This window comes from Microbacterium sp. 77mftsu3.1 (assembly GCF_900100525.1).
GTDB classification, from domain to species: Bacteria; Actinomycetota; Actinomycetes; order Actinomycetales; family Microbacteriaceae; genus Microbacterium; species Microbacterium aquilitoris.
This window is the reverse complement of the sequence record NZ_FNCR01000006.1, coordinates 215,960-265,047: the sequence shown is the minus strand read 5'-3', so window position 1 is coordinate 265,047 and position 49,088 is coordinate 215,960. Positions and strand designations below refer to the sequence as shown.

At 68.2% G+C, this 49,088-nt stretch carries 80 protein-coding genes (2 of these 80 running past the window's edge); 18 read left to right on the top strand and 62 right to left on the bottom strand.

Features of this window, described 5'->3' with window-relative positions; translation table 11 throughout:
• From BLR68_RS16355 to nrdE, 3 genes are all read right to left on the bottom strand, one after another.
• Nucleotides 1-460 carry the 5' portion of a ParB N-terminal domain-containing protein gene (locus BLR68_RS16355; protein ID WP_018186150.1) on the bottom strand. The gene continues 476 nt to the left of window position 1, outside the view, so 460 of the gene's 936 nt are visible here — the first part of the coding sequence; its start codon is at nucleotides 458-460; the stop codon falls past the left edge of the window.
• 373 nt (nucleotides 461-833) lie between these two features.
• Nucleotides 834-1,388 (bottom strand): hypothetical protein, encoded by a 555-nt coding sequence (locus BLR68_RS16350; RefSeq protein WP_018186149.1) that lies wholly within the window; start codon nucleotides 1,386-1,388, stop codon nucleotides 834-836.
• 238 nt (nucleotides 1,389-1,626) lie between these two features.
• The gene (gene nrdE, locus BLR68_RS16345; protein ID WP_018186148.1) at nucleotides 1,627-3,795 is read right to left on the bottom strand and encodes a class 1b ribonucleoside-diphosphate reductase subunit alpha; all 2,169 of its coding nucleotides are present in this window, start codon (nucleotides 3,793-3,795) and stop codon (nucleotides 1,627-1,629) included.
• Between the two features lie 99 nt (nucleotides 3,796-3,894).
• On the opposite strand from nrdE, the gene BLR68_RS16340 reads away from it, so the two are divergent.
• Nucleotides 3,895-4,866 carry a restriction endonuclease gene (locus tag BLR68_RS16340; protein ID WP_018186147.1) on the top strand — a complete coding sequence of 324 codons (972 nt, stop codon included), beginning with the start codon at nucleotides 3,895-3,897 and terminating at the stop codon, nucleotides 4,864-4,866.
• A gap of 221 nt (nucleotides 4,867-5,087) precedes the next feature.
• Complete coding sequence (locus tag BLR68_RS17785; RefSeq protein ID WP_143015815.1) at nucleotides 5,088-5,330, top strand: hypothetical protein; 243 nt, start codon at nucleotides 5,088-5,090, stop codon at nucleotides 5,328-5,330.
• Nucleotide 5,331: 1 nt separating this feature from the next.
• On the opposite strand, the gene BLR68_RS16335 is transcribed toward BLR68_RS17785, so the two are convergent.
• The 3 genes from BLR68_RS16335 to BLR68_RS16325 form a co-directional block, all read right to left on the bottom strand.
• A complete protein-coding gene (locus BLR68_RS16335; RefSeq protein ID WP_018186145.1) occupies nucleotides 5,332-5,712 on the bottom strand; it encodes a hypothetical protein in 381 nt (126 codons plus the stop codon).
• Between the two features lie 63 nt (nucleotides 5,713-5,775).
• Complete coding sequence (locus tag BLR68_RS16330) at nucleotides 5,776-7,254, bottom strand: nicotinate phosphoribosyltransferase (protein ID WP_018186144.1); 1,479 nt, start codon at nucleotides 7,252-7,254, stop codon at nucleotides 5,776-5,778.
• A complete protein-coding gene (locus BLR68_RS16325) occupies nucleotides 7,245-8,138 on the bottom strand; it encodes a ribose-phosphate diphosphokinase (protein WP_018186143.1) in 894 nt (297 codons plus the stop codon). The genes BLR68_RS16330 and BLR68_RS16325 overlap by 10 nt, the downstream gene beginning before the upstream one ends.
• Before the next feature lie 93 nt (nucleotides 8,139-8,231).
• Here BLR68_RS16325 and BLR68_RS16320 point away from each other — a divergent pair, with 93 nt between their 5' ends.
• On the top strand, nucleotides 8,232-8,618 hold the full coding sequence (locus BLR68_RS16320; RefSeq protein ID WP_018186142.1) for a hypothetical protein: 387 nt from the start codon (nucleotides 8,232-8,234) through the stop codon (nucleotides 8,616-8,618).
• A gap of 134 nt (nucleotides 8,619-8,752) precedes the next feature.
• On the opposite strand, the gene BLR68_RS16315 is transcribed toward BLR68_RS16320, so the two are convergent.
• From BLR68_RS16315 to BLR68_RS16240, 16 genes are all read right to left on the bottom strand, one after another.
• The gene (locus BLR68_RS16315) at nucleotides 8,753-9,034 is read right to left on the bottom strand and encodes a hypothetical protein (protein ID WP_018186141.1); all 282 of its coding nucleotides are present in this window, start codon (nucleotides 9,032-9,034) and stop codon (nucleotides 8,753-8,755) included.
• Nucleotides 9,035-9,099: 65 nt separating this feature from the next.
• A complete protein-coding gene (locus tag BLR68_RS16310) occupies nucleotides 9,100-9,393 on the bottom strand; it encodes a hypothetical protein (RefSeq protein WP_018186140.1) in 294 nt (97 codons plus the stop codon).
• A complete protein-coding gene (locus BLR68_RS16305) occupies nucleotides 9,380-9,841 on the bottom strand; it encodes a hypothetical protein (RefSeq protein ID WP_018186139.1) in 462 nt (153 codons plus the stop codon). Before BLR68_RS16305 ends, BLR68_RS16310 begins: the two co-directional genes overlap by 14 nt.
• A complete protein-coding gene (locus tag BLR68_RS16300; protein WP_018186138.1) occupies nucleotides 9,838-10,176 on the bottom strand; it encodes a hypothetical protein in 339 nt (112 codons plus the stop codon). Before BLR68_RS16300 ends, BLR68_RS16305 begins: the two co-directional genes overlap by 4 nt.
• A 72-nt stretch (nucleotides 10,177-10,248) precedes the next feature.
• The gene (locus BLR68_RS16295; RefSeq protein ID WP_018186137.1) at nucleotides 10,249-10,446 is read right to left on the bottom strand and encodes a hypothetical protein; all 198 of its coding nucleotides are present in this window, start codon (nucleotides 10,444-10,446) and stop codon (nucleotides 10,249-10,251) included.
• Nucleotides 10,447-10,463: 17 nt separating this feature from the next.
• Nucleotides 10,464-10,736, bottom strand: a complete 273-nt coding sequence (locus BLR68_RS16290; RefSeq protein ID WP_018186136.1) for a hypothetical protein — start codon at nucleotides 10,734-10,736, stop codon at nucleotides 10,464-10,466.
• Nucleotides 10,737-10,792: 56 nt separating this feature from the next.
• Nucleotides 10,793-11,311 (bottom strand): hypothetical protein, encoded by a 519-nt coding sequence (locus BLR68_RS16285; protein ID WP_018186135.1) that lies wholly within the window; start codon nucleotides 11,309-11,311, stop codon nucleotides 10,793-10,795.
• Entirely contained in the window at nucleotides 11,308-11,886 is a 579-nt protein-coding gene (locus BLR68_RS16280) for a hypothetical protein (protein WP_018186134.1), read from the bottom strand. Before BLR68_RS16280 ends, BLR68_RS16285 begins: the two co-directional genes overlap by 4 nt.
• Nucleotides 11,887-11,908: 22 nt before the next feature.
• Complete coding sequence (locus BLR68_RS16275; protein ID WP_018186133.1) at nucleotides 11,909-13,036, bottom strand: hypothetical protein; 1,128 nt, start codon at nucleotides 13,034-13,036, stop codon at nucleotides 11,909-11,911.
• A gap of 40 nt (nucleotides 13,037-13,076) precedes the next feature.
• Entirely contained in the window at nucleotides 13,077-13,460 is a 384-nt protein-coding gene (locus BLR68_RS16270; protein ID WP_018186132.1) for a hypothetical protein, read from the bottom strand.
• Complete coding sequence (nrdI, locus tag BLR68_RS16265; RefSeq protein ID WP_018186131.1) at nucleotides 13,457-13,915, bottom strand: class Ib ribonucleoside-diphosphate reductase assembly flavoprotein NrdI; 459 nt, start codon at nucleotides 13,913-13,915, stop codon at nucleotides 13,457-13,459. Before nrdI ends, BLR68_RS16270 begins: the two co-directional genes overlap by 4 nt.
• Entirely contained in the window at nucleotides 13,899-14,456 is a 558-nt protein-coding gene (locus BLR68_RS16260; RefSeq protein WP_018186130.1) for a hypothetical protein, read from the bottom strand. The genes nrdI and BLR68_RS16260 overlap by 17 nt, the downstream gene beginning before the upstream one ends.
• A gap of 14 nt (nucleotides 14,457-14,470) precedes the next feature.
• Nucleotides 14,471-14,944 (bottom strand): RNA polymerase sigma factor, encoded by a 474-nt coding sequence (locus tag BLR68_RS16255; protein ID WP_018186129.1) that lies wholly within the window; start codon nucleotides 14,942-14,944, stop codon nucleotides 14,471-14,473.
• 123 nt (nucleotides 14,945-15,067) lie between these two features.
• Nucleotides 15,068-16,036 carry a DUF6545 domain-containing protein gene (locus BLR68_RS16250; RefSeq protein ID WP_018186128.1) on the bottom strand — a complete coding sequence of 323 codons (969 nt, stop codon included), beginning with the start codon at nucleotides 16,034-16,036 and terminating at the stop codon, nucleotides 15,068-15,070.
• 2 nt (nucleotides 16,037-16,038) lie between these two features.
• Nucleotides 16,039-16,491, bottom strand: coding sequence for a hypothetical protein (locus BLR68_RS16245; protein ID WP_018186127.1), 453 nt, complete (start codon nucleotides 16,489-16,491; stop codon nucleotides 16,039-16,041).
• A gap of 2 nt (nucleotides 16,492-16,493) precedes the next feature.
• Nucleotides 16,494-16,979 carry a hypothetical protein gene (locus BLR68_RS16240; protein ID WP_018186126.1) on the bottom strand — a complete coding sequence of 162 codons (486 nt, stop codon included), beginning with the start codon at nucleotides 16,977-16,979 and terminating at the stop codon, nucleotides 16,494-16,496.
• A gap of 70 nt (nucleotides 16,980-17,049) precedes the next feature.
• Here BLR68_RS16240 and BLR68_RS16235 point away from each other — a divergent pair, with 70 nt between their 5' ends.
• Entirely contained in the window at nucleotides 17,050-17,277 is a 228-nt protein-coding gene (locus BLR68_RS16235; RefSeq protein ID WP_143015814.1) for a hypothetical protein, read from the top strand.
• Between the two features lie 45 nt (nucleotides 17,278-17,322).
• On the opposite strand, the gene BLR68_RS16230 is transcribed toward BLR68_RS16235, so the two are convergent.
• The 30 genes from BLR68_RS16230 to BLR68_RS16095 all read right to left on the bottom strand — a co-directional run bounded on the left by BLR68_RS16230 (nucleotide 17,323) and on the right by BLR68_RS16095 (nucleotide 31,583).
• Nucleotides 17,323-18,096, bottom strand: a complete 774-nt coding sequence (locus BLR68_RS16230; protein WP_018186124.1) for a hypothetical protein — start codon at nucleotides 18,094-18,096, stop codon at nucleotides 17,323-17,325.
• 38 nt (nucleotides 18,097-18,134) lie between these two features.
• On the bottom strand, nucleotides 18,135-18,968 hold the full coding sequence (locus tag BLR68_RS16225) for a hypothetical protein (RefSeq protein ID WP_018186123.1): 834 nt from the start codon (nucleotides 18,966-18,968) through the stop codon (nucleotides 18,135-18,137).
• Between the two features lie 44 nt (nucleotides 18,969-19,012).
• Nucleotides 19,013-19,309, bottom strand: coding sequence for a hypothetical protein (locus tag BLR68_RS16220; RefSeq protein WP_018186122.1), 297 nt, complete (start codon nucleotides 19,307-19,309; stop codon nucleotides 19,013-19,015).
• 20 nt (nucleotides 19,310-19,329) lie between these two features.
• Nucleotides 19,330-19,509: a hypothetical protein gene (locus BLR68_RS16215; RefSeq protein WP_018186121.1), complete on the bottom strand. Its 180-nt coding sequence runs from the start codon at nucleotides 19,507-19,509 to the stop codon at nucleotides 19,330-19,332.
• Nucleotides 19,506-19,658 carry a hypothetical protein gene (locus BLR68_RS18040; protein WP_018186120.1) on the bottom strand — a complete coding sequence of 51 codons (153 nt, stop codon included), beginning with the start codon at nucleotides 19,656-19,658 and terminating at the stop codon, nucleotides 19,506-19,508. The genes BLR68_RS16215 and BLR68_RS18040 overlap by 4 nt, the downstream gene beginning before the upstream one ends.
• On the bottom strand, nucleotides 19,655-19,996 hold the full coding sequence (locus BLR68_RS16210) for a hypothetical protein (RefSeq protein WP_018186119.1): 342 nt from the start codon (nucleotides 19,994-19,996) through the stop codon (nucleotides 19,655-19,657). The genes BLR68_RS18040 and BLR68_RS16210 overlap by 4 nt, the downstream gene beginning before the upstream one ends.
• Nucleotides 19,993-20,373: a hypothetical protein gene (locus tag BLR68_RS16205; protein WP_018186118.1), complete on the bottom strand. Its 381-nt coding sequence runs from the start codon at nucleotides 20,371-20,373 to the stop codon at nucleotides 19,993-19,995. Before BLR68_RS16205 ends, BLR68_RS16210 begins: the two co-directional genes overlap by 4 nt.
• 69 nt (nucleotides 20,374-20,442) lie before the next feature.
• Nucleotides 20,443-20,883: a hypothetical protein gene (locus tag BLR68_RS16200; RefSeq protein WP_018186117.1), complete on the bottom strand. Its 441-nt coding sequence runs from the start codon at nucleotides 20,881-20,883 to the stop codon at nucleotides 20,443-20,445.
• A gap of 24 nt (nucleotides 20,884-20,907) precedes the next feature.
• A complete protein-coding gene (locus tag BLR68_RS16195; protein ID WP_018186116.1) occupies nucleotides 20,908-21,219 on the bottom strand; it encodes a hypothetical protein in 312 nt (103 codons plus the stop codon).
• On the bottom strand, nucleotides 21,219-21,566 hold the full coding sequence (locus BLR68_RS16190; protein ID WP_018186115.1) for a hypothetical protein: 348 nt from the start codon (nucleotides 21,564-21,566) through the stop codon (nucleotides 21,219-21,221). The genes BLR68_RS16195 and BLR68_RS16190 overlap by 1 nt, the downstream gene beginning before the upstream one ends.
• Nucleotides 21,567-21,601: 35 nt before the next feature.
• Nucleotides 21,602-22,078, bottom strand: coding sequence for a hypothetical protein (locus BLR68_RS16185; protein ID WP_040570487.1), 477 nt, complete (start codon nucleotides 22,076-22,078; stop codon nucleotides 21,602-21,604).
• Nucleotides 22,079-22,084: 6 nt separating this feature from the next.
• Nucleotides 22,085-22,573 carry a hypothetical protein gene (locus tag BLR68_RS16180; RefSeq protein WP_018186112.1) on the bottom strand — a complete coding sequence of 163 codons (489 nt, stop codon included), beginning with the start codon at nucleotides 22,571-22,573 and terminating at the stop codon, nucleotides 22,085-22,087.
• A 132-nt stretch (nucleotides 22,574-22,705) separates the two neighbouring features.
• Entirely contained in the window at nucleotides 22,706-24,031 is a 1,326-nt protein-coding gene (locus BLR68_RS16175; protein ID WP_018186111.1) for a WGR domain-containing protein, read from the bottom strand.
• A gap of 80 nt (nucleotides 24,032-24,111) precedes the next feature.
• Complete coding sequence (locus BLR68_RS16170; RefSeq protein ID WP_018186110.1) at nucleotides 24,112-24,813, bottom strand: NAD-dependent deacylase; 702 nt, start codon at nucleotides 24,811-24,813, stop codon at nucleotides 24,112-24,114.
• A 9-nt stretch (nucleotides 24,814-24,822) separates the two neighbouring features.
• The gene (locus BLR68_RS16165) at nucleotides 24,823-25,173 is read right to left on the bottom strand and encodes a hypothetical protein (RefSeq protein ID WP_018186109.1); all 351 of its coding nucleotides are present in this window, start codon (nucleotides 25,171-25,173) and stop codon (nucleotides 24,823-24,825) included.
• 59 nt (nucleotides 25,174-25,232) lie between these two features.
• On the bottom strand, nucleotides 25,233-25,457 hold the full coding sequence (locus tag BLR68_RS16160) for a hypothetical protein (protein WP_018186108.1): 225 nt from the start codon (nucleotides 25,455-25,457) through the stop codon (nucleotides 25,233-25,235).
• A gap of 188 nt (nucleotides 25,458-25,645) precedes the next feature.
• Nucleotides 25,646-26,014, bottom strand: coding sequence for a hypothetical protein (locus BLR68_RS16155; RefSeq protein ID WP_018186106.1), 369 nt, complete (start codon nucleotides 26,012-26,014; stop codon nucleotides 25,646-25,648).
• A complete protein-coding gene (locus BLR68_RS16150; RefSeq protein ID WP_143015813.1) occupies nucleotides 26,011-26,400 on the bottom strand; it encodes a hypothetical protein in 390 nt (129 codons plus the stop codon). Before BLR68_RS16150 ends, BLR68_RS16155 begins: the two co-directional genes overlap by 4 nt.
• 20 nt (nucleotides 26,401-26,420) lie before the next feature.
• On the bottom strand, nucleotides 26,421-26,624 hold the full coding sequence (locus BLR68_RS16145) for a hypothetical protein (RefSeq protein WP_018186104.1): 204 nt from the start codon (nucleotides 26,622-26,624) through the stop codon (nucleotides 26,421-26,423).
• Between the two features lie 109 nt (nucleotides 26,625-26,733).
• A complete protein-coding gene (locus BLR68_RS16140) occupies nucleotides 26,734-27,102 on the bottom strand; it encodes a hypothetical protein (protein WP_018186103.1) in 369 nt (122 codons plus the stop codon).
• Nucleotides 27,095-27,307 (bottom strand): hypothetical protein, encoded by a 213-nt coding sequence (locus BLR68_RS17780; protein WP_018186102.1) that lies wholly within the window; start codon nucleotides 27,305-27,307, stop codon nucleotides 27,095-27,097. Before BLR68_RS17780 ends, BLR68_RS16140 begins: the two co-directional genes overlap by 8 nt.
• Nucleotides 27,304-28,128: a hypothetical protein gene (locus tag BLR68_RS16135; RefSeq protein ID WP_018186101.1), complete on the bottom strand. Its 825-nt coding sequence runs from the start codon at nucleotides 28,126-28,128 to the stop codon at nucleotides 27,304-27,306. Before BLR68_RS16135 ends, BLR68_RS17780 begins: the two co-directional genes overlap by 4 nt.
• A gap of 8 nt (nucleotides 28,129-28,136) precedes the next feature.
• Entirely contained in the window at nucleotides 28,137-28,511 is a 375-nt protein-coding gene (locus tag BLR68_RS16130) for a hypothetical protein (protein WP_018186100.1), read from the bottom strand.
• 11 nt (nucleotides 28,512-28,522) lie between these two features.
• Nucleotides 28,523-28,972: a hypothetical protein gene (locus BLR68_RS16125; protein WP_018186099.1), complete on the bottom strand. Its 450-nt coding sequence runs from the start codon at nucleotides 28,970-28,972 to the stop codon at nucleotides 28,523-28,525.
• On the bottom strand, nucleotides 28,969-29,337 hold the full coding sequence (locus BLR68_RS16120; protein WP_018186098.1) for a hypothetical protein: 369 nt from the start codon (nucleotides 29,335-29,337) through the stop codon (nucleotides 28,969-28,971). The genes BLR68_RS16125 and BLR68_RS16120 overlap by 4 nt, the downstream gene beginning before the upstream one ends.
• Nucleotides 29,338-29,364: 27 nt before the next feature.
• Nucleotides 29,365-29,622, bottom strand: a complete 258-nt coding sequence (locus BLR68_RS16115; protein WP_018186097.1) for a hypothetical protein — start codon at nucleotides 29,620-29,622, stop codon at nucleotides 29,365-29,367.
• Nucleotides 29,619-29,876, bottom strand: a complete 258-nt coding sequence (locus BLR68_RS16110) for a hypothetical protein (protein WP_018186096.1) — start codon at nucleotides 29,874-29,876, stop codon at nucleotides 29,619-29,621. The genes BLR68_RS16115 and BLR68_RS16110 overlap by 4 nt, the downstream gene beginning before the upstream one ends.
• A 40-nt stretch (nucleotides 29,877-29,916) precedes the next feature.
• Entirely contained in the window at nucleotides 29,917-30,414 is a 498-nt protein-coding gene (locus BLR68_RS16105) for a hypothetical protein (protein WP_018186095.1), read from the bottom strand.
• Between the two features lie 174 nt (nucleotides 30,415-30,588).
• Entirely contained in the window at nucleotides 30,589-31,134 is a 546-nt protein-coding gene (locus BLR68_RS16100; protein WP_018186093.1) for a dual specificity protein phosphatase family protein, read from the bottom strand.
• A complete protein-coding gene (locus tag BLR68_RS16095; protein WP_018186092.1) occupies nucleotides 31,131-31,583 on the bottom strand; it encodes a hypothetical protein in 453 nt (150 codons plus the stop codon). The genes BLR68_RS16100 and BLR68_RS16095 overlap by 4 nt, the downstream gene beginning before the upstream one ends.
• Before the next feature lie 56 nt (nucleotides 31,584-31,639).
• Between BLR68_RS16095 and BLR68_RS16090 the strand changes: the two genes are divergently transcribed.
• Nucleotides 31,640-32,074 (top strand): hypothetical protein, encoded by a 435-nt coding sequence (locus BLR68_RS16090; protein WP_018186091.1) that lies wholly within the window; start codon nucleotides 31,640-31,642, stop codon nucleotides 32,072-32,074.
• Nucleotides 32,075-32,127: 53 nt separating this feature from the next.
• Nucleotides 32,128-32,523, top strand: coding sequence for a hypothetical protein (locus BLR68_RS16085; protein ID WP_143015812.1), 396 nt, complete (start codon nucleotides 32,128-32,130; stop codon nucleotides 32,521-32,523).
• A 238-nt stretch (nucleotides 32,524-32,761) separates the two neighbouring features.
• Here BLR68_RS16085 and BLR68_RS16080 read toward each other — a convergent pair whose 3' ends face one another.
• The 6 genes from BLR68_RS16080 to BLR68_RS16055 all read right to left on the bottom strand — a co-directional run bounded on the left by BLR68_RS16080 (nucleotide 32,762) and on the right by BLR68_RS16055 (nucleotide 35,835).
• Entirely contained in the window at nucleotides 32,762-33,274 is a 513-nt protein-coding gene (locus tag BLR68_RS16080; RefSeq protein ID WP_143015811.1) for a hypothetical protein, read from the bottom strand.
• 82 nt (nucleotides 33,275-33,356) lie between these two features.
• The gene (locus BLR68_RS16075; protein ID WP_018186088.1) at nucleotides 33,357-33,878 is read right to left on the bottom strand and encodes a hypothetical protein; all 522 of its coding nucleotides are present in this window, start codon (nucleotides 33,876-33,878) and stop codon (nucleotides 33,357-33,359) included.
• Nucleotides 33,875-34,450: a hypothetical protein gene (locus tag BLR68_RS16070; protein WP_143015810.1), complete on the bottom strand. Its 576-nt coding sequence runs from the start codon at nucleotides 34,448-34,450 to the stop codon at nucleotides 33,875-33,877. The genes BLR68_RS16075 and BLR68_RS16070 overlap by 4 nt, the downstream gene beginning before the upstream one ends.
• Nucleotides 34,451-34,519: 69 nt before the next feature.
• Entirely contained in the window at nucleotides 34,520-34,981 is a 462-nt protein-coding gene (locus tag BLR68_RS16065) for a hypothetical protein (protein WP_018186086.1), read from the bottom strand.
• On the bottom strand, nucleotides 34,978-35,409 hold the full coding sequence (locus BLR68_RS16060; RefSeq protein WP_018186085.1) for a hypothetical protein: 432 nt from the start codon (nucleotides 35,407-35,409) through the stop codon (nucleotides 34,978-34,980). Before BLR68_RS16060 ends, BLR68_RS16065 begins: the two co-directional genes overlap by 4 nt.
• A 69-nt stretch (nucleotides 35,410-35,478) precedes the next feature.
• Nucleotides 35,479-35,835 carry a hypothetical protein gene (locus BLR68_RS16055; protein ID WP_018186084.1) on the bottom strand — a complete coding sequence of 119 codons (357 nt, stop codon included), beginning with the start codon at nucleotides 35,833-35,835 and terminating at the stop codon, nucleotides 35,479-35,481.
• A 108-nt stretch (nucleotides 35,836-35,943) separates the two neighbouring features.
• Here BLR68_RS16055 and BLR68_RS18035 point away from each other — a divergent pair, with 108 nt between their 5' ends.
• On the top strand, nucleotides 35,944-36,120 hold the full coding sequence (locus BLR68_RS18035; protein ID WP_018186083.1) for an antitoxin VbhA family protein: 177 nt from the start codon (nucleotides 35,944-35,946) through the stop codon (nucleotides 36,118-36,120).
• A gap of 38 nt (nucleotides 36,121-36,158) precedes the next feature.
• Here the strand turns inward: BLR68_RS18035 and BLR68_RS16050 are convergent, their stop codons facing one another.
• Nucleotides 36,159-36,584 (bottom strand): hypothetical protein, encoded by a 426-nt coding sequence (locus BLR68_RS16050; protein WP_018186082.1) that lies wholly within the window; start codon nucleotides 36,582-36,584, stop codon nucleotides 36,159-36,161.
• A gap of 95 nt (nucleotides 36,585-36,679) precedes the next feature.
• Here BLR68_RS16050 and BLR68_RS16045 point away from each other — a divergent pair, with 95 nt between their 5' ends.
• The 3 genes from BLR68_RS16045 to BLR68_RS16035 all read left to right on the top strand — a co-directional run bounded on the left by BLR68_RS16045 (nucleotide 36,680) and on the right by BLR68_RS16035 (nucleotide 42,251).
• Entirely contained in the window at nucleotides 36,680-37,108 is a 429-nt protein-coding gene (locus BLR68_RS16045; RefSeq protein WP_018186081.1) for a hypothetical protein, read from the top strand.
• Nucleotides 37,109-38,391: 1,283 nt separating this feature from the next.
• A complete protein-coding gene (locus BLR68_RS16040; protein ID WP_018186080.1) occupies nucleotides 38,392-40,890 on the top strand; it encodes an ATP-binding protein in 2,499 nt (832 codons plus the stop codon).
• On the top strand, nucleotides 40,890-42,251 hold the full coding sequence (locus BLR68_RS16035) for a hypothetical protein (protein WP_018186079.1): 1,362 nt from the start codon (nucleotides 40,890-40,892) through the stop codon (nucleotides 42,249-42,251). Before BLR68_RS16040 ends, BLR68_RS16035 begins: the two co-directional genes overlap by 1 nt.
• Nucleotides 42,252-42,253: 2 nt before the next feature.
• On the opposite strand, the gene BLR68_RS16030 is transcribed toward BLR68_RS16035, so the two are convergent.
• From BLR68_RS16030 to BLR68_RS16020, 3 genes are all read right to left on the bottom strand, one after another.
• On the bottom strand, nucleotides 42,254-43,222 hold the full coding sequence (locus BLR68_RS16030; RefSeq protein WP_018186078.1) for a hypothetical protein: 969 nt from the start codon (nucleotides 43,220-43,222) through the stop codon (nucleotides 42,254-42,256).
• Between the two features lie 98 nt (nucleotides 43,223-43,320).
• Nucleotides 43,321-43,620 carry a hypothetical protein gene (locus BLR68_RS16025; protein ID WP_018186077.1) on the bottom strand — a complete coding sequence of 100 codons (300 nt, stop codon included), beginning with the start codon at nucleotides 43,618-43,620 and terminating at the stop codon, nucleotides 43,321-43,323.
• A 241-nt stretch (nucleotides 43,621-43,861) separates the two neighbouring features.
• Complete coding sequence (locus BLR68_RS16020) at nucleotides 43,862-44,104, bottom strand: hypothetical protein (RefSeq protein ID WP_018186075.1); 243 nt, start codon at nucleotides 44,102-44,104, stop codon at nucleotides 43,862-43,864.
• Nucleotides 44,105-44,143: 39 nt separating this feature from the next.
• On the opposite strand from BLR68_RS16020, the gene BLR68_RS16015 reads away from it, so the two are divergent.
• The 8 genes from BLR68_RS16015 to BLR68_RS15980 form a co-directional block, all read left to right on the top strand.
• Nucleotides 44,144-44,632: a hypothetical protein gene (locus BLR68_RS16015; RefSeq protein WP_018186074.1), complete on the top strand. Its 489-nt coding sequence runs from the start codon at nucleotides 44,144-44,146 to the stop codon at nucleotides 44,630-44,632.
• A 655-nt stretch (nucleotides 44,633-45,287) separates the two neighbouring features.
• Complete coding sequence (locus BLR68_RS16010; protein WP_018186073.1) at nucleotides 45,288-46,133, top strand: hypothetical protein; 846 nt, start codon at nucleotides 45,288-45,290, stop codon at nucleotides 46,131-46,133.
• A gap of 10 nt (nucleotides 46,134-46,143) precedes the next feature.
• Nucleotides 46,144-46,830: a hypothetical protein gene (locus BLR68_RS16005; protein WP_018186072.1), complete on the top strand. Its 687-nt coding sequence runs from the start codon at nucleotides 46,144-46,146 to the stop codon at nucleotides 46,828-46,830.
• A 7-nt stretch (nucleotides 46,831-46,837) separates the two neighbouring features.
• The gene (locus tag BLR68_RS16000) at nucleotides 46,838-47,746 is read left to right on the top strand and encodes a phosphodiesterase (RefSeq protein WP_018186071.1); all 909 of its coding nucleotides are present in this window, start codon (nucleotides 46,838-46,840) and stop codon (nucleotides 47,744-47,746) included.
• A 23-nt stretch (nucleotides 47,747-47,769) separates the two neighbouring features.
• On the top strand, nucleotides 47,770-48,255 hold the full coding sequence (locus BLR68_RS15995) for a hypothetical protein (RefSeq protein ID WP_018186070.1): 486 nt from the start codon (nucleotides 47,770-47,772) through the stop codon (nucleotides 48,253-48,255).
• Between the two features lie 18 nt (nucleotides 48,256-48,273).
• Entirely contained in the window at nucleotides 48,274-48,705 is a 432-nt protein-coding gene (locus BLR68_RS15990; protein ID WP_018186069.1) for an NUDIX hydrolase, read from the top strand.
• A 5-nt stretch (nucleotides 48,706-48,710) separates the two neighbouring features.
• The gene (locus BLR68_RS15985) at nucleotides 48,711-48,923 is read left to right on the top strand and encodes a hypothetical protein (RefSeq protein WP_018186068.1); all 213 of its coding nucleotides are present in this window, start codon (nucleotides 48,711-48,713) and stop codon (nucleotides 48,921-48,923) included.
• A 71-nt stretch (nucleotides 48,924-48,994) separates the two neighbouring features.
• Nucleotides 48,995-49,088: the 5' end (the start) of a hypothetical protein gene (locus BLR68_RS15980; RefSeq protein ID WP_018186067.1), read on the top strand. It continues 584 nt past the right edge of the window; 94 of the gene's 678 nt are visible here — the first part of the coding sequence; it begins with the start codon at nucleotides 48,995-48,997; the stop codon falls past the right edge of the window.

Below are 49,088 nucleotides of genomic sequence, written 5' to 3'. Positions count from 1 at the left end.
GGATGTACAGGACGCGGGAGAGCGCGCCGAGCTTAGCTTCGTGCTTCATATCGGGGATGCTGAGCTTGAGCAGGTCGCCGAGGGTGCGGGATGCGCCGGTGTCGATCGAGTTCATGGCCTGCGGCTCGAGCCCCGTGACAAGGATGACGGTCTGGGTCGTACCGGATTCGACGATTCCGCGGAGTCGGTGCTGCCCGTCGAGGAGCACACCGTCACGGTCGATGCAGATGGTGTTCCCATCGACGTACCAGATGCCCTCTCGCATCTGGCCGGCGTAGTTCTTCTGCCGGTCGTGCTTCAGGCTGCGGTTGCGGGTGTTCCCGTCGAGGATCCGCTCCGCACGCTCAGGGTCCATCTGGACGACCTCGACGCGGAAGACGTTGCCCCGCTCGGTCAGGCCTTCGATGTAGGGCGTGCGGTCGTTGAGGAAGTCGGTGAAGTCGGGCATCACGTACGTCATGGGTCTGTCCTTTGTGTCTGAGGGAGGCGCTTCCTGTGCCTCTACTTGCTCAGAGAGCGGGATGACCTGATCGGTGCACGCGAGCTTGAAGACTGTGGAACCCTACAAGCCGATTGTGCCTCGTCTCAGATGTCGCCGGCGGTCGCCGGTGCCATCAGGGGCGATGCCACTCCGGTCGCTCGCAGGGGACACCGGAATCCCACCACCAGGCGGAGTCCTCTTCGAAGCAGAGCCCGTGGGCAGCGTGAAGGTCCTGGTCGGGCATCGTGACCCTTTCGGTCGAGACAGCGGAGGCGGAGTGCTCACGCGCTCGGCCTATGCGCAACGACGAAAGCCCCGGCGGAAGCCGGGGCCTTCGTGTTCAGCTTGCGGGTCAGCCAGCGGCCGAGGTGTCCGCCAGTACAGCTCGCGCGGCCGCGCGGACGTCGGGGCGGGCGACGATCTTGGAGAGCTTCTTCAGGAGCTTCTCGTCGGCGTTGGGGTGGGTCAGCATGCCGACCAATGTCTCGTTCGACACCTGGCTGTTGTTCGCGATCTTGTGCAGCGCCTTCGAGCTGGCGTTCTGCTGCCGGGCGAGAGCGGCGAGCTGCGTGACCTGCTCCCTCAGCAGGAAGTCGATCGTCTCGGTCAAGAGGTCGGGACGGAGCGCGGCGGTGTCGCGCACGTCGATGTCACGGGCGCCGCGCACGAGGTGCTCGTGCAATTCTTCGGGCGTGGTCCGCGGGTCGGTGACGAGGTCGAGTCGCGACCGAAGGCGACGCTGGTCCTCGGGACCAGCGATTGACCCGTTCCGGTAGTAGCGCTCGGCGGCTCGGTCCATGGGGTAGCGGTAGCCCTCGTCGATCTGGCGGAGGGCGGTGGTGTAGTTCACTCCGTTGGCGAGTGCGAAACGGTGCGCGTCAGCCTTACGGCGGGCGTTGGTGGTCACGGTTGTTCCTTCTGGTCGACAGCTCCGCGCAGCGATCGACGCTGGGATGAGCGTGACGCTGTGAGTGGTAAGTGCGATCCGGTGGACCTTGTCTTCGTCTGCTTCGGAGCGCGGTCCGAGACATCAGAGGAGGGCGTGCACGCGCCCGATAGTGTCTGGAACGCTATGCGCGCCGCCGATATTCCCGCGCGCAACGACGAAGGCCCCGGCGGATGCCGGGGCCTTCGTGTTCAGCGGGTCAAAGCGCGCAGCTGACGCAACCGTCGCTTTCCGTTCCCTCGAGCGCGAGCTGGCGGATGCGGATGTAGTAGAGCGACTTGATGCCCTTCTTCCAGGCGTAGATCTGGGCCTTGTTGACGTCGCGGGTGGTGGCGGTGTCCGGGAAGAACAGCGTCAGCGACAGGCCCTGGTCCACGTGCTCGGTCGCGGCTGCGTAGACGTCGATGATGGCCTCGGGGCCGATCTCGTACGCGTCGCGGAAGTACGCGAGGTTGTCCTGGCCGAGGCCGGGGGCCGGGTAGTAGACGCGGCCGAGCTTGCCTTCCTTGCGGATCTCGATGGGCGAGGCGACCGGGTGGATGGAGCTCGTGGCGTTGTTGATGTACGAGATGGAACCGGTGGGCGGGATGGCCTGGAGGTTCTGGTTGTAGATGCCGTGCTCGATGACGGAATCGCGGAGGGCGGCCCAGTCGGCGACGGTCGGCACTGTCAGCTCGTACTTCGCGAACAGCGCCGTGACCGTCTCGGTGGCCGGGGCCCACGAGCGGGTGACGTACTTGTCGAAGAACGTCCCGTCGGCGTAGGCCGAGCGCTCGAAGCCGTCGAAGGTCTCCCCGCGCTCGATGGCGATGAGGTTCGACGCGCGGATGGCGTGGAAGGCGACGGCGGCGAAGTACGCGGAGGTGAAGTCCACGGCCTCCGCCGAGTCGTAGTGGATCCGCTCCTGGCCGAGGAAACCGTGCAGGTTCATCTGGCCGAGGCCGATGGCGTGGCTCTTCGCGTTGCCGTTGGCGATGGAGGGGACAGCGGAGATGTCGGAGAGGTCCGACACGGCGGTGAGCGCGCGGATGGCTGCTTCGATGGTGCCGCCGAGGTCGCCGCCGGCGATCGCGTGGGCGATGTTCAGCGAGCCGAGGTTGCAGGAGATGTCCTTGCCGATGACCTCGTAGCCGAGGTCGTCTCGGTAGGTGGACGGGGTGTTCACCTGGAGGATTTCGGAGCAGAGGTTGGACATGTTGATGCGACCGTCGATGGGGTTGGCTGCGTTGACGGTGTCCTCGAAGACGATGTACGGGTAGCCGGACTCGAACTGGATCTCGGCGAGGGTCTGGAAGAACTCGCGCGCGTTGATCTTGGTCTTCTTGATGCGGGCGTCGTCGACCATCTCGCGGTACTTGTCGGTGACGGAGATGTCGCCGAAGGGCACGCCGTAGACCTTCTCGACGTCGTACGGCGAGAACAGGTACATGTCCTCTCCGGAGCGGGCGAGCTCGAACGTGATGTTCGGGACGACGATGCCCAGCGACAGCGTCTTGATGCGGATCTTCTCGTCGGCGTTCTCGCGCTTGGTGTCGAGGAACTTCATGATGTCGGGGTGGTGGGCGTTGAGGTACACCGCGCCGGCGCCCTGACGCGCTCCGAGCTGGTTCGCGTAGGAGAAGCTGTCTTCGAGGAGCTTCATGACGGGGATGATGCCCGACGACTGGTTCTCGATCTGCTTGATGGGGGCGCCTGCCTCACGGAGGTTGGTGAGGTTCAGGGCGACGCCGCCGCCGCGCTTGGACAGCTGGAGGGCAGAGTTGATGCCGCGGGCGATCGACTCCATGTTGTCCTCGACGCGGAGCAGGAAGCAGGAGACGAGCTCGCCTCGCTGGGCCTTGGCGGCGTTGAGGATGGTGGGGGTCGCCGGCTGGAAGCGGCCGAGGATGATCTCGTCTGCGAGGCGGGTGGCGAGCTTCTCGTCACCGCGGGCGAGGTAGAGGGCGGTGGCGGTGACGCGGTCCTCCCAGCGCTCGAGGTAGCGCTTGCCGTCGAAGGTCTTGAGGACGTACGAGGTGTACGCCTTGAACGCGCCGAGGAAGGTCGCGAACCGGAAGCGGTGGCCGTAGACCTGCTTGTAGAGGCCCTTCACGAACGCGTCGTCGTACTGCTCGAAGACGGGACGCTCGTAGTAGCCGTTCTCGAACAGGTAGTCGAGCTTCTCCTCGAGCGAGTGGAAGTAGACGGTGTTCTGGTTGACGTGGTCCAGGAAGTAGGAGCGGGCGGCGGCCTTGTCGGCGTCGAACTGGATCTCACCGTCCGGGCCGTAGAGGTTCAGCATCGCGTTGAGGGCGTGGTAGTCCAGCCCCTCGTAGCGCGGGTTGTTCCGGTAGGTGGGGAGCGCGGCGGCTCCGAAAGCGGCAGTCATGCAGCATCCGTTCTTGTCGTGGTGGTGCCGGCGCCAGGGGTCGCGGGGGACGCCGAAGTGGCGGTGCCGCGGTGAGAGGGGCCGGAGGGGGTAGTCGTCATGTACGCGGGCGCCGGGGCGTCCGCGCGTGACGGCGTGTCGCCTGTCTATGCGCGCGTGCGGCTCGTCGGCGGTACCCCATACGATTCGTGGATGGTCTCATCTACTGCCCGCTCGGCCCGCTCTGTCGAGGACCAGGTTCATCTCGCCGCAGCTGAGCTTGCAGGTGAGCGGTTCGCTGCGGAGTACCCGAACCCGTGGGCTCCGGTGGATGCGATCGAGCCTGACCTCGACGAGTTCGCTGAGGCCCGAGCGGTCCGGATTCTTGGCCCCCGGAAGGGGGCGGTGCACATGTACGAGTTCTGGATAGCGGGAGGGTTGTGCGTGTCCATCGCCGTCCTCTCCACCGTGGGGAAAGCCCCCTGGACCTCCACCTTCGGGACGATCTCCTTCCTCGTCATGGTGGGGTGCCTCATCGCGGGGCAGTCGAACCTGAAGCGGATGACGAAGCGGTACGAGGAGCGGACGGTGACAGTGCGTGAGGCTGTGGTCACCGCGGCTCACGCGGGTATCGAGCGGCGCCGGCAGGCGGCCCGCTCCTACGACCCGTCAGCTCGTACGAGCCCGTGGCGTCCTCTTGGCCCTGCCCCAGCGCCGCAGCCTTTCGGCGTGAGTCATGAGGGCGCGGAGCACCTCGTCCAGCAGTGGATGCTGTACCTCGGAGCCTTTGAGGCGGAGGTAACCCGCTTCAGCGCTGATGGCGGTGTCGATGTGGCAGCGCTGAACTACATAGCTCAGGTGAAGAACTATGGCCCTGGCCATGCTGTCGATGTCGCCGCCGTTCGCGAGCTCGCGGGCGTTGCGGGCGCGGATGGCCGCAAGCCGCTGTTCTTCACGAGCAGCGGCTACACCTCCGGGGCGGCTGCGTTCGCCGCGAGCGTGGGGATGGCGCTGTTCGTCTACGACGCCGCCGGCGGGACGCTCTCCCCGGTGGGAAGCCGCGCGGAGCGTGCTGTGAGCGCTGGGCTGTGACCTGCGCCGCAGGGTAACAGGTGGCAACGCGCGCCGCGTCGGCTTCGGCCCTCCAGGTGTGCGCGCCCCCGGTCATGTGCTGCGGCTACCGGGGGCCGCCCGCAGGACTCCGTGAGGACTCCCGCACCTAGCCGATCGGCCCCGGAGACGGGGCCCTTCGTGTGTCCGCCCCGTCTGCGATAGTGGTCCTGGACCGGCGACGCCGGCCAGAAAGGCCACCTGTGACTACTCGGACCGCTCATTCCGTCGTCGTGAGGGTTGATCTCGTCGAGACAGGCGGGACGACCCGAACCGTGCTCTACGGGCCGTTCCTCCCGCACGTGGGGTCCGCGGTGTCGTCGTTTGTGGCGAAGGTCGAGCACGAGCTCGCGAGCGCAGGCCGGTACTCGGGTTGGGAGACGTCGGTCGAGTCCGTCTTCATCGGCGAGGACGAGTCTGACTGCGCGGTGCTTCCGGTTCGCTGAGTCAGGCGGTAAGGGTGCGGCCCTTCACCTCGATGGAGGTGACGCCGATGACGCGGCGCATCGACAGCTCGTGCCGACCGGTGGCCAGCTCGTGGAGGATCTCCTGCGCGCCCTCTTCGAGGCGGCCTTCGAGGTTGAACCCACCGCCGAGGGTGTTGAGGGACGAGCGCACGAGACCTGGGCCCTGCCCGTTGTAGGCGTGATCGAGGGTCCCGGTGACGGTGTACTCGATGTGCCCGCGAGGCTGGAACGGGGCTTGCCGGACAGCGACGATGTGTTCCTCATCGCGCCCGATGACGTGCCACCACTTCCGGGGGTCCGTGTCGGGGTGGAACCGGACGCGGTCGCCGGTCACGATGTCGGAGATGTCGATGTCGGTCACGGCCGTTACCCTGCGGCACGACGAAGGGCCCGGCAGGTGGCTGCCGGGCCCTCAACGTTGCGCTCAGATGGCGCCGAGAACCGCGCGGACGTCGGCGAACGACTGGGTGCGGAGGAACTTGCCGTTCTCCCACACCGGCTGCAGCTCGCTGGCGGCCTCCTGCTCGGGCGTCGCGCCCTGCACGAGCACGAGCTCGCCCTGCTCGTCGCGGAGGACGGCGAGGCGGCCGGTGGCGCTCTTCTTGAGCCCGTTGTCGGTGATGGGGTTCTTCTGGATGTTGCGGCTCTCGCCTTCCACCTCCACCCAGGTCGCCTTGATGGCGCTGCCGAAGGTGTCGCGGGTCTGGTACTGGTACGAGAACGACCCGACACCGAAGACGACGTTGCTGGCGGCGAAGCCCTTGGCCTCGAGGCGCTCGGTGATGGCGATCGCGCGCTCGGTGGTGATCGAGTCGCCGTAGATGGCTCCGATGTGCGGGTCGAGGACCTTGTAGCCGGCCTCGTTGACCGTGCCGCCGAACTCGTCCCAGAGCAGCTCGATGACACCCTTGTCGGCGGGGGTCGTCGGGTTCTCCACGTCCGTGCCGGTCAGGATGGTGACGGGGTCACCCGAGTCGGGACGGATGACGAGCTTGCCGTCGCGGGCCATGATGCGCTCGTGCAGCTGCGGGAGGATGCTCGTGATGACGTTCCACAGATCCCAGGTGTCGCTGACGATGCTGACGATGCCCGACGGGTAGAGGTCGAGCAGGCGCGAGTACGTCTCAAGCTCGTCGTCCTGCCCGCCGGCGCACATGACCGAGTGCTCGGTCGCGGCGACCGATGCGAGGACGAGCCCGTTCTCGCCGGGGTAGTAGCGACGGACGAAGTCGAGGGCGGGGAGGGTGTCGCTGCCCTTGAAGCTGAGGAGGTGTCCGGCGCCGGATGCGGCGGCTGCGTCGGTGCCGACCTGGCCCCGGTAGCTGAAGTCGTGGAGCTGGAAGTCCACGCCGGCCTTGTCGTCGCCGGTCTTCTCGGCGGCCGCGTCCAGGATCTCCCGGTAGCGGTAGGCGAGGGTCGCGACGGTCGAGGGGTGCCAGACGCTGGCGGAGACGACCGTCTCGACGAAGTTGGTGACCCAGAAGAACTCGTCGAGGGTGTTCTCCATCGTGAACGACGGGACGCGCAGGGGAACGCGGGTGCCCTCGGGGACAGCACAGAACCGAAGCGGGAGGTAGCCGAGGCGGTGGAGGGCAACGATGTGCTCAGCGCCGATGGCTTCACCGTTGGCTGCGAGGACTCCCACCATGGCGTCGGCGTAGAGGTCTGCGACCTCGTCCTCGGCGGCGGCGAAGAACGGGACGAACGCTTCGATGCAGTACGACTGCAAGAACGCCTGGAGGCCGAAGTGCACGACCTTGTCGATGCCCTCGATGCGGCTGCCGCGGTTGGTGTAGTTGCTGTAGACGCGGGTGACGCCGTCGGGGTACTGGCGGCGGTGGTCGACCTTGTAGGCGTCCGTGTGCAGCAGTGGGGCGATGGGCGAGGCGGTGGTCAGAGCCATGGGGTCTCCTGGTTGAGGGTTCGGTCGAGGTGGATGATGTTGGCGCGGATGCCGTGGCCTGCCGTGGCGGCCCGGTCGTACTCGTCGGCGGGGCGGAAGGAGTCGGTGGTCCAGATCTCGCCGAAGCCGTCGAGCGTGTCCCGCGCTTGCCCGGAGAACACGCCGTGGCTGACGTACAGGCCGAGGCGGCTGCGGTCCAAGCCGGTGGCTGCGGCGAGCCCGGCGAACGTGCCGCCGCCGTCGCAGATGTCGTCGACAATGAGGAAGCGGCCGGTGTCCGGAAGCGGCTCACAGGTGAAGCCGGAGAGCTTGCCGGTGTCGGGGTTGCGGGTCTTCTCCGCGCGGTACACCGGGAGGTGGCAGGCGTCGGCGACGGCGGTGGCCCGGGCGATCGCTCCCTTATCGGGAGCGATGATGCCCTTGTAGCGCTGGGGCTGCTGGTCGCTGGTGGCCTTCCCGACGACGTGCTCCCGGACCAGGCGCGTGGAGTCGATGACGGTGAGGTTGCGGACCATCCGGGGCATGACGGGGCTGTGCGGGTCGAAGGCGACGACGACGTCGGCGTGGAGGCTGTTGATGAACTCCGCGTACACCTCGGCGCCCAGCGGAACGAAGTCCGCGTGGTCTGCGCGCGCGGCGGGGAGGTAGGGCAGGTGCAGGACGGTGCGCGCGCCGCGGCGGCGGGCAGCGTCGGCCCACATGGCCGCGGTGAACAGGTCGGCGGGGTCGGCGCCGTAGAGCCGGGCGACTTCGGTGAGCTGGCCCTTGTCGGCGTTGTCGTTGATCACCTTGATGTGCGCCTCCCCGGCGGGGAAGGTCATCGCTTCGAAGGTCGGGGTGGTGATGTACCCCGGACCGATGCGGGTGCGGAATGTGATGGTCACGGTTCGGCTATGCGCGACGCGGCCTGAACACCGGCCTCTCCGGGACCGCGCATGGACACGGGGCCGGACCCGCCGGCGCTGAGAGGACACCCCATGCCCACCCCGACCGTCGACTTCCACCTGCCCCTCCCCTGGTTCTTGGAGCTGGACACCGAGGCGGGCAACATGGTCGCCACGAAGGACGAGCTCACAGAAGCCGAGGGGATTCTCGCTGAGGCGTACGCAACGTTCTTCGGGACGGTCGTCCGCGACTTCGGCAGCGTCGTCCGCTTCCCCGGCGACCGGTGGTCAGCGTGGGGCACGGACGCCGTACGCGGTCAGGCTCGCCGGGTCATCGTCGCCGTCCCCGAGGACCGGCTGCAGGAGCTCGCGCGGACGGCCCGGTTCCTTGGCGAGCAGACCCTCCATGCCGGCGGCAACCCGAGCGGGAAGCAGCTGGTCGTCACCGCTACTGGCGACGAGACGACGGAGTTGTACTGAGCCGTAGGGTGCATTCCGTAAGCCGAGGGTAGAGCGGTTTCACAGGCGCCTAAGCGCGTCGAGTGCATCGTCCGAGGCCAAGTTCGCTCCGTGTGGGGAAGTGAGAGGGGTGCCGCCTGGCGCCCCTCTCATGCTCACGCAGTGAGCCAGTAGGGCTCCTCGCTGACGACGTCGTACCTGCCGGCGAGCTCCGCGCGCGCCGCAGCGAACAGCCTGGCGCCCTCCGCGATCCACCGTTCGTCTCCGGGCCAGTCCACGGTCGGGAGCATCCGGTCGTCGTAGGCAGCGAGCCAGGTGAGGGCGCGTCGCTGGAACGCGTCGGACAGGCCGACCTCCGTCATGGTGACTCGGATGCCGCCGGGTGCCCACAGGAGGGTGTCGCCGTAGTCCGGCCACCACTCGAGTTCGCGTGCCACTGGGTCTCCCGTATTAGAGTGCGCCGATTTTCCGCCGACTCTAATACGGCGCCGGCACGGGATGGTCAGGGCGCGTGGACGAGGTCGGCGGCGCCGAGGGCGAACTTCTGGGCGTAGTCGACGTGCCCGCACGCGGACCGTTCGGCGCCCTCGATCGCCTCGGTGGCCACCGGGGGCTTGCCGAGGCGCGCGCGGAGGCGGTTCACGGCGTCGTGCATCTGCGCTCGCTCGTACAGCACCCAGCCGGGCTCGCGGCCATCGAAGTCGGGGCGCTGGTCGCGCTCGGCGGCAGCCGCGTCGAACACGCTCTGCAGCTCGGCGAGGTCCCGGCGCCACCCGGTCGGGTCAGACAGCTTCACGGGGTACTCCGATCAGGTCACGGAAGGACTGCTCGGCTGTGATGTCGCGCTTGCGGTCCGGGTGGAACCAGATCGCGGAGTTCAGGGCCTTCGCGTCCTCGTACGCCGCCTTCGTCTCCGCGACGTGCGCGGCTGCGTGGTGGGCGAACAGGGCGAGCCAGGAGGCACGCGGGTTCTCGTTGAATGCGTCGACGACGTAGCGGACGTCTGCGGGGAGGGTGACGCTCGCGGAAGGCTTCTCGCTGCGCCCCCACCACAGGTTCACTCCCTGGGGCCCTGGCCAAAGCGGGTCGGCGGCACTGACCCGCATCTCGGTGCGGCGTCGATCGAAACGCACGACATCCTCGACCTGGCTGCTCAGCCGAGGGAAAGTGAACTCGTCGATCTGCTCGGCGGACGGCAGCCACTCCGACCGAAACTCGAGCGGCGCGAACGGGGCGTCCGTCATGACTTCTCCTCTGCCCGGGCGCGGAGTGCGGCGAAGACCGCGTCGGCGCCGTCGTCGTAGCTGCCTTCACCGGAGGCGACGATGTCCTCGGCGGCGTCGAGGAGCACTTGCCGGCGGTAGGCGTCGAACAGCGGCGCGATCGCTTCGACGAGCTGCTCGACGTCGACGGAGGCGTCCGGGGAGCCGTCGGGGTTGCGGAGGAAAAGGGACAGCGCTCCGTCGGGCTCGCTGGTGGCGTACTGGTACGGGGTGTCGGAGATGGGTCCGGTGTCGAGCGCGGAAAGGGACTGCGTCAGCGTCTCGTGCAGCGAGTCACGGAGCGTCTGGTCGGCCATGGGGTCATCCTCTCAAGGTCCGCGAGGGTCGCGGTGCACTCTATCCATGCGCGGTGCGCACCAGCGATGCGGTCACCGTTCCCATCCGAGGAGCTCGACGTTCGCCTGGCGATCGGTCCGCGCGGCGTCGTGCCGAGTGTTCTCGCACGCGCAGTCGATGAGCCCGGTGCCGAAGAAGTTGAGGAGCCCGAGCGGACAGTTTGCGCAGGTGCCCGCGGCGCACTCGGCGCACTTGGTCGTCGTGGCGGTGGTCGCGTCGGTCATCGTCATGGGTTCATCATGCGCGGTCAGGCGGCAGGTGTCGTCGCCATTGCCCACCGTTGGAGGTCCTCGGTCGGGGCGGTGTTGGCGAGCTGGTTGGCCTGACCATCCCAGGTGGCCCTGCGGGTGACGTGCCAGTATCGGCATTCCGGGCACGGGTAGGCGTAGGTCGTGGCTGCGAGCTTCCCGTCGGCGTTCAGCTCACGGTGCATGCGACGGGCAGCGAGGGCTGCCTTCTCGAAGGAGTCGTGTCGCGCTTTCCCGGAGGCGCACGTTCGGCGGCGGCGTCCCTTGGCCATGGCCTCCCCTTCCGCTCGATCGGCGTCGGTCGCCTATGCGTGGGGAGTCGTCCTTGTCAGACGCGGGTGAGGATTCGCTCGTGTCGGGGTGAGCCGGCCTGGCGGCAGGTCTTGTCGGTGGTCCAGTTCTCGGGGCGGATGTAGCCGTGCTCGTCGCACCAGAGCTTCGAGCCGGTGGCGGCCCGGGCGCGTTCAGCGTCGGGGAGGGTGAGGGCGTACGCGTCCCACGCGGCGGCGTCGAGGGGTCGCTCGGCACCGCACCCGCCGCAGATACCTTCGGGCAGCCACGACATGCCGCATCCCGGCTCGTGCTTGTCGCCGTTCGCGCGCCAGAGGGCGTTCCAGCCGGGGCAGGTGAGGGTCGCCATCCAGACTCCGGGTTCCCACCCCGCAGCGGCGCCGGCGAGGAGCTTGACGAGCCCCTTCCGTGCGAGGCTCCGGGCGGCGCGGACCGCGTGTGAGTGCGTGTCGTCAGCGACGGCCTCATCAGGTGAGAAGGCCGCGTAGGTGAGCAGTTCCAGCTCACCGGGGGTCACTCGCTGGGGAAGCAGGGATGACAGCTCGTGCGACATCATCGTGTCTCATCCTCCACGATCGGCGGGAGCCCACGAAGCGCGAGCGCACGGACGATGTCGGTGCGTGCGTAGTCTTTCGGGTCGATGATGCTGCCGATGGTCGCACCGCCCCGGTCGAGCTGTGCGACGAGCTCGTCGCAGAAGCCCTGGGAGACGGCAGCCGCATCGGTGAAGTCGAGGACGGCCAGGCTCGGGAGGAGCCCGAGGGTTCGGGCAAACTCTTCCGCGGCCCATCGGGTGACATTCACGCCGGTGACCGGGATGGTGACAGCTGCCACCGGTTCGAGGGTGACCCGCTCCCCTGCCTCGTGGAGGCGGATGGCGAGCTCGAGGTACCCGTGGTGACGCAGGCGGGTGACGCCGGCCAGCCGTACCGACTCGGCGGGTGACTCGTGCGCTTCCTTCACGACCTCGTCGAAGAAGCCCTGGGAGGCGTACTCGACGCGAGAGAAGTCGATGGTGACAGGTGCGGCGTTCAGCAGCTCGCCTTCGAGAATGACTTTCGCGCCGAAGCGGCCGCCTGCGCGGGCGGGCGCGTAGATACGACGAGGTTCGACTGCGGCAGTGGTGGTCACGGTGACTCCATGCGCGGTCCGGTCAGTACGCGTTGACGCAGGCGGTGATCTGGTGCGTCTGGTTCCCGAGCAGGCTCTTCATCCACCCGCTGGTGAGCTCGTATCGGTCGAAAACGCCACCCTGGGTGGCTCCGGTGCCGACGAGGTTGTACTGGTAGTCGCTACCACCGGGTTCCGTCCATGACATGTGGCTGATGGTACGGCCGGCTGCGGCGAAGTGCGTCTTGATGTCGGTGAGGTCGAAGGTGTGCTTCCAGCCGTAGCGGAACGGGTACGTGGCCGGGTTCGCCTGGCCCTGGACGGTCATGGTCTTGCATGCCTGGGAGGAGGTCCAGGCCCCCTGGCGCGCGAACGTCGCGGTGGACCATTCCGGTCCGTCGAGCGGCGTGGCGGGTTTCATCGCGGTGCCGCAGAAGCGGATCGTGGTGCTCTGCGCGTTGGTGATGAACTTGTTGTTCTCGATCGGGTGGAAGGGGTTGTCGCCCTCAGTCTTGCGCCCGGTGACGGTGATGACACTGCCGTTGTGGGTGAAATCGGCCTGGCCCTGGTCCTTGAAGTAGACGTGCGTCTGTCCGTAAAACGGGCCGGCGGAGTTGTCGATGGTGAACGACCACGCCCGTGGCGTCGAGCCAATCCCGCTGACGTTGACGCTCCCGCAGGTTTCCGGGTTCGGTGTCTGGGGCTGCGGGTCCCAGGTGAGTCCCGAAAGGCGGGTGTTCGCGCCGGGGAGGAACACGATGCCGGGGTTCGCTCCGTCCACGGTGCCGTCGGTCCCGTCCGCGCACCCGGCCGCGGCCGCCGCATCCTCCGCGCTCTCGCCGGTGCCGTAGGTGGTCGCCCCGTCCCGAACGGCGTGGAAGGTGCCTGTTGGGGAGAGGACGACTGCGCACCAGCTCTTGCCGGTGACATCGAACCGTTCCAGCTTCACAGCGTCGGCCACGGTGTACGCGACGGTCATCTGCCCCGGCGTCGAGGCGTACCGGCCTGTTTCGTTGATGGTGACGGCTTGGGCGTCGCGGAGGTTGGAGAGCTCGTTGATGGCGGACGCGTCCTGCGCGGATGCCACCCACCCGGGGACGGCGAGAACACCGAACGCTGCGGTGATGATGCCTACGGCGATGCCACCGAGCACGAGGAACGGGCTGGCCACGTGGTCTCCTGAGAGTCGAGTCTCGGGCTACCCTGCGGCGTCAGGAGCAGGCTGCGGCGGCCTTCGCGGCGGCGATGGTGGTTCCCTTGCCGTAGTTGACCTGGTTGTTGCTTGCGGCGAAGTAGGTCTTGGACTGAGAGCGCACAACGGTGCACCACCGTCCTCCCGAGCTTGTCGACTCTTCGAGCGTTGCGCTGCTGGGTGTGAACGTCACGCCTCGGGCTCCTGCGCGGAGGGCTGTTGCGTTCGGGGCGTACGCGTTCGTGGCCTGGAAGATCTGCGCCTGGACGATGCGGGCATGGGAGAGGTCGTTCTCGGCCGCGCCGTCATACGCGCCGGCGACCCATCCAGGGACGGTGAGTGCGCCGACGCCGGCCAGGATGATGCCGGCGACGATCCCGCCGAGCATGACCATGGGGTTCATTGCGCTCCTCCGAGGTGAGTGGTGTGCCCTTCACCCTGCGGCAGTGTGGCGAGGATCCCGGCGACGCGCTCGACGTCCTCGGGGGTTCCGAACACCTCGATGCGGTCGAGGTGTGGCACGTCGCACTTGGCGGCGATGACGTCCCCGGCGGCGCAGTACGCGGTCCCGAAGTTGGTGTTCCCGCAGGAGAGGACCCCGAGCATGAGGTCGCGGTTGGCCGGGTTGTTGAGGAACCTGATGACCTGCCGGGGCACCTCTCCCCCGTTCTCGCCGCCTCCCCCGTAGGTGGGCGTCAGGAGCACGAACGGCCGCGTTACGGTCAGGTCGGGATCGGCCCGCCGAAGCGGGAGGCGACGGGCTTCCAGGGCGGGAAGCCAGGCGGTGAGCTTGTCGGCGAAGCGTGCGGTGTTCCCGGAGACGGAGGAGAAGTAGATGAGCTCAGGTAGCTGTGTCACGGGCGAGGCCCTTCGTCAGACGCCGGCGAGCGGTGCGGGAGGTCACAGTGAAGACAGTGAAGTAGCCCACTGCGGCGGCGAGGACCCCGATGATGTTCGGGGCAAGCAGAAGCGCGAGTGGCGCGATGAAGGTGGTGGCGAACAGGGCTCGCTGGGTGCCGAGGACGCGGGCGAACCCGCCGACGGTTGCGACGCCGTTGCTGATGCGCTCGAGCGCGCCGCCTGCGACGTGCGCTCCGGCGAGGAGGATGATTCCGAGGAGGAACACGAAGGTGCCCGCTACGGCGACTTCCGGGGCGGTGGCGTTGGTGATGATGGGGCCGAGCGCGATCGCCGCGACGAACGGTGCCTGAGCGCGAAACGCCCACCGCTCCCGGCGCCCCCACCCTCCCGAGCCGACCCATGCGGCTGCGACTCCGGCGAGGATGAGGCATGCCGCCTCGGGGGCGCCGAACCCGGACAGGAAGGGCGCGATGACGAGCGCACCGACGGCATAGAACGCGACAGTGAAGCGGCGCAGGGTCAGGGTGAAGGCGGTCACCCTGCGCCTATGCGTCAGGCGGCGAGGGTGATGGCTTTCCGGGCCCGATGGAGGATGGACTTCACTGACGGGACGGTCATCCCCAGGGCGGTGGCCGCTTCCTCGGTGCTCTCCCCCAGCACGTCCACGCGGTAGAGCACAATGACGTAGCTCGGCGGGCACTTCGTAAGCTCCCGCTGGCGTTCTACCGCGCGCAGGAGAGCTTCGGCAGGGTCGGGGTACTCCTGCTCGGGGACTGCGTCGGTCACGTCTTCGAACTTCCGCTTGGCCCACAGCTGGGTGGCCTGGTTCTGGATGGCACGGCGAAGGTAGCCGCGGATGTTGTCGCGTGGCCCGCCGCCGGCGAGGAACGCTTTGTGGACGGCGAGGAACACTTCGCTGACGACGTCTTCGGCGTCGTGGGAGGAGGAGCCGATGACGCTGCGCGCGACCCGCAGAGCCCAGTCATGGTGCTCCGCGTAGATCTCCTTCAAGCGCGCGTCAGACATCCCACCCCAGTCATTGGTTCCGTGGCACCGAACCCCTCGACCGGGCGCCTCTGACGAGCATAGACCGGGGGTTAGACACACCCAACGATCCGAGCGAGATCGCTGTGGACGGTGACCGGTTCGTTACGTTGCCGCGGCTGCGGGTGCCCGTTCGCCGCGCAGCACGCGCTCGGCGGCGGCCATCTGGGCGGTCTCTTCTCGCGAGAGGCGGAAGCCGCTGCGGGGGTCGAGGGCGGCGTCGTAGATCTCGACGAGACGGCGATGGAGGCGCGCCTCACTGGGGGTGCGCCGGACTTCGAGCTGCAGTGACGGCCGCCGGCTGGTCGCGGTGTTCCACAGTGGGGTGAGTGCGCTCAGGTGCGCGGCGATCGCGCGGGCACGGCGCGTATCGGACACCCAGTGGATGACGGGGCTGGCCACCAGGCCGAGGGCCAGGGCGATGCAGGTGACCCACGCGGCCGCGTTGTAGAACGAGATGGCGGCGGTGGTCACGCCATGCCAGTCGAACAGGGCAGCGAGGTTCCCGATGAGGGCAGCGCCGCACACGGTGAGGCAGGTGAGGGCGGCGACATAGAGCAGGATGCCGGCAACCCAATCGCCGGTGTCGTCGTGACGGCTCACGATGCTGCGGGTCGTGGCGAACAGTGCGAGGGAGACGTAGGCGAGGACGGCGTGCAGGACGACGGCGAACGATGCGGCGGCGAGGTTCTCCCCGTACCCGCCCATGAGGTTCATCACGGAGGTGTGCCGGCTGGGGACCTGCCAGAAGGAGATGACCAGGCCGATGGCCGCCACGGTCATCACCCCCCACATGAGCCGGCGGGACGGGGGTGTCCATTCGGCCAGTGATGCCAGTGCCAGCGTGAGGATGTGCACGCCGAGCAGCATGGTGATGCCCGAGAGTAAGTGGATGTAGTCGTAGCCGCCGAGGAGGTCATCGACGGTGCGGAAGATGAAGTCCACGCTCTTCACGGCCACGGCGCCGGTGATGACGATGGCGGCGCGAAGGAACCTCTTGCGGGGCGTCTTGCCGCGCGCGAGGAACAGCAGGATGAACGCGCCGACGAGGACGCTGGCGGTGGCGGTCTCCACGGCTATCCGAGGATCTCTGCGAACCGGGAGCGACGTCGCGCGCGGATGCGGGTCGCGAGGAGGTCGGCGACGGCTTCGGCGTGGATCTCCCGCTCGTCGCCGATGCACCCTCGAGCCAGCGCCGTGTCGATGTCGTCCGGCAGGTCGCCGGGAAGGTCCATGGTCACGACGCCGGCATCGAGGTGTCCGTGGTCGAGCAGCATGTGTGCGACCTCGTGCAGGATGAACTGCTCCTGGTGGAGGCGGGATGCCGTCGGGGCGTAGAGGATGAGGTCCTCGCTTTGAGTGGCCAGCCACACACCGTTCACTGTGCCGTCCTCTGCGAACTCGGGCACTTCCCGGAGTCGCAAAGGTCGCCCCCGCCAGTCCTGGACGGCGTCCAGGAGCTCGGTGAGGGTGATGCCTGCGGGTACGGGGACCGGCAGGTCGGCAAGGGTGGGTGTGGCGGGGCTCATCGCTAGGGTTCCGTGCTCCCTCCGTTCCTCGACACCTCTGCTTCGAGGATCTGGGTGATGGCGCGTAGTGCCACTGGGGAGAGGTCTCCCAGCGTACGTGCCGCGTAGCGCTTGACTTTCGCGGCACGCATGGCACGAACCAGGTTCAGGCTGCTGGTGACCTGCTCCGGTTCTTCTTCGCCATGGATGTAGCCGTGCGGGACCTCGAAGAAGTCCGACAGGGCATTGAGGAGTTCCACGTCTTCGACGAGTCTGTGCCCATTGATGAGGTAGGACCACCGTGCGCGCGACATGCTGATGCCGCGCGAGGTCAGGTACTCCGCGATGTCCGCGTAGGTGACCTCGGTCTTTTCGCCTGCCTCGGCAAGGTCCATCAGCAGCCTCAGGCGGTTGGCGAGTTGCTGAGCTCGCTCTTCCTTGCTGATGGGGGCATTCGCCGTTACGACGTGGCGCTCGGGTTCGCTTCGGGTGCTGACCTTGACTACCACCTCTTGATCCTATGGGGGCCGCCGGAGCTGAAATGACCGGATGTCGGAGGTTGGGTCTACGTTCGCGCTCATGTCTGACTCCCTCATCTGCCCCACGGGCTGCGGCGACCTCGACGTCTTCATCGCCCGGCGGGGACGGCGGCAGCGCCCGTACCTCGGTTGCATCACGTGCGGTTGGGCGGAGTGGCGTGGTGGCATGCCGTTCCACGATGACCGGTGCGGTTCGGACGCCGGCGAAGACCCGCCCGTGGACCGGGAGGTCATCGACGTGGTGGAGGGTTCGGACCCCTACCCCTGACGCCCCGCCCCAAGTTGTCGCAGGGCGGGGTCGTAGGGGTCGCGGTCAGTCCTTGAACACGTACGGGACACCGATCGGCTTCGGCTGCGCCTCACGGCGGACACGCTTGAGTGCGTCGGCAGCGCGGGTCATCTCGGCGGCAGCGGCAGCAAGGGCGCCGGCGGAGCCGATGTAATCGGCGTGGAACGCCCGGGTGAGCATCGCGTCGAACGACGCCTGCGGGTCCGCCTTGAACCGGGCAACCTCATGCTGGATGAGTTCGAGGTCGGTGTCGGCGGGGTCGAGCACCTCGGAGTAGACGGTGACCTTCTTGCCGTTGCCGAAGCGCACCCGGTACGAGTGGCGCTGTCCGACGATCGACCCCTCGATGCCGGTGACTGTGAAGTCCGGCTGCCAGCGGAGCACCGGGACGTCCTCGTGATGGATGCTGAGCAGGGTGAACGGGTCGTGGAGCGAGAGGTGGCCGATGGCGTGGAAGGCGCGGTCGACGACCTTCTTCGCCTCCATCGCGTTCATGGTGACGGCGGCGCGGGCGAGGCCGGCGAGCAGACGCTTCCACCCGGTCTCCGGGTCGGCGTTGTACTCATTCACCTCAGCGGTGATGGCGGCGCGGGTCGCTTCACCCACGAACGAGTAGTTGTAGACGTAGAAACGGTCGGCCCAGACGACGACGCCCTGAACACCGGGCTCGTCACCGGGTACGTGCGGGGCGATGTCGACGCTGAGTGGGCCGGGGTGCTCGCGCGTCCAGGTCGAAAGCGACTTGCCGTCACCGATGGGCAGACGGAGGTGGGTGAAGGGTTCGAGGTTGTTCGTCATGACCGGTTCATGCGCGGTGTGGCCCGGTGACGTGAACGTCACGCTCGCAGTGCGGTTGCAGCGGACTTCGCCTGCTCGGCCATGGCAGACGCCTCCACGTAGGTGACATGGATGGTGCGGGCCTTGTCGACCAAGTCAGCGGCCGCCTGCTCGAGCGCGGCAGCCCAGGTGGCCCGGAAGTTGGCCGTCGGCGACTCGTTGAACCGCGCCACCTCCTTCTCGAGCGTGGCCCTCCCGTCGGCGTCGAGGGGACCTGTGAACAGCAGCAGGCTGGTGTGGAAGGTCCCGTTGGTCGCCAACGGTGCCAGCACCTCGGTCCAGCGCTCGGCCCGCGTGTGGATTTCAGCTTCACCGACTTCCGTGCGGCCGAAGTCCCCCGCGACCGAGATCAGGCTGTTGCAGCGTTCGGCGTACGACATGTGGACGCGAGCGGGGCCCAGCATCGTGAACGGCATGGACGCTTGGGGCACCTCGCCGATCCCGGCGATGAGACCCGCCAGCTCGTCGCGGCGGTCCTGCTGCCACTTCATCTCCTCGGCGCACGCGTCGTCCTGCGCGATGAGCCCCTGCCGGAGCAGCTGGACGAAACCGGCGGCCGGGTCGAGGTTGAAGCGGGCCACTTCCGCGTCGAGCTCACCTTGGGCGATGGGGCCGGGACGCTGAACGCGGGAGAAGATGACGATGGGGTCGGTGAGGTCGTTGGCGACGTCCACCTGGACGCGGCCGCGAGGTGAGGTGTTCTGGGAGGCGTACTCGACGTTGATGCCGTGCGTCGCGTGGGCGCGGGCGAGCTCATCGAGCTCCCGGCGCTCGATGGCGAGCAGCTCGTACAGCTGGGGCACGGTCGGGGTCGGGGCCAGGGTGTCCGTCATGGCATCTCCATGCGCGGTCAACAGGCTCGGGTGCGACAGTTGGATTACTCCTCCCCGCGGTACGCGCGCCCTGCCTTCCGCATGTCCTCACTGGTGGCGCTGATGGTGGGCAGCATGGCCCACAGCGTGACACGGGCGGCGAGCAGGATGAACCGGCCCGTCATCAGCACGAGGAACGCGATGACCGAGGCGGCGACGCCCTGCCAGAACGGTCCCGGCTTCAGCGGGTCGATGTATTCAGCCTGCGATGCAAGGACGCCGCTGTGGACACCGAAGCCGATGGACACGGCGATGATGACGTACGTGGCGCGGGTGAAGAACCACTTCTGGAACGGTGACACCTTCGGATCGTAGTGGGCGCTCAGCGGGGTCCCCCGCGCTTGGCCTTCCGGCGCTTGGCGAGCGCCTTCATGTGGCGGGGGTCGTTCCGCTTGGCCTCTCGACGTTTGCGCTCTTCCTCCTCGGGGGTGAGGGGGCGAGGCCGGCGGTTGTAGGACGCGACGGCGGCGATGACGCGGTCGAACTCGGCGTCTCTGCTCATGATGCCTCCGGGGTGTGACGGGTTGATTCGGGGTGGCGGGGCTCGCCCGTCCACTGCTGGTCGAGGTCGGCGCGGAGGACGGCGGGGTCTTCGAGGGTGCCGTCGTCGATGAGGCGGCGAAGCGCTGCGTCCCACGGGTTCTCGTTCACGGGAGCCTCCAGAACAGCGGGACGAAGTACACGTAGATGGTGCCGTCGGGGATGAACAGGAGGCTGCCGGAGCGGCGGAGCTGGGTCTGCCGGCCGGTCTCGGTGATGCAGTCCACGAGCACACCCTCGGGTGGGAGCTCATCGGCGTAGACCTTCCACTGGAAGTCCGGCTTCACCTGCGCGCGGGGCTTGGGACGTTCCTCGCTTCGGTTGCCGTACCCGGCGTAGTTGCCGTACTCGTCGCGGCCAGGGCGCTCCCCGTACGCGCCGTAGTAGCTCTCCGACTGCTCGTCACGCGAGGGTGCCGCGAACGGCTTCGGGTATCCCCGTCCGCTCACCGGAGGAACCCGGCCTGCAGCTCGAGGAGGAACGCTTCATCGGCGTCGAGGAGGGCGCGCTTCTCCGCGTTCGCGGTGCGCTGCTCGGCGAAGAACTGGAACAGCAGCGCGTTCCAGGATGCGTACGTGTCGGCGTTGAACTCGGCGACGAGGTCTTCCACCTCCTGCTCGCTGACGTGGATGTTGTAGAGCAGGTCGAACGTCTCGGGGATGCCTTCCACCTTCGCGGTGATGGCGTAGATGACGCCGAACTCGGTCTCGTGCCGCTCGGCGTGCACGTCGGGGAAGGAGAAGGTGCGGGGGTTCACGGCGCGGAACAGGTCCCCGGGGATCCGGAGCTCGGCGGTGAGGTCGGTCTCGGCGGCGATGGTGGTCATGATGGTCCCTTCAAAGGCGAGAGCTGCCCCGGCGGATGCCGGGACAGCTCGTACATGCGCGGTGGGGTCTCAGCCCTGGTCCGCGTCCTTCGCCGTCTTCCCCTTGCCAGGCGCGCCGCTGACGACGCCGTCGCGGACCTCACTGACGACGAGGTCGGTGAGGTCGATGACAGGGAGCAGGCCCTCGACGACGCTAGCAAGGCCCAGGATTACACCGGGCTTGATGACGCCGGGCTTGCCGCTCTCGACGGTGTCGGCCATCGCACGGAGCTGGTGGGCGGTGTTCTTCACGCTGCGGGCGACGGGGTTTTCCTCCTCGAGGCCCTCGGCGATGCGAGCATCCTTGAGAGTCCGGCGCGCTGCGGACAGGGTGCGGGAGGCTTCGATCGCCGCGGCGATAGCGTCGGTGGCGGCCTCCTCGGCGTCACGGCTGACGGTGTCGGCGGCGACGACGGCCGCCTCGAGCTCTTCGATGGTGGGGGTAGGGGTGCTGGGGTTCGATTCGACCATGCCGCCCCTATGCGCGAGGCGCGCTCAGGCGAGCGGGTCGCGGAGGTACGCCCGCTGGTGACCTATCGCGGCGAGCCGCTCGTCGTACCGGTGGTAGTCGAGGGTGTCAGCCATCATCCGAAGGGCCGTGGCCGTCGGCTCCCCGACGGGACGCTCAATGCCGTCATGGCCGACCCAGGCGAGGACAGTGAAGCCCTGACCGGGTTCGAGGACGTCCCACTCCTCAGCGAGGTCTTGGCCTTCGGCGGTGACCTCCCCGTTGTCGATCTCCACGCGGAGGGCGTGGTCGGTTGCGAGAGCAGTGTCTACGAGCTGTCCGGCGGCGTAGTAGTCCATCAGTCCCCTTCCGGGAGCACGGCGTCCAGCCTTCCATTCTCGCTCAGGCGAGCGATGGTCAGCTCGATGTGAGCATCCGTGTACGCGCGTTCGACTCGGGCGAGGAACTGGCGGGCGGCGATGACCTTGCTGTTGGCGTGAGTCTTCGCCTGCGCCAGGGACGTGAGGGTCGGCGCGCTGGCGTCCCGGGCGGCGCCCTGCCCGATGAGTCGCTTGGCGAGCGCGAACTCGACCGCTGCGTCTGCGTAGCGCCCTTCGGCGAGGGCGAGTGCCTTGCGCCCTTCGATGACGGCGCTGTTGGCGCGGGTCTTCGTCTGGATGAGCTCGTGGACAGTCGCGTCGGTCATGCCGTGTTCATGCGCGGTGGGGTCGTGTTTGGTGGTCAGCGGCGTTCAAGCTCGACGAAGACGGGCTCTCCGCCGTCGCGCCCCTTGAGGAGCGTCCCGAGCTGCAGCTCGTCCGTGACGCTGACGAGATGGATCTCCGTCGGGCCGACGGCGCCGTTGACCTCAGCGGTGGTGACGGTTGAGCCGAAGAGCACCTCGGGCTTGGGCGGGTCGGCGGGGAACTCAAGCCGCTGGATGTCGTCGGCGGTGAGGGTGAGCCCGTAGAGCGTCTCGGCCTGGGCGATGTACGAGTCGGTGGTGCTGGTCGAATTGCCGACGATGGCAGTGAAGGCGCTAACGGCACCGAGGACAGCGACGGCAGAGCTGAGGCCGACGGCCGCAGCGATCGTCCAGGCCGCGTTGCGCGCCAGGCGAACAGCGAAGTAGAGCCCGGCGATGACGGCGAGCGCGGCGAGGGATCCGCCGATGGTCAGCAGGAGGAACTGGGCGAGGTCGAACGGCTGGTGGGTCATGGTGTCCTATCGGCGGGGCAGCTCGGTGAACACGTTGTTCGGGTTGAACGTTCCGAGCAGGAGGTGCTCACCGTCGTAGGCGGCTCGGATGGCGACCACCGAGATGCCGCCGTCCTTCCCTATGCGGGGCACTTCCACCTCCCCCTCGTTCCAGGTGGTCTTCGGGTAGACGTAGGGGAGGTCGGGTTTCACGCCGGTGATGCCGAGCTTGGTGACGTCCATCTCGCTGAGGCTGATGCCGTACGTCTGCTGGGCGACAGTCCGGTAGGTGTCCATCGCCTCGGCACGGCCGCTGAGGTTCACGTTGGCGGCCATGACGCCCCACCCGAGGGTGATGAGGAGGGCCCCGGTGGCCATGAGCCAGAACTTCATCTCCATCCGGACGGCGAGGATGAGCATGGCGATGGTGGCCAGGACGACTCCGGTGAGGAGGACGGTCCAGGGGACGCAGACCCCGATGTTATGGGCGGTCTCGCTGTACTCCAGGAACTCCATGGCGCTCTCTCGGTCGGCGTCGGCTTCGTTGCGGCGCGCGACTGGGGAGCCGGGTGGTCCGCACACCGGTCACCCTGCGGAGCGTCTACCCACGATCGGTACCGGTGGCACCGCGAGTACTCGTCGGGTTCGTCAGAACTCGACGAGCCAGGAGAGCTCGACCTGCATCGGGTCCTTCACGATCGCTTCATGGTTCACGACGCCGGAGACGCCCGGGAGTGCGTTGACGGAGTCGTACTTCTTCCCGTTGCCGTCGGCGACGGGGGCGACGAAGCTGTTCCAGCCGGGGGCGGTGGTGGGCCGGTACTCGTAGCCCATGGCGGTGCGGGTGAGGAACATGAACGTGGACGGGGAGGTCCCGCCGCCCCAGTGCCCGGTCGAGTAGTTCAGGCTCTTCGTGGCGCTGCGGGACAGGTACAACCCGTCACCGAACATGCGACCGGCGATGTGGATTCCCGACCCTGTCCGCGGCGGCACGAACAGCCCCTTCTGGAGGATGGAGAGGACGTTTGCGGCACCCGTCCCGTGCCAGAGTCGCTGGACGTTCCGAACGCGCTTGGCGGTCGCGGCGACGTCGTCGGCGTGGCGGCGGTCCTCGAGCCGGTAGACGTACTTCGGTGTCATGGCGTACGCCTTCGCGTGCCCGGCCTGCTTCGTCTCGTGGAAGCGGGCGACGACCATGTCGTACTCGTCGTGGCCGGGCTCGAGGCGGGTGACGCGGTAGCGGAAGAAGTCTTCGTCCACCGCCGAGGTCCCACCGGTCGTTGCCTGCCGGCGGGCGGCGTCGGCGTAGCTGGCGGAGGCGGCGAGCGCGTCGAGGAGGTCGCGTTGGGCGGCGACGCTGGTGAGGGTGTCCAGCCATCCCGCGGCCCAGCCGCCTCCGAGGCGGACGGGAACGTCGTGGGGGACGATGCGGAGGTAGGCCTCGGTGAGGGAGGCGCGGCGGGGTCCTGCGGGGAGGGTCGCCATGTCGTTCAGGATCTGGCGGGCGTCGGCGACGGCGTCGGCGGTGATGATGCCGAGGGCGGTACGGGCCTGGCCGGAGGTGTCGACGGAGATCATGCCACCGGTGGTCTGCATGAGGGCGTGCTTGTTCGCGGCGACGAGACGGTCGATGAGGCCGAGGACGATCTTGTCGGTGCTGCCGCCACCGAGGGAGGCTGCGGCGGTGTCGCGGAGGGCGACGGTAGCTGCGGCGGGGGCGGAGGTGGTGTCAGCGACCTTCACCTCGACGTAGCCCTTTCGGGTCTTCTCGTGCAGGATGCGGTCGAAGCGGGTCTTCCCGCCGCCTTCCCGGTGTGTCTGGCCGCTGAGCTCACCGCTTTCGCCGCCTCGCTTGACACGGCCCCAGAGCTTCTCGACGGTGCCCGTGTCGTGCAGCTGCAGCCGGTAGAACTTGTTGCTGTTCGCAGTGGAATCGACGTAGACGAGGAGCTTCTGCTCGATGATGGTGGACACGTGCCGCCGCCTTCCGCGGCAGTGCCGCACAGGAGATGAGAGGGGCCTGCCGGCCCTTCTCCTCTATGCGCGGTGGGGCGTCAGCGGAGGGCCGCGACGAGGCCGTCGACGAGCAGCGGGACGGTCTCGGTGGCGGGCCCGATGAAGGCTTGCTGGAACATCTCGGAGGTCCGGCCGAGATTCAGCTCGAACGTGCCGGCGCCGGCGACGGTGGCGATGTTGACGAGGCCCGCAGCGGGGTACACCTCCCCGGAGGTGCCGATGGCGATGAAGATGTCAGCGCGCTCAGTGGCGCGCTCGATGCGGGGCATGCCCATGGGCTGCTCCCCGAACCAGACGACGTTGGGCCGGAGGGTGCCGATGCCGCAGGTGGTGCAGGTCGCCCCGTACACGCCGGCGGGGGTGAGCTCGTAGCAGGCAGTGCACCGACCGTCGGCGAGCGACCCGTGCATGTGGATGAGGTTCTCCGCCGGCAGGCCGGAGCGCTCGTGCAGGTCGTCGACGTTCTGGGTCACGACGAGGAGCCTGTCCCCGGCGGCTTCCGCGAGTCGGGTGAGCGCGGTGTGCGCGGCGTTCGGGGTGGCGGCGGCGACCTGGTCGCGGCGGGCTTGGTAGAACGCGTGGACCAGCTCCGGGTCGCGACGGTACCCATCAGGGGTGGCGACATCCTCGACGTCATGCCCCGCCCACAGCGCTGGGCCTGCGCCGGTGGGGGTCCGGAAGGTCGGGATGCCGGACTCTGCGGAGATCCCGGCGCCGGTGAGGACGAGGATGGTGGTCATGGTGGCCTCTCAGGCTAGGAGGCGCGCCCGGATGGTGGCCAGGTGCGCGGCGCGCTCGGTGAGGGCTTCGCGATCCTCGGTGAGCACTTGCTCGTCGACGTCGAGGGCGGCTTCGACCAGCGAGCGCCAGACGGTGGGGCTGGCGTTGAACGCCTCGATCGCGTTGATGACGGCCTTGGGGGCGGTGGCACCGCGGTGGGTTTCTGCGTACAGGCAGAAGCGGATGCCGTTGATGACGGAGTAGACCTCGGTCAGGTAGGCAGCGCCGTGCGGGCTGGTGGTGATGCTGGCGACGGGCGGGCTGGTAGGCGCTCCGGAGAGGCGTGCGAGTCGGCCACTGTCGATGATGCTGAGGGTCACAGGGACTCGCTTCGGTCGTGCGTTGGACGGTGTGGACCGTCTATGCGCGACCGAACGGGTCAGATGAGCGCCTCCGGGCGGTCACGCTCGGCGACCCGGTCGGCGACGCAGGCGAAGCCGATGAACGCAGCGAGCCCACCGAGGCCGACGACCAAGAGTGTGACGAGCATGACGGGGTTCCCGCCCAGTGCTTCACGGACCGCCGGGATGGTGAAGAAAACGGCGACGATGGCGACGATCGCGCTGATGGTGGCGGAGCGGTAGAGGCGGTGGAGGCGGGACATTCGGGGCGACCTTTCCAGTCGGTGGCTTGGTACCACCTACATGCGCGGTCCGTTCCGGAATGTGCGTCACGTGCGCGGGTGCACGCGCCACTCCCCCGATGCCGGGTCCTGATGCACTTCGACGCCGTTCTCGCGGAGGTGTGCCACGGCGACCGCAACGTCAGGGTCGGCTGGCTCGTCCGGGACGGTCACAGGACTGCCGCGGCCGCTCGGATGACGCGGACCTGGTCACGAAGCTCGTTCTCGAGGTGAAGCAGGGCGACCAGCTCGCGTTCGTCGGCGTTCGCCGCCGCGACCAGCAGCGCTTTCCATCCGCGCATGGGGTCGGCGTTGAACTCGGCGACGGCGTCGGTGACGGCGTCCACCTCATGGGTACGGAGGCGTCCGTGGGTGAGGACGACCGTGCCCAGGGCGGTGGTGTTGGTAGTGATGGCGATCTCGCTGTTCACCGCGCCGTCTTGGCGGTGGATGGTGAGGAGCCTTCCGAGAGACTGGCCGTCCACGAGGGCGTAGATGACGCCGTCGATGAGGTGCTCAGCGATGGGTGCGACATTCATGCGGCGACCGGCCGGCGGATGAGGTGGTCGGGGGTGATGGAGACGATGACCTTGTCCTCACGGATGTCGTCCATTCGGAGGCCGTACTCGTCGCGGATGATGTCGCGGAGCTTCGTGGCGGCGGCTTCGGCGCGCTCGTCGATGACCTGCGCGGTCGCTTGGGCGGCGAGGTATCCGACGGCGGTGACGATCGCGGCGATCGGGCTGGCGGTGACCGCGGTGACGATGAGAGCGCCGATGGTGCCCAGCTGGGAGATGTCGCGGATGCGGCGTGCGAGCGGTTCGCGGGCGGCGCGGGCGATGAGCTGGGGGTGGCGGGCGTAAACGACGTCGCTGACGTCGTTGGACAGGTCGATGCCGGTCATGGCGGGGTCGGGTCGTCTCATACCCCTCCCATGCGCGGTCGCTACCGGCGGCGGAACCCGCGGAGGTGCCCCTTGTAGTCGATGGCGGGGAGCCCGCGTGCGCCCTCGGTGATGTCGGGTGCGAGGTAGCGGGGAGAGGTGATGTACTCCCGGCCGTCGTCGAGGGTGACGATGTGCCGGCGGAGTGCTTCCGAGCTGGGGTGGGTGGCCGGGCGGACCCGGGTGATGTGGACGTAGAGGCTCATGTCTGCGGTATGGCTTCCGTTGCGCGCGAAAGGGGCGGACGGTGTCCACCCCTTGGCGTTGTTGCGTGGTGAGCTCTGAGGCTACAGCCGGTCGGCTGAGCGGCTGCCCTCAGTTGGAATGCCGGAACCGGAGCCACTTCTCCCGGTCGGCCTCAGCGGCGAGGAGGCGCCGGTGTGCGGCGTCGAACTCACGGTCGGCGAGGTCGTGCAGGAGCTTCTTCCACCCGGCCTCGATATCAGCGTTGAATGCGTCGACCGTCACCTGGATGATGTCGGGGACCTTCCGGGAGGGCACGAAGTCGCGGTACAGGGTGACGCGGTGCGCACCTTCCATGTGCGGCGCGACGGTGACGACGGGGTGCTGGGACGCTCCGATGCGGCTGACACGCGCGCGGATCTCGGTCGGCTCGGTCAGCCGCATCCCGTCCTCGGTCATCGGGAGGTACAGGAGGCTGTCCAGGCGCAGGAGGTCAGTCATCGGGGTCCTCTTCGGTTCGGGTGTATCCGTAGTGCTCGTCGGAGTCGAGTCCGCAGCGCACGCAGTTGTACCGGTACCGATACGCGGCGATGACGGTGATCCCGCCGGATGCGGTCGCGATGGAGTCGTCGCGGGTCTTGATGGGGTTGGCCATGTCCCACGTGTGGATCCGCAGCCGGCATCGGATGCTTGCCGGCTTGGTCACGTGCGCTCTCCGGTCGAGCTCGGCCGCGATGCGAGGTACCCGTCGAGCTGCTCCTGGTCGTGCTGCCGCCACTTCCGGGCGTTGGCGAGACGCTCCTGGACGCGCTCGAGCTGGTCCTCGAACTCTTGCACCTGCCAGATCCCCTCCTGCACGCGGCGGCGCAGGCGCTGCTCAGTGGGGTCGGTGACCTGGGTTGCGACGACGTCGCCGGTGGGGCTGTCGTCCGATGCCTGGGGCGCGGGCGCTCGCTTGGCGCCGATGACCCGTTCGACCAGGTCGTCCACCGTGTTGGACGGCAAGGTGACCACGACGGTTCCGTTCGGGTCAAAGCCGGCCTTCTCCTCATCGCCGGGACGGTAGAGGACGGAGACAACCTGCTCGTTCGAGATGAGGTTCTCAGTGCTGGTCGGGAACTCGCCGTCGTACGGGTCGGCCGAGTCCAGGTACGTCCAGTTGCCGCCCCCGTTGTACTGGAACGGGTACTCCTCGCTCGCCACCTTGACGACCGCGCCGACGGGGAGACCTGCGGCGTCGCCCGGTGCGATGAGCTCTTCGGCGTCGAGGAGGATCCCGATGCCTGGGGTGACGTTCCGCCGACCGAAGCCGGTGAGGAGGTTCTCGAGGTACCCGGGGTGCTTGGTCTCTTCGCCGTTGTCGCGGTCGGTGGGGTCCATGAGTGCGTACTCGCGCCCGAACTTCATCCACAGCTTCCGGCGGCGCCCGTGGGACACCTCGGGTCGGGTGACCTCGATGGTCAGGACGAGAGCATCGTCGGGGACGGCGGCGAAGTCGGCTTCGGTGCGGAGCAAGGTGACGGTCATGTCGCCGCCTATGCGCCGGCGCCCGCGGCGACCCAGGCCTCACGGACCTGCTCTGCGAGCTCGAACGCGTCCTGAGACCAGTCGTCGGGCATCGTCATCTCCGCCCACGCCATCTCGCCCCACGCCTTGTCCTCGACGGATGCGAGGAACAGCATCTTCGCGATCGCTTCCAGCTGCTTGTCGGTGGGCTGGGCGGCGCGGCGGGCGTGCTCGGCGAGGTAGGCGTCGAAGCCTTCCAGGCGGGCGAAGTACGCGGCCTTGAAATCGAGGCCGTCCCCGGTGAGAGCGTAGGACTCGCGGATGTCGGCGGTGATCTTGTCGAAGTCTGTCTGAGACATCCGGGAGAGGGGAACGTCGGGGAGGTCGAGGTCAGCAGAGGGCATGGCTGTTCCGTTCAAGGCAGGAGTGTGGAGGGTTCGAGGTCGGGGACGGTCTTCACGATGACCGGGGCGCCCCCGTGGTGCTCTACGTTGTGGTCGCGGCAGGACTGGGCAGGGACGGACGCGCCCGACCACGCGATACGGCGGAACCGAGGATGGGTGGGGCACTTCGCTTCGTGCGCAGACCCGCGCTTGGCGACGTAGGCAGCTCCCTCGGCGGTTGGCCGGGGGTGAGCAGCGCGGTAGTCGGCGACGACGTCGAGGTACGCGTAGTGGGCGATGGCCATGGGCCGGTGCGTGTCGAGGTGGATCCAGCGGATGTTCGCCGGGAACCGGTCGAGGTCCGGCTGAGGTCCTGACGCCACGATCGCGGCGTTGTGCTCGGCGACCGCGGCGCGATACTCCCGCCACGCGGCAACGACGTCGCCGGTTGAGACGGGGCGGTCAAGGACGGTGGTGCTCATACGCGCGCTCCCCGCAGCTGCTCGGCGTAGCGGTGGATGGTGAGGCTGTCGGACATCTCCGCAACGCGGTCGAGTTCGTGGACGACGCTCGACCGGAAGGAGTGGGCCTGGTGGTCGGCGTCCTCGACGGCGCGGAGGGCGACCTGTCGGAGGAGTTCCATCAGCTCCTCACCCGTGAATCCCTTCGCGGCCTCGCGTTTGACGCGGGCTGCCGTTGCGTCGGGGGTGATGAGACCGCCCGATCGAGGGGACACCCGGTACAGCAGGGCGCGGGTGATGGCATCCGTCGCGACCTGCTCGAAGCGGGCGAGCTTGATGTCGGCGGGTGAGAGCGCTTCGGGTTCGACGGCGTCTGTGGTGGTCATGGGACCTACATGCGCGGTCCCGGTGAGTCAGATGACCGGCGAGGTGGCGGGCGCCGTGGTGGGTGCCGCGGCCGCGGTGGCGATGACGGTGAGGGTGGGGTCGGCGAGGAGCGCGTCGATGAACTGGTCGACGGCGAACCGTTCATCGTTCCGGGCGTCCACGGCCGGGTCGTCGCCGCGAAGTGCGTACGAGCGCGGGGTGTCGGGCTCGATGACGGGGAGCGCGCGGTCGAGGACTGTCTCGAGGAGGGCGCGGATGGTGTCGTCGTTCGGGATGGTGGTCACGCCTGGTTCACCTCGACGAGTGCGGCGAGCACGGCGCGGGTCCACGCTCCCGGGTCGGAGTGCGACCACGGGCGACGGGTGCCGTAGGTGACGCAGTTCTGCGGGTAGGAGACGCACGCGCAGAGGTCCTGGTGGGTCTCCGCGTCGAGGATCTCCTCCGCGCGCTCGGCGACAAGGTCGGTGGTCTCCTCGTCGGCGGGGAGGGTGACGACGGTGCCGGGGGCGATGGGCGGCGTGCTCACTTCACGGGACATACCGACTCCATGCGCGGTCCCCTGCGTTGGGGGTGACGTCTCAGCCGACGACGCGGATGCCGTGGCGAGCTGCGTGCTGACGGATGGCGCGGAACCCCTCGGCTGCCTGCTCCCTGCTCGTGTACAGCTCGAGCGTCTCGCTGTTAGAGACGGCGTCGCCCCCGAAGCCTCGGTGGATCGTCACCTGCCCGTCGGCCGCCAGCGCGATTCCGGAGATGGAGGTCCAGGTGGCTGAGTTGCCTGCAAGGGTGATGTCTTCGTTCCCAACACGGAGGAGGGCCACCTCGCCTCTGACGTAGCGTCCAGCCTTGGCGATGCCCTCGTAGCGCCCGATTGCAGTGACGACCGAGAGTACTGAGACGAGTATCACCATGATGTCCCAGGGCATAGAGGCGGCCGTCATGACCGCGACGACGATGATGGAGATGATCGAGCCGGCCAACAGGATGATGCCGATGCCCCGCTGCCGGGCCTTCACCCTGGCGGCGCAGATGCCCTTGTCGGCGTGGACGATGACCGACGACGGGGAGCTACTCATGCCCGCCCTATGCGTCGGTGTTCCGGTGCTGGTAGCAGCGGTCGCCGGCGTTCTTGACGGGCCGGTTGCAGTGCCACATGTGGCCGAGCTCGGCACGGCTGTGCTTTCGGGCGGCGCTGAGCCCGCCGTGGTGGCAGGGGAAGCCGCACACGTGCTTCGGCGGGCGGTAGGCCCTCATCGCCGGCCAGCTGTGTCAACACGGCCCCGCTCGCGCACCCACGCCTCGAACGCGGGGTTGCGCAGGCACGCGGGATCCCGGCGGCCGCGGATGAGGTCGATGGCCTTCTGTCCAGTGGTGACATCCCCGGCTTGGAGGAGGGCTGCGGCGATGATGAGGCTGGACCGGTTCACCCCGGCCTGGCAGTGAACGAGGGTCGGGCCCATCGCCCGGGCGTCGTTCACCCAGGTGGCCAGGTCTTCGACGAGGTCGAGCGACTGGTCCGGGTCGTCGAACATCGGGGCGTCGAGTCGGCCGGCGAGCTCATGGTGGATCTCGTAGTCCTCCCACGGGTACAGCGACAGCTTGTACTGGATGAACTCCGGGAGGATGAGCCCGGTCTCCACTCCCCCGTGCCAGAGGCCGGGGACGACCTCGGTCATGAACGGCATCGTGAGCCGGTACCGGCCTCCGAAGTTCGCCCACGCGTTCAGGCGGCGCTCACGCGGGTCGGTGATGGTGGGGTCGCCGCCGAGGGCGTACGCGGTCGGGTCGTACGTCATGAGGCGTGACGTTGGGCGAGGAGCGGTGCGACGGACTGGGCAAAGGCTTCGGTCTCCTCGTCGTCCAGTTCAACGCCGGTCTCCCGCACGAACCGGTCGACCCAGCGACGGGCGCCGGTGAGGTCCAGCTCCCCATCTGTGCTGGCCTGCGTCGCCGGTGAGGCGGTCGCTCGCTCGGAGAGCCTTTGGTAGATGGCCGCGGTGATGGCGAGCCCGAAGGCTGCGACGAGGAGCCCAGCGGTGAACACGGAGGCCGCTTGACGCAGCGGGTCGTACATCCCGTCCGGCCCGAGGGGTCCGGTGAATGCCCACGCGAACGCGAAGGTTCCGGGGAGGATGGCACCGACAGACGCTCCGATGGCGCCCGTGCGGAGCTTGTCGGCAACGCTTCGGCGTGCGGCAGCGCGGCGAGTGTGCGCAGACACGGCGGGGTCAAGAGAGGTCGTCATGCCCTGTCCATGCGCGGTGGCCCGGTTTCCGGGGGACGCGAGGATGGGCGCATAGCGTGAGCATGCTGCCTATCGCTGCGAGCGTCGCGCCCCTCGTCCAGTACCTCGCCATGGGTGCGTGGGGAGTACTCGTTCTCCTCGGCATCGTGTTCACCGTCGGGCGCTTCCGCACCTCCGCCGGGCAGGGGTTCGCTACCCTCACCGTCGCCATTGCCGGCATCGCCGCGTCCGGCGTCGTCGGGGTAATCGCCGTGGGGCTCGCTCCTGACGCTCGCATCGACGCGATCGAGCAGACATACGGGGTCACCCTCACCCGCGGTCAGCTCGAGGAGCTCGGCTACGGCGCACAAGCGAACGTGAAGAGCGACGCCGGTGAGTACACCCTCGGGTCCACGCGCCACCGCTCCCTCGGCAAGGTGCACCTCGTCTGGGATGGGCAAGAGCTCCTGCGACTCACCGACGCCGATGGAACAGAACTCCCCCGAATCTGAGTGCGAGCCCGCGGAGTTGCTCCGTGTCGGCGGGGCGCGCCATGATCAGGCTCGTGCCACAGAGTCTGCCGCCCATCCGTTCCGACTATGACGAGTTCCCCGAGGCGGCCGCAGCAGCCCGCCGGGAGCCGCTCATCAGCGACTGGGGGTGGGCGTTCATCATCCTCGTCGTCTTCCTCATCGGCGCAGGAATCTGGACAGCCATCGACGGCGGCCGCGATAACGGCGCTGGGAAGGCGAGCCTGGCGTGCGAGAACGCCGTCCGCGCGAAGCTGAAGTCCCCGGGGTCAGCGTCGTTCGACTCGACGGTGCTGACCACGGACGGGAAGACTCCCTCCGGCGTTCAAGGAACCGTCCGAGCGGAGAACAGCTTCGGCGCGGTCGTCCCGTCCACGTACCTCTGCTCGGTGGACCCCGGCGAAACCGTTCGCCTGAAGTACGTGGAGTAGCCCTCGGGAGCGATAACCAGCCGTCAGCCGACGGCAGCGGTAGCGGGCGTCAGCGTGACGCACGCGGCGAACGCGAGACCCGCGACGAAGGCCACGAGCATTGTTCGTCTGCGGGCGTGACGGCACGGATCGTTCATGATGTTCCCCCTGATGGCGCGCGGCCCCCTGCCGCACGTCGACCAAGGTAGAGCATCCGATGTCGCCGCGGTGGAGCGTTGACGTCGGTCCTGGCAGTTCGCTAATTGCCGCGGCGCGCCCACGCTTTCCACTCGGCAACGTTGCGGGACGTGACGACCGGGATCCCGCGTGCCTCGGCTGCGCGGGCGACGGCGGTGATGGCGCCGGTGGCGACGTCGGCGGGCAGGTAGGCGTCGAGCTGGAGGTTCCACACGGCCCGGCCCGCGTCGACGAAGTCGATGGACACCTGATCGAAGGTCATCGGAGGGAACAGCGCGTCGCCGGGGTGAGGCTTCCTGCCGCGGAAGTCGATGACGTGCACCTCGGCGATGTCACCCCAGGTGAGCTCGGAGGAGCGCACACGGATGAGCTCGTCGGTGACGACGAGGAGGGGCTCGCCATCGCGCACGTGTGCGAGGGCGCGGTCGTTCCTATGCCGCTGCAGGAGTGCACGGACGAGCCAGATGAGGGCAAGGGCGGTGAGCCCGAGCGGTATCCACGCGGTCCGGTCGAACTGCAGCACGAGGAGAGTGAACCCAGCAGACAGGAAGGACGCACCCAGCGCCCCGTTCACCCACCAGTCATACAGGCGTTCGGACGCCGCGATGAACTGACGCGTGGAGGAGAAGGACTGCACACCGCGCTATGCGGGATGGTCACCCGACCCGTTCGCGCCCGGTGAGCATCCCGAGGGTGAGGCCGTCGTCGAGCTTGTCCCAGACGGCGCGGAGGCTGGCGGTGTCCACCATCCACATCGCCATCGGCGCGTGGGCGTAGTCGGAGCGGAACGCGGGGCACATCATCGCGGTCATCCGCGCGCACGCGGGATGGGTGAGGCCGTGGTCCATCTCGACGTCCAGGCGCTCGTCGGCGACTCCGGGGGCGGCGACACCGGTGGAGATGCCGCACCGATCGCCCGTGACTTCGAGGCCGCACACCATGCAGAGGAAGCGCTCCTCGGTCTCCCGGGCACGGTCGAAGTCGAGCGCAGCGGGCTGGGACACGGACGCCGCCACGTACGGCGCCGGCAGCGTCTCGAACCCAGGTGCGGTCAGGCGAGGGCGCGGGAACCCGCGGGGCATCGCGTTGCCTGCAGCCTCGGTGTTCGCGCGCTCCTCGGCCGCGTCCAGAGCGCGCTGCAGCTCGTACTGCTCGGTAAGGGTGCCGGCGCCGCTCACGACTGGGACATCATCGTCTGCGCCGCGGCGTACTCCCCCGGCTCCCAGATGGTCTCCTCGATGACGGTGTAGCCCTCCTGGTAGGCGGCGGTCGCCTCGTCGGCGTCGCGGAACACGTCGACGACGTCGCCGGGCTCGTTCTGGACGATGTAGATCTCGGGCTGGCGCTGTGCGCGGTCGGCCTCGATGGCGCAGCGGAGGAACTCGGCGAGCGCTTCCGGGCTCATGCTGATGGACGCGTCGCCCTTCGCGATGATGGTGGCGTGCTCGATCGCGATCTCGCGGGGCGTCTTGATGGTCACGGGGTGCTCCTCAGGTCGAGTGGGTTCCGGTGCGGGAATGGCCTGCGTTTCAAGTGCGGCCAGACGGGAGAGCACCTTGCGCGCGTGCGCCTTGTGCTCCTCGGTGACGAGCGGACCCCAGTCCCAGAGGTCGCAGAAGAGGAGATACTCGGCTGGGCGAACCTCCACCAGGAGTCGGATCTCCTCGCGGTATGAGACCAGGATCATGTTCGGGTCGTTGTGCTGGGCGCTCGTCTTGCTGGCGTACAGCTTCGGGGCGTTCACGGCCATGGGGTGCTCCTCGGAATCGAACAGGTACGACCTCTCCATGCGCGGTCCGAACCGTTCTGGTGACCGCAGTCAGGCGGCGCCGAAGCGAGCGTCGTGGACGCCCTCGAGCCGGTTCAAGACCGCGATGAGGTGCGCCTTCGCGGCTACCCGTGTGGCGTCGTCGAGGGTAGCGTCGACGAGGTCTATGGCGTGCTGTGCGTCGTAGGACTCGTCGGGCTCGATGAGGCGGTTCAGCCAGACGCCGGCGGCCCACCACAGCGACTCAGGGTCATACGAGCAGTACTCGCGGAACGCGAGCAAGTACGGGTTCGGCTCGATCGTCTGGGTGACCGCGTACTCGTCGCGAGGCGCGTGGGAGACGTACACGGGCCAGCCTTCACGGCACCCGGCGATGAGGTAGCCGTTGGGCAGCCGGGTGACGGCCTCGGCGGGGTGACGGTACCGGGGTGCGGCGTTCTCGGTGTACGGGAGCGGGTCACGGTTCAGGTCTCTCGCGGCCTTGCTGGCGAACATGGTCGTCATCTTGGTCACGCCTTGCCTGCGATGCGGAGCATGCGGGTCAGGACGAGGCGGGCGTGCTCGAGCTCCTCCGCGGTGAACAGGTGGAACGCCCCGGCGTCATCGGTCCAGCCGCTGTTCCCGTAGGGGCCGTTCACGATCAGCAGAAGCTCGTCGAGGTGACTCTCGACGGGCTCGAAGCCGAGGGATGCGACCTTCTCGCGGTGACGGCGGTGGGCGAGCAGGATGGGGTTCGCGGGATGCGTCTGCGCGTGGCCGAACTCCGGGCGTGGGTCCCACATGAGCGCGTGCCTGTCACCGTGGCTGAACATCGAACGGAGCGGGCCGTCGGTCAGCCGCTCGGTGCGGAGGTGCTCGGGCCAGACGTACGGGAACGGGTCTGCGTTCAGGCGCGCCGGGATGCGGCTGGAGAACATCTTCACGGCGGTCGCTGTGGTCATGGTCGCTCCTCTGGGTCGGGGTGGTGCACCCTCTCCATGCGCGGTCCGGTGCCCGCGAGTGACCGCGGTTCAGGCGGCGTGCGCGGCGGCCTCAGCGTTCGCGAGGCGGGTGAGGACACGGAACGCGTGGGTCTTCATCTCGTCGCCGTAGTGACGCCAGTCGTACACGTCACCGGTGGTGAGGTACGTGACGTAGTGGGCGGCCTTGCCGCGGTAGGCGGTGCGGCGGAACTCCACGAGGATGAGGTTCGGTTGCAGGTGCTGGGCGTGATCGAACTCGGGCCGCGGGTCGTGCCGCCAGATGGCCGGGTTGAGGTTCTCAGCGTGCCGGTTCCCGACGCCACTCACGAACGGTTCGGGGTCGTGGTTCAGCTGACGCGGGGTCTTGCTGGCGAACATGGTCGCGGCAAGGGTGGTCTCGGTCACGGTGTTCCTTCGGTCAGGATGGCACCCCATCCATGCGCGGTGCGCTCCCCGTTCTCGACCGTGCGGGGGAGGTAGCGGAGTAGATTCGGAACACGAGGAGGTACGGCGATGGCACTCACGAAGCAACAGCGCCGCACAGGTGTCGCGGAGTCGTTCGCCACCCTCCGACTCGCGGGGATGCAGCCAACCTCCGCCGCTGAGCGTGACGCCGACGACTACATCGAGGGTCGTCGCACCCTTGACGAGATCATCACGGACGTCGTCGCTCGACACACCCGTGCCTGACTTCGTCGACCCTTACACATACCCGTGCTCGGCGGCGGTCAGGTGCTGCGTACCACCGCGAGCACAGCGCGGGTCGCATCGTTTACGAGGGCCGCGAACCGGGCGGACTGCTCGGGGTTGTTCAGGTCGAGGTGGATGTCGTCCTCGAGTCGGTCTTCGAGCGACGACCAGATGGCATCGCGGGACCGAACGAACAGCGGGTCGCTTTCGGTGAAGTACCGCGAGATCGAAGCGGCGAGGTGCCCCATGTGAGCTTCGGCGTGCGCGTCGTCCTCTGCCCACTCTCCGAAGTTCCCGGTCTCCTCATCGAGGACGTACGCCTCGCCCGGCGTGTACGGAATGACGAGCACTGTCGGGCGCTGGGGGTCGCGCCACTCACCGTTCTCGGCGGCGAGTTCTCGGAGGTGGCGAAGGTCGGCTTCGTCGGCTCGGCCGAAACCGGTTGTGGCAGAGATGGCGGTCATGCGGTGCCTATGCGTACAAGCGCAGCGTCCTGAAAGTGGCGGGCTACCGCGGCTGTACGTGACGAGCGGTCGCCGGCTCGGTCATACTCAGCCGTATGAGTACCGTGCGCTACGAGACCACGATCCGCATCGACCCTGGACACGATCACCGTGACGACATCCAGCCCGGAGACGACCTGCAGGAGGGCCGGGCGATGGGGCTCGGCGTCATCTTCGAGCTGTTCGCGGACGAGACGATGCTGGCGTGGGCAGTGAACACCGGATGGTTCCATCGTCCAGTCGAGACGGACTACTTGGTGCAGGGTCCGCAGCAGCGCGCCAGCAAGCCCGGCATCGACCGCATGTTCCGGTACAACATCGCCTCCTTCCCGAAGCCGCTGTACGTCAGCGTCCTCACGCCGACACGGCAGTGGGATATCGAGCGTGACGACATCCGCGACGAGCTGATGGACGCGTTGACACAGGACGGTGAGGGGGCGGTCTTCGAGATCCTCAAGCGGGTCCATCGCGAGCACGTCGCGTAGCGCCAGCGGGTCGCTCGGCGCCAGCCGCCGCGAGCGTCAGCGAGCCCACGCCGGCGCGCCAGCGCTCCGGCTCGTCGCTTCGCTCGGAGCTCTCGACGTGGGGTGCGGTTCGGGGGCCCATAGTAAGAGAGCTCACTCCCTCCCTCCTCCCTTCTCTCCCTCTCCTCCCTCGCGCCTGCGGCGCTCGGGTGGTTCGGTCGTTCGGTCGTTGGTCGGTCGTTCGCTTCTCCGCTTCGCGTCGATGTCGCTTCGCGCGGTGTGGGGCGTTGTGTGTCGTTCTGGTCGTGATGGGCGGTGCGTGTCGTTGTGGGGCGTTCTGGTCGTGATGGTCGCTGTGTCGTCGTGTGCCGGTGTGCGCCGTGATGATCTTTGTGGGCTCCGGCTTCGCCGTCGCCTTCCCGGGTTCTGTTCCCAGGGTTGCTGTCTGTTCCGGGGTTGTGTGGTGCGTCGCGCTGGCTTCGCCATCGCAGCTCCCGACCCTGCTTCGCAGGCTCGTCCGCTTCCGGTGGTGCAGCTGTGAAGGTATGCCCAGTGGTGTACATGGTGGGGTTCCCAAATCCGTTCCGGAGGATGGCTGATGGTGAGCTGATTCCGAGGAAGAACATCTCGTTCATGACGTGGCGTACAGCACCGTTCTGACCGTGATGACGAGATGAACATGATGGAGCGAACTGGTCCAGGACGCACCATGATGAGCAGGCACCTGCGACACGCCGGCACCACCCTCGAACACCACCCCGTACATCCATAACGGGCAAGACGAAGCAGCAAGGACCAGACCGCGACGACGCGGTGGTTCCAGCTGCGAAGCGCGGCACCGCAGGTGACGCACGTGAGTCACCCGTCCCATCGGGTGGCGAACAGCGAACTCCCCCATGACGTGGCGAAGGCCAGGGCATGGGGACGAAGACGAGGTGCCCGTTCAGGGTGCCTCGTCGAGCCCGAAGAACAGCACCAGACCCGGTACGCACCGTGAGGAGCAGGAAGCGACGGCATGCCGGTGCCGACATCGAGAACGCAGCCCAAGCGGAGAGAACGATCTGAGGCACCAAGGGGCATGACGGCGCAGCCTGAACCGAACAAAAGTGCGGAACGGGACTGGGGATGGCACAGAGGGGGAGCGGGCACGGCGGCCTCACGCTCACTGGATGGGCGGAAAGCGCACTTTCGCCGCAGGGTAAATCGTGTCGGGACGCCCCGCTTTTTCTGACGCCTCTCCCCTGAGCGCGACCGAGCCTCGGTCATCTGTCCGAACGGGCCCCGCGACATCGCGAAAGGGCCCCATGCTCACCTCGACCGCCTACCGCTTCACGACCGCCGGCTCCCTCGAAGCCAACCCGACACTGCTGCGCCAGCGCGCGTCCGTGGCGTTGTCGATCGCGCCGACGGGGACGACGTTCCTGACGCGCCGTGAAGGCGAGATGCTCGCCCACTACCTCGTGTTCCCGGGGGACATGGCTGACGAGCCGATCAACGCTGCGAAGGCCGTCGCCGCGCGCTGCGAGCTCACCGACGCTCCCGACCTGTCCGCCTCCGCCGCGGTCGCGGTCCTGCGGATGCCGGCCGATGGTGTGCCGGGATCCAACCCGCAGATGAACGCGGAGATCGCCGCCGTCGTCGACGCCGCATCGTCCGCGCTCCGCGACGGTGAGTGGGTGGCGTGCGCGATCCGGAAACCGTCCACCGGCGAGGTGGTCGCGCACTCGAAGTGGCTGTCGCAGTACGGGGTGAACACGCACCACTCGAAGGAGGCGAACGCGGTCATCCTGTCCCTGTGGTCGGGTGCGGATTCGACAGGTCAGGCGGAGAGCCTGCTGCAGCAGGTAGCAGGCGCGCTCCCCGGCTTCGACATGCCCCGCCGTGCGGGTTCGGTCACCCCCGCCAGCACTCGTCTCGCGTTCGGTGGTGTCGCCGTCGCCGGTGCCGGATACGCGCTTGCGCCGCAGTTCGTGGAGGTGGTCCTGCCGTACCCGCAGCTGGGTTGGGTCGCTACCGGTGTCGGCGGCGCCGGCATGGCCCTGTCGCTGCTGGACAAGCTCCCGTCGCGGCAGAAGAAGATCCGTCAGAAGCTCGCACTCGGGCTTGTCCCCGTCGCGTCCCGCCGCATCGTTCCCGCCGCCGGCGCGCGCCCTCAGAAGATGAACGCGGAGGGCGTCATCACGCAGACGGCACGCAACGCTGCGTACCCGCTCAACAACGAGGGCTACCTCGTCGGCGCGATCTCCCCACTGACACTCGTCGCCCCTCACGCCGGTGCACAGTCCGGTGGCGGGACGACAGCCACCCGCAGCGTCCCACCGCAGCTCATCAGTGCGCTCGGCCCCCTGTTCGGGTACGGACCCGGCGGGCAGCCGGTGCACCTCACCGACGAGGGCGACTGGCGCGGACTGGTCGCACTCGGTGAGGCCGGGTCCGGCAAGTCCGTCCTCCTCCAAGGCGTGTGGGGATACGACGCCGCACGCAAGACCGGGCAGGTCTCCCGCCCCACCGGATCCTTCAACGCGCAGGTCGCCTTTGACACGAAGGACGGCCGGACCGCAGCGGAGTACATCGCATGGTCCGAAGCAGCTGGCCAGCCGATCCTCCGCACTCCCGATGACCTCACCGCGTGGCTTGCCGGTGACAAGAAGGTCGCCCCCGTGGTCGTGCTCTCCGTCGCCGACCAGACCGCGACCCTCGGAGTGGAACTGTTCCCCGGGAAGGGCGACTCGATGAACCGTGCACGCCGCGCGGTCAACGCTCTCAAGTACGTGTTCGGGGCACAGTCCATCGGCCCGGAGTCCTTCGCCACTCTCAGCCGCGTGCTCGTCGGCGCGTTCGCCGTCACCGACAAGATCGCCACCGAGGCGGAGGTGGAAACGGGCCGGTCCGCGTTCTTCTACGCCGGCATCCTCCTCGGCACCCGCGGGGACGAGAAGGGTGTCCGGCTGGCCGAAGCGATCCGCTCCGCCGGTGAGCGCGACGGGAACGCGGATGCTCTCACCGCAGCGGGCGTTCTCGCCCCGGTGTACGACCCGAAGGTGACCGCCGCCGCCCGGTCCCGTCTCACGCAGGCGCCGCAGAACAAGATGGAGCAGATGCTCGCCGCGGAGCAGTGGTGGTCGCGTCCGTCACGTCCGGCGTGGGCGTCGCTGCTCGAAGCGAACGCGTCCATCGTCGTCGACTTCGGCGCGAAGGACGGGTTCCTTATGGACGCCGAGCAGCGCGAGCAGCTCGCGTCACTGATGCTGTACACGCTGCACGAAGAGATCAAGCTCCACTGCGTCGGATGGCAGGAACGGAACCGGCTCGTTTCCATCTACGCCGACGAGCTCAAGCACATCGCCGGCACCAGCCCCGAGGTCATCAACTGGGCACGCCAGGACGGCCGCAGCTTCGGTGTACGCCTGGTCGTCGCGACCCAGGAGCCGGAGCAGCTCGAGGACTCCGTGCGCAAGACCGTGATGGGCCTCGGGACCCTCGTCGCGTTCCGTCAGGCCGACGCCACCGTCATCCGCGCCGTCCTCGACAACATCTCCGTCGACGGGACCGACTGGGAGGCGAAGGACATCGCTCAGCTGACGAAGTACCACGCCATCGTCCGCACCCACGATGGCGGTACCCCACTGACCGCGTTCACTGTCCGGCTCGCGTTCGTGACCGCGATGCGAGGCGAGGAGTTCCTCACCGCACAGAACGCGATCGCTGGTGTCGGTGCGACTACTCCGACGTGGGCAGCGCCGGCGGCCGCGGACGCGGGAATCTCGTTCGCGACGTTCGACCCGGATGCGAAGGACGCCTGATGGTCGAGCTGACGCGCGCACCCTCGCGCACGCCGTTCCATCCGCGCCGGTCGGCGCTTCGAGCTGACCCGTTCTGGTCCGGCATGTGGCGCACCGGCTCTATCGGTGACTGGTACTCCGCCGACGACTTCCGCGCGCTCCGTGACGCTGGCCTGGTGAAGAGCCCGGCGTGGCTGTCGATGAGTGTGGAGGATGCGGCTGAGCGTGTGCTCCTCCCCCGCAACCGGGAGACGATCCTGCGGGTGCTCGCCGCTCTCGACCAGTGGCGGACGATGACCGTCGAGCAGGTTGAAGCTCTCACTGACACCCCGAAGATCGCCCACGGCAACGCGTCCATCATCAGCGTCATGTGGAACGCGGGGCTCATTGAGATCTGCGAGCTGGGAGCGACGTTCAAGCAGGGCGACCGTCACCGTGAGGGTCTGCTCATCCGGCCGACCAAGCCGGGCGCTCTGCTGCGCGAGTTCGAGAAGACCCTCTCCTACGCCGAGTGGGTGTCCGCCACCGCCGGCCTGGGGTTCGACGCTGACCGCCAGTTCGCCCGGCACAACGTCCTCGCCACCGACCTGGGCCTTCGGACCGCAGAGCTTGCGAACGTCGGGTGCGTGCTCGGGGAGAAGCTGTCGTCGATGGCGATGCTCGCCTACTCCGGTGTCGGCGCGGACGTTCCCACCTCCGGTGTCGCCAACGGTTCGGACCTCACCCTCGTCCGCCCCGACGGGCTCCGCATCGCGGTTGAGGTGACCGCGTCCATCAGCGGCGGCTGGTTCTACGAGAAGGTCGAGAAACTCGTCCGAGTCCTCCACCGCCGCCCCCTCGCCCAGACCGGGCTCTGTGTCCTGTTCGTCGTCGCGCCCCGCCGGGATGCTGCGTCCACCGAACCGCGCGAGATCCTCCGGAAGGTCAAGCGTGACGTGCAGAAGGCGGTCCTCTCCTACCCGGGAACGGCGACGGACCCGACGTCCGCGCGGGTGGCGGTCACGAGCTGGCCGGATCTGTTCCCCTCCGCCACCGAGGTCGCCGATGACTTCCGCTACCTCCCCGTGGAGCGCCCGACCGGGCCGGGGTACATCGGTGACCCGAACGCGGAGAACGTCTGGGAACGGACGCAGATGCTGAACCCTGACGCGGTGCCGTTCACCCCGGATGACCCGGCGGCGATGACGGCGGTCATGGAGAACGCGTCCGGGCTTCGCGGTGTCCCGCACATGCTCCGCGGGAAGGTGCGCCCGGTCCTCTCCGACATCGTCCTCGAACGGTTCGGACTGCCCGAGCTGGTGCAGGTCGACGGCACGAAGCCGGTCACCGAAGCGCGGGGTGCGGCGGGTGCGGCGGGAATCCCGGCACGCCTGGCGTACTGAGGTCAGCTCAGCACGAGGAGGGTGCCGCGGCGGTGGATGGTGCCGCGGGTGACCGAGTCGGCGATCGCCTCGGTGACGTCGCCGGCGTCCACGTCGTGCATCCGAGCGATGGCATGGATGACGCGGCCCTCGTCGGCTTGCCCCTCCGGGGTGGCCTGGAGGAAGAGCTTCACGTGTGCCTCGAGCGGGCTCGGTGCCGCGAGACCCGGCTGGGATGCGAGCGCTTCCAGCGTGAGGCGTGTTGCCTCTAGGGGCGTCGCGGCACTCACGGCCTGGGATCCGGTCGAATCGTGTCCGGCGTCCTCCTCGAGCGCTGCGGTGAGAACCTCCTGGGCGGCGTCCCTCGCGCACATGCGGACGAAAGGGTCGTCGTAGTCCCCGTGGGTCCAGTCGTCGGTGTGGTCCAGTTCCGTGAGGGCGCGCCCGGCGCGGTCCAGCGCCGCTGCACTCAGCATGCTCGTCGGATGCCCGGGGACCGTGGGGGTGGGGAGGCCGCGCGCAGCGATCGCAGCCTTCCGGTGCAACGCGGCGAACATGTCCTCGTCCACGGCCCCGTGGCCCGGGTAGATGGTGAGCATGCGCGTGGAGCGGGCAACGCGGGCACGTGCCTGCGCGCGGAGAGCCTCATTCGTGATGGCGATGCGGCTGAGGGTGGCGCGCGCCTCGTCGAGGGTCTCGTAGACCGTGCGGGATGCGACGGTGTCGAGTCCACCGCCGGAGGGGTAGTCGATGTTCCAGCGGAGGTCGATGGTGATGCTCTCCGGGAGGGGGATGCGGGAAGCCTCGTCCGGGTAGAACTCGACGTGCTTCGCCTGGGCTGCTTCACGCTCGCTGATGGCGTGGGCGAGAGCTTCGTCCTCCCAGTCGAACTCCGTCCGTGTGCCGTAGTGGCCGGGAACGGCCCAGCGCGTTCGGGTGATGGTGGCCCCGGCGGGGATGGCGGCGGCGGAGTCGAGCCCAGTGGTCTTCATGCCGGATACATGCGCGGGCGGGGAACGAGCGGAGGCCGCCCCTGCGATAGGAACGGCCTCGGATACTCCTTCTGCCTCTGGCAGGCGAGCTGGACGACCTATGCGCGCTTCTTCGGCTTCTGCGCAGGACGGTTCTGCCGCTCCTCCTTCTGGCGCTTTCGCCGCTGGGTGGCCTTCCACTGCTCGGTGAACGGGAACGGGATCCCGAGCCGCTTCGCCTCAGCCCGGTGGGTCTCGCGTTTCGAGCCACCCCGCCCTCGGTCGAAGTCCAGGCGCGCGCAGGCACGCCCGACCGTGGCGTAGCAGACGGGACACGTCTCGGTGTTGTACTCGAAGTTCCGCGCCCCCACGGCGACCAGCCGCCCACCCATCGACCCGCCGGTCGCACCTTTCGTCATGACCCTCACCGTAGCGGCGGCCGGGGACACCGCCAGCGCGACCAGGTCGGGCTCACGGGATGTGGACAGACCCGCGCGACGATTCCCGACGCGGCGTAAGGTTTCCGCACATGGACGATGGCTTCGACGATGCAGCGCAGCCTCACTGCGAGCGGTGCGGGACGGTGATGAGGGACTGGGTCGGCGGGTACAAGTGCTCTCACTGCGACATCGTGGTGCTCCGTACCGCCGTGCGGTGACCTCAGGCCAGGGCGACGATCCCGGCGCCGGTAACGCTGATGGTGCCGAGCCCCTTCGCTCGGGTGAGGCCGTACTTGACCTCGGCCATCGGCAGGCGGTGCTCGCGGGCGGCTGTGTCCAGGAACGCTCTGAGCGGCATCTGGCCGTCATGGTCGAGCAAGGTCTCGCGGAGGTAGCCGGCGAGCTCATCCAGCCGCTCGACTCGGGCATCGAATGGGAGAAGGTCCACGGGGGTCAAGGTCACGCGTCTCTATGCGTCGGCGGTCGCCCCTAGGCTTCGGCTATGAACCGCAGCACCACCGTCTCCACAGCCACGATCGTCGCCCTCTCCCTTGCCCTGTTCACCGGGTGCTCTTCCACGCCCGCCGCGACCGGTGGCACCGGCGCTGGGCCGAAGGACGCGCCGGCCGCGACCCAGGAGGCACCGGAGCAGGAAGAGGCACCTGCTCCCATCGACCTCGACGGCGAATGGAAGCAGGTCAACTCAAAGGACGCGAACTCCTACCAGTGGGCCACCATCAAGGGCGACACCATCGTGATCGACTGGGTCAACGACGCCGAAGACATGAAGGCCACCTATTGGGTCGGAACCGTCGAGGAGCCCGCCCCGGGATCCGACCCGTTCACCTGGGAGTCGACGCGCGACACGTCCGAGAGCGGGCTCCTCGCCTCGACCGACGACACCAAGAAGTTCACCGTCACCGACGGCATCCTCACCTACGAGCTCTCCGCGATGGACGTCACGATGACCGTGGAGATGGAGAAGCAGTAGCGGCCGGCCGGTGGCGCGACGAAGCGATTGGGGGATACTTCGGGCGCCACCGGCGGCCACGAGCGCTCGAGAGCGCTTCTTGAGCTGCAGCGCACCCGAAGCGCTGCAACAAGTTGGACTCAGTCCAGGAACTTGGGGGAACCCTGGATCCGGTCCAACAACCCCCATTCTGCCAATCTTGGCCAAGGATCGCCAACCAGCACTTGGCTGGAGAGAGCCCAGTGTTTTCAAGGCCCCGGGGGCCTCAGCCAAGCTGACCAAGTAGTAGTTGTATTACATGGAAAGAAAAAAGTAAGTAGTAGAGGTAAGGGGCCCCCAGAGCACTCTCTTTTCTCTCTTATGGATACCCTCCTGCGGTTGGCAATCTTGGCAGCCCCATAAAAAAGAACTCATGACCTGGGGTAAACACCGATTTCGACCTTGGTTTGACCTTGGCATTTTGCCAAGCGTCCACCTGGCAGTCTGGCAATAACCCCCGGTCAGAGGCCGATTTTGTTCCGCGCTGTACGAGCTTGGCTCCGGCGGGACCCGCATCCAGGCCCGTTTCGCATCCGGCCTGACGCGAATCGCTCCGCTCCCGCGCGTCCATCCACCCCGAGGTTCACGCCGTCGCCGCGCACATGAGTGACGCACCCACCTGAGGCGAAGGACCGACGTGACCACCATCAGCACCGCTAGCGAGAGCGCACGCGAAGGAGCGCGCGAAAAAGCGACCGGACGATTCGGCGATCAGCAGCACTCCGCCCCCGAGGTCACACTCACCGACGGCACCATCATCCCTCCCAAGCAGCTCGGCATCATCGGCATGGGCCCCGCCTCGGAGAACTCCTTCGCCGAGAAGGCCGACCGCTCCAACAACGACGGCATCCCCACCCGTCCCCTCCGCCCGTACCTCGCGCTCACCCCCGGCGACGATGACGAGTTCTTCGACGCGCCGGTCGGGTCGGAGCTCCACGTCCGCGAGAGGGTCCAGGGCGGCGAGCGCACCCGCCGGTACGTCCACGAGATTGGCGCCGACCGCCAGACCGTCTGGCGCGAGCTCGCCGAGCACAGCGAGGCCGTCATCGCCGAGCACGCTGCCGGTGACGTCTGGGCGTCAATGTTCGAGGACACCGGCCACATGCGAAGCGCGCGCCTGCACACCCCCGTCGGCGTGCTCTACTCCGACCGCACCCACTACGTCACCCGTGACCGCGTCGACATACCGATGACCCTCTCCCACGCGAAGTGGAACCTCAGCCACGCCAGCCGCATCGAGCTCGTCTCCGCCAGCCAGTTCGGCGACACCCGCGAGGACGGCATCCCCGCCGCCCGCTCGAAGTTGATGGACGTGCACCTGAAGGGTGACGTCCTGAGCTACGGACCCAGCAACGGGTCTGCCCCCAGCCGCAGCATCGACCTCTCGAAGGTTCAGCTGTTCACCCGTGACGGCAACATCGTCATCCGCAAGGAGACCGACCCCGGCTACGGCTTCGAAGAGACCATCCGCATCGCCTACTGAGGACCCCATCATGACGCACACCGCATTCGACGAGACCCAGCACATTCGCGACACCGGCGGGCGCTTCGACCGCAAGGACCAGACCGCCCCCGAGGTCGCCCTCAGCGTCCCCGCCGACGAGAAGCCGGCCCGCGAGCGGAACCCCGCCAACGCCGGGGCGAGCGTGGAGGACGGCGAGCGTGTCCTGTTCGTTGAGGAGTACGTCAACAGCCACCTCAAGGTGTGGAAGAGCCCGGTCGGTCTCACTGAGACTCGACGCGCGGTGAAGAACCGTCGCGGTGAGACCGACGGCGCGTGGCGCATCGTGCACCTCGACTGGGACTCGGTCCCGCCGGCATCCGGAGGTGCGCCCCTCGCTGTCGAAGGTCCGAAGGACGGCCGACCCCTGCGCATCGTCGTTCGTCAGGGCTGCCCCGACATGGAGATCCTCAGCGGCAACGTCACCATCGTCGGCGGCGGCCACGGGTACGGCATCACCGTGAAGGAAGGCGCCCGCGTGAAGGTCGTCGCCAGCGGGGAGCGCGAGAAGTTCTCCATCACCGCTGAGAAGGGTGCCATCGTGGACTTCTACGCGAAGGAGGGGACCCGCGGCTACCAGTCCATCGAGGACGGTGCCCACTTCCGTCTCCACGGTCGCGCCGACGGCGTGGGCCTGTCCACCGACCCGGACTTCGCACGCGACTGGATGAGCGCATAGCGAGAGCATGTCCCCCGACGACGAGACTGCTCACCGCTACGCGGAGTACCCGCCCGCCTCGCGTGTTCTCCTGCACCTGAGCGACACGCACCTTCGGGCTCCCGGACCGAGGGCGTTCGAGAGTGTGGACCCGGCCGTCAACCTCGCCCGCGCGCTCGACGCGATCGAGGCCTCCGGCATCCGGCCCGACGGGATCGTGTTCACCGGGGACCTCACCGACCTCGGCGAGGCGGACGCGTACGTCCAGCTGCGCGGCATGGTCGAACCGTTCGCAGCCAGCCTCGGCGCGCCGGTCCACTGGGTGATGGGCAACCACGACGACCGCGAAGGCCTCCGGAACCACCTGCTGTACGAGACCGCGGACCCGACCGCCCCGGTGGATCGCGTGGACGACATCGACGGGCTCCGCCTCATCACCCTGGACACGAGCGTCCCTGGTCACCACCACGGGGAGCTCAGCGACGACCAGCTCGTCTGGGTCACAGATGTCCTGCGGACGTCTGCTCCCTTCGGCACGATCCTCGCGATGCACCACCCGCCCGTCCCGAGTGTCCTGCCACTCGCCGCCACCGTCGAGCTCCGAGACCAGCGCCGCCTCGCCGCCGTCCTCCGTAGCAGCGACGTCCGCGCCATCATCGCCGGGCACCTGCACTACTCCACGTTCGCGACCTTCGCCGGCATCCCCGTCTCCGTCGCCTCCTCCACCTGCTACGCCCAGGACCTCACCGTCCCCGTCGGCGGGACCCGGCCTATGGACGCCGGACAGGGCTACAACCTCGTCCACGTCTACGCAGACACCATCGTCCACTCCGTCGTCCCCCTCGCCGCCACCCCCACACTCGAGCACACCGATGCGCGCGAAGCACAGCGGCGCCTCGAGGTCGCGGGGATACTCGCCGCGCCGCGCACACGGTAGACGACCCCACCGAAAGGCCCGCCATGACCGACCTCACCCCCGCCCAGATCGCCGAGCGCGAAGCCGCACGCGCCGCCAGCGGCGAGTTCGGCACCCACGAGCGGACAGCACCGGAAGTAACCATCAAGCCCCACGACGGCTACCCGAACGCTGCCGTCCACCAGTTCGCGAACCTCCTCCGGGAGCGCGGCGAGGACGACGCCATCCAAGCCGCCATCTGGCTCCGCGAGCACGGCGAGGATGATGCCGTCGCGCAGGTCGTCGGGAAGCTCCTCGACCGCTTCGAGGACATCGCGAAGGACGCCGGCACCGCACCCCTCGACGGTGACGCGGCCGACCGGTACGACTGGGACAACGAGCTCCCCCGCCAGCTCGCCGCCATTCTCGAAGACCGCGGCTCCCGCGAGGCCGCCGCGTGGGTCCACGAGAACGAGTGGACCGACGAGTTCTGGGTCGAAACGCACCACACCGTCGACCGCCTTGACGAGCTCGCCGCCTACGACCGCTGACGCCGCAGGGTAACCGGCGTGACCAGCACTCCCCCGCTCCCCTCCCTCGTCGTCGCTCCCCGCCGCCGCTTCCGCGGCCAGGTGAAGTTCCTGCTCATCGAACGCGAGGTGGGCCATGACGTCAGCATCGAGTTCCCCCGCGGCATCCGCACCAGCGGTGACAGCATCCACAGCGCGGCCGAAGCCGCCCTTCTCGCCGAGACCGGCTTCGACATCACCGGTCGCGTCGTCGAGCTCGGCGGCCTTCGCTCCGGTGCGGGCGAGCAGACGGAGTTCACCGCCACCACGCTAGGCGAAGACCAGCTCCGCGCACACGACGTCCCGGTCAACACCCGTTGGGTGACCGTCGGCGAGATGCACGGGCTCCTCAGCCGCGGCCGCATCACGGACGCCGCGACCGTCGCCTCCCTGACCCTCCTGCAGGTGGCCGGCCTGCTCACCACCGTTTGAGTGACATGGACTTCACCCTCATCGCCTTCGCCGCCGTCGTCGCGACGATCATCGTCATCTCCCTCGCCGTCAGTTACGTCCGCTCTCGCCAGAACTACCTCGTCCCCGACGAGGAAGACCACGGCGCCGCGGCCGCACGGTCCGAGCGGTCCGCCGCAGAACTCGCCCGCGCGAGCGCTAAGTGGGTCGACGGCCGCAACAACGCCGGCGCACCCTGAGCCCGCCGCCGCGCATGCGGTGAGGGCGCACGCCGCGCACACGATAGACGACCCCTCACCGGAAGGCACCCATGACAGAGCTCACCCCCGAACAGCAGGCCGCGCGACGCGACAACGGCGAGTTCGGCACCCACGAGAACACCGGCCCCGAGCTGGAACTCGGCG

What these genes read in the sequence shown, in the direction of transcription:
- nrdE (WP_018186148.1), bottom strand. Translation starts at nt 3,795, where the DNA reads ATGACTGCCGCTTTCGGAGCCGCCGCGCTCCCCACCTACCGGAACAAC.
- BLR68_RS16340 (WP_018186147.1), top strand. Translation starts at nt 3,895, where the DNA reads ATGTACGCGGGCGCCGGGGCGTCCGCGCGTGACGGCGTGTCGCCTGTC.
- BLR68_RS16330 (WP_018186144.1), bottom strand. Translation starts at nt 7,254, where the DNA reads ATGGCTCTGACCACCGCCTCGCCCATCGCCCCACTGCTGCACACGGAC.
- BLR68_RS16320 (WP_018186142.1), top strand. Translation starts at nt 8,232, where the DNA reads ATGCCCACCCCGACCGTCGACTTCCACCTGCCCCTCCCCTGGTTCTTG.
- BLR68_RS16305 (WP_018186139.1), bottom strand. Translation starts at nt 9,841, where the DNA reads ATGACGGACGCCCCGTTCGCGCCGCTCGAGTTTCGGTCGGAGTGGCTG.
- BLR68_RS16300 (WP_018186138.1), bottom strand. Translation starts at nt 10,176, where the DNA reads ATGGCCGACCAGACGCTCCGTGACTCGCTGCACGAGACGCTGACGCAG.
- BLR68_RS16295 (WP_018186137.1), bottom strand. Translation starts at nt 10,446, where the DNA reads ATGACGATGACCGACGCGACCACCGCCACGACGACCAAGTGCGCCGAG.
- BLR68_RS16290 (WP_018186136.1), bottom strand. Translation starts at nt 10,736, where the DNA reads ATGGCCAAGGGACGCCGCCGCCGAACGTGCGCCTCCGGGAAAGCGCGA.
- BLR68_RS16285 (WP_018186135.1), bottom strand. Translation starts at nt 11,311, where the DNA reads ATGATGTCGCACGAGCTGTCATCCCTGCTTCCCCAGCGAGTGACCCCC.
- BLR68_RS16270 (WP_018186132.1), bottom strand. Translation starts at nt 13,460, where the DNA reads ATGAACCCCATGGTCATGCTCGGCGGGATCGTCGCCGGCATCATCCTG.
- BLR68_RS16255 (WP_018186129.1), bottom strand. Translation starts at nt 14,944, where the DNA reads ATGTCTGACGCGCGCTTGAAGGAGATCTACGCGGAGCACCATGACTGG.
- BLR68_RS16245 (WP_018186127.1), bottom strand. Translation starts at nt 16,491, where the DNA reads ATGAGCCCCGCCACACCCACCCTTGCCGACCTGCCGGTCCCCGTACCC.
- BLR68_RS16235 (WP_143015814.1), top strand. Translation starts at nt 17,050, where the DNA reads ATGTCTGACTCCCTCATCTGCCCCACGGGCTGCGGCGACCTCGACGTC.
- BLR68_RS16230 (WP_018186124.1), bottom strand. Translation starts at nt 18,096, where the DNA reads ATGACGAACAACCTCGAACCCTTCACCCACCTCCGTCTGCCCATCGGT.
- BLR68_RS16225 (WP_018186123.1), bottom strand. Translation starts at nt 18,968, where the DNA reads ATGACGGACACCCTGGCCCCGACCCCGACCGTGCCCCAGCTGTACGAG.
- BLR68_RS16215 (WP_018186121.1), bottom strand. Translation starts at nt 19,509, where the DNA reads ATGAGCAGAGACGCCGAGTTCGACCGCGTCATCGCCGCCGTCGCGTCC.
- BLR68_RS16205 (WP_018186118.1), bottom strand. Translation starts at nt 20,373, where the DNA reads ATGACCACCATCGCCGCCGAGACCGACCTCACCGCCGAGCTCCGGATC.
- BLR68_RS16200 (WP_018186117.1), bottom strand. Translation starts at nt 20,883, where the DNA reads ATGGTCGAATCGAACCCCAGCACCCCTACCCCCACCATCGAAGAGCTC.
- BLR68_RS16195 (WP_018186116.1), bottom strand. Translation starts at nt 21,219, where the DNA reads ATGGACTACTACGCCGCCGGACAGCTCGTAGACACTGCTCTCGCAACC.
- BLR68_RS16190 (WP_018186115.1), bottom strand. Translation starts at nt 21,566, where the DNA reads ATGACCGACGCGACTGTCCACGAGCTCATCCAGACGAAGACCCGCGCC.
- BLR68_RS16185 (WP_040570487.1), bottom strand. Translation starts at nt 22,078, where the DNA reads ATGACCCACCAGCCGTTCGACCTCGCCCAGTTCCTCCTGCTGACCATC.
- BLR68_RS16180 (WP_018186112.1), bottom strand. Translation starts at nt 22,573, where the DNA reads ATGGAGTTCCTGGAGTACAGCGAGACCGCCCATAACATCGGGGTCTGC.
- BLR68_RS16170 (WP_018186110.1), bottom strand. Translation starts at nt 24,813, where the DNA reads ATGACCACCATCCTCGTCCTCACCGGCGCCGGGATCTCCGCAGAGTCC.
- BLR68_RS16160 (WP_018186108.1), bottom strand. Translation starts at nt 25,457, where the DNA reads ATGTCCCGCCTCCACCGCCTCTACCGCTCCGCCACCATCAGCGCGATC.
- BLR68_RS16155 (WP_018186106.1), bottom strand. Translation starts at nt 26,014, where the DNA reads ATGAATGTCGCACCCATCGCTGAGCACCTCATCGACGGCGTCATCTAC.
- BLR68_RS16150 (WP_143015813.1), bottom strand. Translation starts at nt 26,400, where the DNA reads ATGAGACGACCCGACCCCGCCATGACCGGCATCGACCTGTCCAACGAC.
- BLR68_RS16145 (WP_018186104.1), bottom strand. Translation starts at nt 26,624, where the DNA reads ATGAGCCTCTACGTCCACATCACCCGGGTCCGCCCGGCCACCCACCCC.
- BLR68_RS16140 (WP_018186103.1), bottom strand. Translation starts at nt 27,102, where the DNA reads ATGACTGACCTCCTGCGCCTGGACAGCCTCCTGTACCTCCCGATGACC.
- BLR68_RS16135 (WP_018186101.1), bottom strand. Translation starts at nt 28,128, where the DNA reads ATGACCGTCACCTTGCTCCGCACCGAAGCCGACTTCGCCGCCGTCCCC.
- BLR68_RS16130 (WP_018186100.1), bottom strand. Translation starts at nt 28,511, where the DNA reads ATGCCCTCTGCTGACCTCGACCTCCCCGACGTTCCCCTCTCCCGGATG.
- BLR68_RS16125 (WP_018186099.1), bottom strand. Translation starts at nt 28,972, where the DNA reads ATGAGCACCACCGTCCTTGACCGCCCCGTCTCAACCGGCGACGTCGTT.
- BLR68_RS16120 (WP_018186098.1), bottom strand. Translation starts at nt 29,337, where the DNA reads ATGACCACCACAGACGCCGTCGAACCCGAAGCGCTCTCACCCGCCGAC.
- BLR68_RS16110 (WP_018186096.1), bottom strand. Translation starts at nt 29,876, where the DNA reads ATGTCCCGTGAAGTGAGCACGCCGCCCATCGCCCCCGGCACCGTCGTC.
- BLR68_RS16105 (WP_018186095.1), bottom strand. Translation starts at nt 30,414, where the DNA reads ATGAGTAGCTCCCCGTCGTCGGTCATCGTCCACGCCGACAAGGGCATC.
- BLR68_RS16100 (WP_018186093.1), bottom strand. Translation starts at nt 31,134, where the DNA reads ATGACGTACGACCCGACCGCGTACGCCCTCGGCGGCGACCCCACCATC.
- BLR68_RS16095 (WP_018186092.1), bottom strand. Translation starts at nt 31,583, where the DNA reads ATGACGACCTCTCTTGACCCCGCCGTGTCTGCGCACACTCGCCGCGCT.
- BLR68_RS16070 (WP_143015810.1), bottom strand. Translation starts at nt 34,450, where the DNA reads ATGGCCGTGAACGCCCCGAAGCTGTACGCCAGCAAGACGAGCGCCCAG.
- BLR68_RS16060 (WP_018186085.1), bottom strand. Translation starts at nt 35,409, where the DNA reads ATGACCACAGCGACCGCCGTGAAGATGTTCTCCAGCCGCATCCCGGCG.
- BLR68_RS18035 (WP_018186083.1), top strand. Translation starts at nt 35,944, where the DNA reads ATGGCACTCACGAAGCAACAGCGCCGCACAGGTGTCGCGGAGTCGTTC.
- BLR68_RS16050 (WP_018186082.1), bottom strand. Translation starts at nt 36,584, where the DNA reads ATGACCGCCATCTCTGCCACAACCGGTTTCGGCCGAGCCGACGAAGCC.
- BLR68_RS16045 (WP_018186081.1), top strand. Translation starts at nt 36,680, where the DNA reads ATGAGTACCGTGCGCTACGAGACCACGATCCGCATCGACCCTGGACAC.
- BLR68_RS16040 (WP_018186080.1), top strand. Translation starts at nt 38,392, where the DNA reads ATGCTCACCTCGACCGCCTACCGCTTCACGACCGCCGGCTCCCTCGAA.
- BLR68_RS16035 (WP_018186079.1), top strand. Translation starts at nt 40,890, where the DNA reads ATGGTCGAGCTGACGCGCGCACCCTCGCGCACGCCGTTCCATCCGCGC.
- BLR68_RS16030 (WP_018186078.1), bottom strand. Translation starts at nt 43,222, where the DNA reads ATGAAGACCACTGGGCTCGACTCCGCCGCCGCCATCCCCGCCGGGGCC.
- BLR68_RS16025 (WP_018186077.1), bottom strand. Translation starts at nt 43,620, where the DNA reads ATGACGAAAGGTGCGACCGGCGGGTCGATGGGTGGGCGGCTGGTCGCC.
- BLR68_RS16015 (WP_018186074.1), top strand. Translation starts at nt 44,144, where the DNA reads ATGAACCGCAGCACCACCGTCTCCACAGCCACGATCGTCGCCCTCTCC.
- BLR68_RS16005 (WP_018186072.1), top strand. Translation starts at nt 46,144, where the DNA reads ATGACGCACACCGCATTCGACGAGACCCAGCACATTCGCGACACCGGC.
- BLR68_RS16000 (WP_018186071.1), top strand. Translation starts at nt 46,838, where the DNA reads ATGTCCCCCGACGACGAGACTGCTCACCGCTACGCGGAGTACCCGCCC.
- BLR68_RS15995 (WP_018186070.1), top strand. Translation starts at nt 47,770, where the DNA reads ATGACCGACCTCACCCCCGCCCAGATCGCCGAGCGCGAAGCCGCACGC.
- BLR68_RS15985 (WP_018186068.1), top strand. Translation starts at nt 48,711, where the DNA reads ATGGACTTCACCCTCATCGCCTTCGCCGCCGTCGTCGCGACGATCATC.